Origin of the sequence: Dyella humicola (assembly GCF_026283945.1) — a bacterium.
GTDB lineage: Bacteria > Pseudomonadota > Gammaproteobacteria > Xanthomonadales > Rhodanobacteraceae > Dyella > Dyella humicola.
Map to the genome: position 1 here is coordinate 1,548,135 of NZ_JAPDPC010000001.1, position 57,457 is coordinate 1,605,591.

The following is a 57,457-nucleotide window of genomic DNA, read 5'->3' on the forward strand; positions in this document are numbered from 1 at the left end:
CGAGCGTCGCGCGAAGATCGTGTTCGACTACCTGACCGCGCACGGCATCGCTGCCAATCGCCTGGAAGGTCCGATCGGTTTCGGCAAGAACAACCCGATCGACACCAACGACACGGATACCGGCCGCGCCCGTAACCGTCGCACGGAGCTGCAGGTCAAGCAGTAATCGACCGGTAGGGCAGTACCGAAAAGCCCGGCTTTTGCCGGGCTTTTCTTTTTGTGTGCCGGCATCGGCCCGATGAATCCCGCGACCACGCGGGTACGCCATCGAACTCAACGGCGCACCCGATCGCCCAATCGCCTACCATGTGGCAAGGCGGCTTTCGTCGAGACCCTGTCGTTCGACTACTCATGCGTACTCTCCGACCCAACACCTCAACACGCACAGAGGCTGCACCACGTCATGGTTTGGCGCGCGTGCTCAGCAAGCTCGGAGTGTGTTCGCGCAGCCAGGCCGAAAAGGCGGTGCGCGAGGGCAGGGTAAGTGTGGATGGGAAGGTCGTGCTCGATCCCGAGCGTCCCACCGATGTGCAACGCCAACAGATCCGTCTGGACAACGAGCCCGTGGTGGCCACGACGCGTGTCTACCTCGCGCTCAACAAGCCGCGTGGCATTGTGGTCAGTGCGGCAGACGAGCGTGGTCGCGACACCGTATACGACTTGTTGAAGGATGCCGGGTTACCGTGGCTGGGTCCGGTGGGGCGCTTGGACAAGGCCAGCGAGGGTTTGCTGCTGTTGAGTAACGACAGTGTCTGGGCAGCACAGCTCACCGAGCCCAAGCATCACGTGGACAAGACCTATCACGTGCAGATCGACCGCATTCCGGATCAGGCGCTACTGGATCGGTTGATCACGGGCGTCGTCGAGCAGGGCGAGCGCCTCATGGCCAAACGTGTCGTGCTGCTTCGCACGGGCGAAAAAAACGCTTGGCTCGAGATCGTGTTGGACGAAGGACGCAACCGACATATCAGGCGCTTGCTGGCGGCGCATGAGATCTCCGTGCTGCGGCTGATTCGCGTGGCGATTGGGCCGCTGGCGCTGGGTGAGCTGGCCAAGGGGCAGTGGCGACCCTTGAGCGCTGACGAAGTGCGGGCGTTGGCGACGTCCTAACTCTTCTTCTTCTCCCCCAAGGGGAGAGGACCGAGGTGAGCCCCAAAAGGGGGTAAAGGGCGGGTGCTTGCGGAAGCGCTGCAAACGTGGCCGCATTGCACGGACGGTGTCGCAAGACTCGCCCCTCACCTCAACCCTCTCCCCGGAGGGGAGAGGGAGTCCAGCGATCAGATTACGCCCAGCTTCTTGCCCACCTTGGTGAACGCCGCAATCGCCTGATCGAGATGCTCGCGCGTATGCGCGGCGCTCATCTGGGTACGGATGCGCGCCTGGCCCTGCGGCACCACGGGGTAGAAGAAGCCGGTGACGTAGATGCCTTCGTCGAGCAGTTCGGTCGCCATGGCCTGGGCCTTCTTGGCGTCGTAGATCATCACCGGCACGATTGGATGCACGCCCGGCTTGATGTCGAAGCCCGCCTTGGTCATCTGCTCGCGGAAATAGCGCGTGTTTTCCTTGACCTGATCGCGCAGGTCACCCGCGGCGGCGAGCATCTCGAACACCTTGATGCCGGCGGCCACCACGTGCGGCGGCAGCGAGTTGGAGAACAGGTAGGGGCGCGAGCGCTGGCGCAGCATCTCGATGATTTCGCGCGGGCCGGTGGTGAAGCCGCCCAGGGCGCCGCCGAGGGCCTTGCCCAGCGTGCCGGTGATGATGTCGATCTTGTTCAGTACGCCGTTCACTTCGGCCGAGCCGCGACCGGTGTCGCCGAGGAAGCCGGTGCAATGGCATTCGTCGATATGCACGAGCGCACCGTATTTCTCCGCCAGTGCGGTGATCTGGTCGAGCGGGGCGATGAAGCCATCCATCGAGAACGCGCCATCGGTGGTGATCAGCTTGGTACGCGCGCCCGCCGCGTCGGCCGCCTGCAGCTGCTTCTCAAGATCCGCCATGTCGCAGTTGCCGTAGCGGAAACGCTTGGCCTTGCACAGGCGGATGCCGTCGATGATCGAGGCATGGTTGAGCGCGTCGGAGATGATCGCGTCTTCCTCACCCAGCAGCGGCTCGAACAGACCGCCGTTGGCGTCGAAGCAGGCGGCGTAGAGGATGGTGTCCTCGGTGCCGAAGAATTCGGCGATCTTTTTTTCCAATTGCTTGTGCAGGTCCTGCGTACCACAGATGAAGCGCACCGACGCCATGCCGAAGCCGTGGCTATCCAGCGCGTCCTTCGCGGCCTGGATCACGTCGGGGTGATCGGCCAGCCCCAGATAGTTGTTGGCGCAGAAGTTGAGTACTTCCTGCCCGCTGTCCAGGCGGATCTTCGCCGACTGCGGTGAGGTGATGATGCGCTCAGCCTTGAACAGGCCTTGCTCACGGATCGATTCGAGTTCGCTGGCGAAGCGCGACTGGCCGGGGTAGCTCATGGGGAATTCCAGCAGGGCAAAGGGATATTTTGAGCCCTTGAGGCCGCGCTGGGAAGGAAGCGGCGCGGGGCAGCCGTGGCCGGCGCCCCGCGATGGGCCGATCAGGCCTGATGCAGGCCGAACTCCGCCCGAGTCGTCTTGCCCTTGTCGTCGATGCCGTCGGGCGTGAGCTTGGGGTCCTTCAGTGACACGCGCTTGTCGTCCAGCTTGCCCTTCAGCCACGTCTGTACGGCAGCGGCGCGTCGATCAGCCAGGTCATGCATGGCCTTGGCATCCACGGCGACATTGGTTTCCATCAGGCTGCGCATTTCGTCGGGCTCGAGCGACTTCTTCAGGCCGATAACGTTTTTCGGCTTGCCCTTGAAGTCGTCGTCCTTGTAGGCGCGTTTGAGGTAGCGCTCGTACTCGTCGGGCGTCACGTTGACCGCGGCCAAGGCCGCCGCCGAGGTGTCGGCACCCTTGCCCGTCTGATCCAGGGCCTTCTGCTGGCGAACCATGTTGTCCACGGTGACCTTGCGCAGGCCGTCCTCGTCCTTGGACGGATCGACCCGTCCGGTGATGTCCAGATTGAGCGCGGGCTTCTGGTTGAGCATGGCGACGATCTTGCCGAGCCGCTCCTGGGCCTGGGCGTCCAGCACGGCGGAACCAGGCTCGAACTCGACAAAGCCCAGGTCCTCGTGGCTGCCGCCACTGAAGGCAGCTCCCAGCAAGCGGAACGGCGCGGTGGCTGCTTTGGCGATCAGGTTGCCGATGGCGCGCCAGATCAGGCCACCCATGCTGAACTGCGGATCATCCAGGGAACCGGACACCGGCACGTTCACATCGATATTGCCCTGGGTGTCCTTGAGCAGCGCCACCGCCAGCTTCACCGGCAGATGGGCAATGCCGGGGCTTTCGTCGCGATCGCCGAAGGTGAGCTGGGTGATGAAGATGTGGTTGTCCGCATTGAGCTTGCGCTGGTCAAGCGTGTAGTGGACATCCATCGTGAGCTTGCCCTGGGTAATGGGGTAGCCCGTATAGCGGGTGGAATACGCGGTGAGGCGGGTCAACTCGACGTCGTTGGCCTTGCCCTTGATGTCGAGGAAGGCCACCGGTTGCAACGGATTGATGGTGCCGTCGATATCAACGGGCGAGTTGTCGTCCAGTGCGGCCTGCACCGATAGAGCGGCCGGCGGACCGCCTGCCGCACTGCCGATGGTGCCGATCTTGCCGGTCAACTTGGTGAGGTTGGCGGTGTAGTTGGGCTTGATGAAGTTGTCGGTGTAGTTGAGCTGGCCGTTCACCAGCGTGATGCCGCCGATAAGAATGTCCGGCGCAGGGCCGGCGGGCGCCGTCGTGGCCGCTGCTGTCGTGGCCACGGCCGCCTGTGGCTTGGGAGCGGCAGGCGCGGCAGGCGTGCTGCCTTCGGTACGGGTCACCGACACCGGCGCGGCTTCCGGTTGCGCGACGACTTCGGACAGGTTCAGCTTGCCGCTCGCATTGACGATCACGCGGGCATAGAACGAACTGAGCACGAGGCTGCCGATATGCATGCGCGGCGCGCCGCTGCCGTAGGTCAGCTCGACGTTGCTGGCGCTGAGCGTCCGCCAGCGCAGGAAGTCGTCACCGGTGAGCTTGTCCTGGATGCGCACCTGTTCCAAGGCCGCGTTGCCGCGGTAGGTGAAGGCGGGCACCGTGCTGCGGCCGTCGTAATGCAGCTTGCCGTCGCTGCTGATGCGAGCGGTGGAGATAGTGACGTTCAGCGGTACGCTGATGTACGACTCGAACGGCGCAATGTCCAGCTGCTTGGTGCTGAGCTGGAGATCGGCCATGGTGGGTAGCGGCTGCAGCTTGCCAGTGGCGACAAAGCTGCCCTTGCCGATGGCGCCACTGAGCTTGAGATCGCGCGGCTCGTTGAACTTGTCGCTGAGATGTTCCAGGCCACCCGTCAGCGACTGGATGTTGATCGTTACCGGCTTGTCGCCAGCCGCCAGGTCGGTGAGCGCGACCGACGCGTTGTCGAAGCCGAGATGGGCGATGCTCCAGTGCCACGGCGGACCACTGTCCGGGGCGGCCTGGCGTCGTGTGTTCTTGACCGCGAACAAGTCGACGATGCTGATGTGCTGGTTTTTGCTTCGCTGTACATCCAGGCTCAGGTTGCTCGCGGTCACCGTGCCCAGCTGGATCTGGCGGCTGGCCAGATCGATCAGGGTGAGCTCGGCTTCGAGCTTGCCCCAAGCCACCGGTGCGCCGTGACCGCTGAATTGCGGCTCGAGGGCAAAGTCCGTGACGGTGGCATGGGCGTCGGCAAGATGCACATTCGTCGTCTTGCCCCAGTCGAGCGTCAGTGGGCCAGTGGCGTCGAGTTTGCCCTTGGTCATGCGCGCGCCCACGGTCGGCGCGGCCATGGCCTGTAGCGGCACCATCTCCACCTGTTTCAGGCCGAGCGTCGCCACGAGCTTGGATGCCGGCAAGTCGAGCGAGCCCTTGGCGGTGATTTCGCCCTCAAACAGCTTGCCGGTCAGATCGAGCTTCGCCGGCGGCGCGGCGAGCATGCTCAGGCCTTGCAAGTTGCCATGCAGGTTGAGCAGGTCGAGTTTGTTCTGGGTTGCGTCGGTGTAGTGGACGGTGCTGTCGCTGAGCACGAGCGATGCGATGCGCAGGTCGGTCGGTGTGGTTGGTTTGCCGGCCTCTGCCGGCGCAGAAGAGGCGGTGAGCGCGTCAAGGTTGCTATGCCCGTCCGCACCCTGCGCGTAAAAGAGCTGCGCCCGATCCAGCTTCAGCACGCCGAGGTGATAACGCGACACCAGTGGCTGCACGTCGACCAGTTCGGCGCTGCCGTGACCCACCTGGGCTATGGCGGCACCGTGGCTGCTGTCGAGGGCGAAATCATCCAGCTGCAGGTTGCCGGTGAGCTGCAGCTCCGGCGTCGACTTGGTCTGCACGAAATGCAGGTCCAGCGTGCCGCTCAGCAAGCCCTTGGGGATGGCGATGGGCAGTGGTGTAGGCGCGTAGCCGATGTAGCGCGAGAGATCGAGTCGATCGAGCTGGAAGTTGATGGTCGACTCGCGACTGTCGGCAAACGGCTTGGTATGGCCGTCGATACGCAGCGCGCTGCCGTCCACGCGCATCGCCAGCAGCGGTTGCACGAAGACATCGGTGTCGCTGGGCAGGTTGGCGATGAAGGGGATACCCAGTTCCAGTTGTTCGACGTGATGATTCGCCTTCATCAACTGGTCGTCGAACTGGATGTCGCCGTTATGCACGCTGATGTTGGAGAGCGCGAAGCGCGCGGGTGGCGTCTTCGGGTCCGTCGGCTTGGATGCGTAGCGGTCGATCAGGTCGCTGAAGTTGAAGCGCTGGTCCGCCGTGCGCACGATGTGGATGCGCGGATGCTGCAGGGCCAGTTCGTCCAGCACCGGCGCCATGCGGAACACCGACGTCCAGGACGCATCGATCACGGCCTGGTCGATATCCACGAAGGGCGACTTGCCGTCTCGGTCGGCGATATGCAGTTGGTCAAGCTGCAACCGCAACGTGTAAGGGTTCAGGTGCGCGGCGCCCACGGTGACCGGTCGCTGCAGTGCGGCGCTGGCGCGAGATTCGATCTGCGAACGGATGATCGAGGGCGCTGCCAGGAAACCGAGCAGTCCGAAGACCAGCAGCACGATGGCCAGGATCAGCAGCGTCTTGCGTACGCGGTGGGATCGATAGACGGTGAGGGCGCGATCGCGTCCCTTGGCCATGAAAGGGTTGCTGAACAGATCAGCCATGCGAACGATGCTCCCGTATCATCGCGCGCCGACCGTGCACCGCCCTCTGGCCGTGCACCTTCACAATCCTGGCGATTCTGTCGGCCGCCCTGGTTGCAGTGTACTAGGGCGATCCTGACCGCAAAGCGTCTTCCCCACCGATTGGCCGGTGGGGAAGCGCGTTATGTGATGGCCTTGTGGAAACTCAGTTCCAGGAGCAGACGACCTTGCCGCACTTACCGGCGTCCATCAGGTCGAAACCTTTCTGGAAGTCGTCGATGGCGATCTGGTGCGTGAGCACCTTCTGCAATGGGAAGCCGGTCAGCACCATCTGGGTCATCTTGTACCAGGTCTCGTACATGCGGCGGCCGTAGATGCCCTGCATGGTGAGGCCCTTGAAGATCACCTTGTCCCAGTCGATGCCGGCGCCCTTGGGCAGGATGCCGAGCAGGGCGATCTTGCCGCCGTGGTACATGCAGTCGAGCATGTCGTTGAAGGCGCGCGGGTTGCCGCTCATTTCCAGGCCGATGTCGAAGCCTTCCATGTGCAGGTCCTTCATCACGTCCTTCAGCGACTGGTTCGCCACGTTCACCACGCGGGTGGCGCCCATGTCCGCCGCCAGCTTCAGGCGATAGTCGTTGACGTCGGTAACGACGACATTGCGTGCGCCCACGTGCTTGGCGATACCGGCGGCAATGATGCCGATCGGGCCGGCGCCAGTAATCAGCACGTCCTCGCCGATCATGTCGAACTCCAGCGCGCAGTGCGCGGCGTTGCCATACGGGTCGAAGAACGCGGCCAGCTCGGACGGGATCTGGTCCGGGATTGGCCACAGGTTCGAGGCCGGCATGGTCATGTATTCAGCGAACGCACCGTTGCGGTTCACGCCGATGCCGACCGTGTTCGGGCACAGGTGCTGGCGGCCGGCGCGGCAATTGCGGCAGTGGCCGCACACGATGTGGCCTTCGGCCGAGACGCGATCGCCGATCTTGTAGCCAGTGACGCCCGGGCCGATCTCTACGATGCGGCCGACGAACTCATGGCCGATGGTGAGGCCGGGCTTGATCGTGCGCTGCGACCAGTCGTCCCACTTATAGATATGCAGATCGGTACCGCAGATCGCGGTCTTCTCCATCTTGATCAGCACCTCGTTGGGGCCGACCTCGGGAACGGGCACTTCTTCCATCCAGATGCCCTGTTCGGGCTTGCGCTTGACCAGGGCTTTCATCATCTGCGGCATGGGACTTCCGTGGGGAGGGCGGGAAAACGCCAATTATAGAAGGGCGGACGTTGCGCCGCTTTCGTGCAGTGCAGCGTGGCCGAGGGAGTGGTTCGGAACTATTGGCGTAAGTTCGTGCGATTGTTTGCGGGGAACCGTCCTTTGGGCGGGCGACGGGTCCGTCGTCAGCAACGATGGCCTGGTGCCGACCAATCATCATGTGGAGTTTGGTGTCATCCAATACAACAGCCATGCGAAGCGCGACCTGATTCAAGACGGCTTCGTGGCTCAGGACCGCGCCCAGGAGGTGAGGACGAAGACGCCATGTTGAGATGGATCGATGGACAGCCCACGGCCAACGTCGTGCGCCCCCAGATCAATCAAATGAACCCATTGATCGCTGCGGGCAACGCCACGCAGGAAGGCGACCTGCTACTCGGCCTGACGCAGCGCGTGAATCCGGTTACCAGCAGCGCGATGAGGATCTCATCGCCGGCATACGTCGCCAGGTGCGGTGGCGCCATGAGGCAGCCGTGGAGAAGCGGCTGCTGAGTGCGCTACTCACGCGCTATCAGAAGTTGCCGGAATCACAGCGCCTGCCGGAGCTTGATGCAGCTTTTGGCAAGGCCGCGGAACTGGCAGCAAAGCGGAGTTCACACGGGTTTCATGACGCGAAGCATCTAGTACGCCGGGCCTACGCCACCATCCTTAGGGGATAGCCATGGAAAAGCATTCGGACGATTGCTGCGCGCATGTTGAAGCCGACGGTCAGCGGCGAAGGCTACTCAAGTCCGCACTCGGGTTCGCCGCGGTAAGTGCCCTGGGCGGTCTGCCGTGGGTGATGCCGGGCGTAGCCGAGGCGGCGGCGCTCACCAGGGAACTGCGTGACGCGATGACCCCGGACCAGGTTATCGCGGCGATGAAAGAAGGCAACCAACGCTTCCGCTCCGGCAAAGGGATGGCGCACGACTATCTTGCGCAGAAGCGCGCCACCGCGGAAGGCCAGTTTCCTGCGGCGGTGATACTTAGTTGTATCGATTCGCGTGCGCCGGCTGAGATCATTCTCGACATGGGGATCGGCGAAACCTTCAATGGTCGCGTGGCAGGCAATATCGCCAACGACGATCTGCTGGGCAGCATGGAGTTCGCATGCGCCGTGGCGGGTGCCAAGCTGGTGCTGGTGATGGGCCACACGGGATGCGGTGCGGTCAAGGGCGCTATCGACGGAGCCAAGCTGGGGAACCTGACGGGCCTGCTCGACAAGATTAAGCCCGCGGTCGATGCCACGACCTTCAGCGGCGATCGCAGCAGCAAAAACGATGCGTTCGTTGATGCGGTAGCCGCCACCAATGTTCGCCACACCATCGATGAGATACGCCGCCACAGTTCGGTACTGGCTGGACTCGAGCGGGACGGCAAGATCAAGATCGTCGGCTCGATGTATCAGCTGGTGGGTGGCAAGGTCGATTTCCTGAGCTGATTATCTCGTGCTGTGAAGCGCGTAGCGTCGGACAGTGGCCGTCGGGGGAAGGCGCTACGCCGGTTACACTGGCGCCATGCCTGCTTCTGCCATTTCCTTTGAGCACCGCCCACCCGCGATTTTCCTGATGGGGCCAACGGCCTCCGGGAAGACCGCGCTTGCCTGTGCGCTCAGCGAGCGTTTTCCGGTCGACTTGATCAGCGTCGACTCGGCCCTGGTCTATCGCGGCATGGACATCGGCACGGCCAAACCTGACCAGGCCACGCTGGCCCGCTATCCGCATCGGTTGATCGATATCCGCGATCCGGCCGAGCCCTATTCGGTGGCGGATTTTCGCGCCGACGCCCTGGCGGCGATGCGGGAAATCACGGCGCAGGGCAGGGTGCCACTGCTGGTGGGCGGCACCGGGCTGTATTTCCGCGCGTTGCAACAAGGCTTGTCGCAACTGCCCGAGGCCGACCCCGCGATCCGCGAACAGCTCAGCGCCGAGGCGGCCTTGCTCGGCTGGCCGGCCATGCATGAGCGCCTCGCCCAGCTTGATCCGGCCGCGGCCGCGCGTATTGGTGCAAACGATGCGCAGCGCGTGCAACGCGCACTCGAGGTCATCCAGTTGACTGGGCGGCCGTTGTCCGAACAGCAGCGGGGCGGTAGCGGCGAACGCTTCCCCTGGCGCGTGCTCAAGCTCGCCTTGCTGCCAGCGGACCGTGCGCCATTGCACGAGCGGATCGCCCAGCGTTTCGACGCCATGCTCGCCGACGGATTTCTCGATGAAGTGCGCGCGCTACGCGTGCGCGGCGACCTGCATGCTGATTTGCCGGCGATACGGGCGGTGGGCTATCGACAGGCCTGGGAACACCTGGATCGCCAGACGGATGCCGCCGAGTTCCGTGACCGGGGCATCTTCGCCACGCGGCAACTGGCCAAGCGGCAGATCACCTGGCTGCGCAGCGAGCTTGATGCACGAGTGTTAGATCCGGCACAGCCCGGCTTGCCGGAACATGCCGAACAGGCCCTGGCGCTCTTTCTCGGACATCCCGTCTAGAACCTGGGGATCGCTTCGGCGAGGCGGCTTCTAAACGTCTTCTTCACACCTGCCGAAAAGCTGCATTTTCTCTTTCATCAACGATTTAAAAGTGGTTAATATTCGAAGCATTGGGTCGGGGCGCCAGGTGCGTCTTTTCTCCGGCCTGTCCGTTGCGAGGGGAGAACATAACAATGTCCAAAGGGCAATCATTGCAAGATCCATTTTTGAACGCATTGCGCCGTGAGCGCGTCCCGGTCGCCATCTACCTGGTCAACGGCATCAAGCTTCAGGGCACGATCGAGTCCTTCGATCAGTTCGTGGTGCTGCTGCGCAACCAGGTCAGCCAGATGGTCTACAAGCACGCCATTTCCACCGTGGTACCGAGCCGCAACGTGCGCATGGGCAATGGCCATGACGGGCACGACGGGCCCGGTGACGCGCCAGCCGGGGCCACCGACGCGGAAGGTTGATTCAGCCGGCCCGACAACCCATGTGGATAGGGCGCCGAGTCGCTTAGACGCGGTGCGGCGTCATCCGTTGGTCGTGTATCGACATACACTTCACCATTCCGGCATGGTTCCGTGGGCCGGTGGCTTGCGGGGCGGCCCATCCATATAGGTCATCCCACCCTCGTGTTTGATCGTCAAAAGAAAGGCGACCGCGCCGTACTTGTTCTCCCGCATTCGCGCGGCGAGGGTGATGCGGGGCAGCGTGCCGAAGAATTCGCCGAGCTGGTGAAGTCGGCTGGTGCCGAGATCCTGGCCAGCATCGCCGCCCGCATCGACGTGCCCAATCCCCGCTATTACATCGGCACCGGCAAGGCCGATGAGGTTGCCGAAGCGGTGCGGGCGCTCGACGCGGATGTGGTGCTGATCGACCACATCCTGTCGCCGGTGCAGGAACGCAATCTTGAGAAGCTGCTCAATATCCGCGTGGTCGATCGTGCAGGCCTGATCCTGGACATCTTCGCCCAGCGTGCCCGTTCCCACGAAGGCAAGCTCGAAGTGGAACTGGCCCAGCTCAAGCACCTGGCCACCCGCCTGGTGCGTGGCTGGACCCATCTGGACACCCAGCGCGGCGGTGCCATCGGCAACCGCGGCCCCGGCGAAACGCAGCTGGAAACCGACCGCCGGCTGCTGGCCGAGCGCGTCAAAATGCTCACCAAGCGGTTGGAGAAAGTGCAGACGCAGCGGGGCCAGCAGCGCCGTGCGCGCTTGCGCAATACGGTGCCGCGCGTGGCCCTGGTGGGCTACACCAATGCCGGTAAGTCGACCTTGTTCAATGAGTTGACCGAAGGCGAGGTGTTCGCCGCCGACTTGCTGTTCGCCACCCTCGACCCGACCGTACGCAAGCTCGATGGCCTGTCCTGCGGGCCGGCCGTGCTGGCCGATACCGTGGGTTTTATCCGTGAGCTGCCGCATGATCTGGTGGCCGCTTTCCGCGGCACCCTGGCCGAAGCGCGTGACGCTGACCTGCTGCTGCACGTCAGCGATGCCGCCGACGAAGAGCGCGAGCGCCTGTCGCGGGTGGTCGACCGCGTGCTCGAGGAAATCGATGCAGGCGACCTGCCGCAATTGCGGGTGATGAACAAGATCGACCTAGCCGGCGTCGAACCGCGCATCGACCGCGATGGCGAGGGGCGGCCGCACACGGTTTGGCTTTCCGCCGCCACCGGCGCAGGGCTGAATCTGCTGCGCCAGGCGCTGGGCGAACTCCTCGGTGGCGAGCGAGTGCAGTCGGAGCTGCATCTGCCGTTGTCTGCCGGTCGCCTGCATGCCCGCCTCAAGGCGGCGGGCGCGATTGCCGGCGAAGTGGTGGACGAAGATGGCTGGCGCCTGGCCATCGATGCGCCGCGTAGCGTCATTGCGCCCCTGAGCGGTGGCAGTGCCGCCGAGGCGGCCTTGCTGCAGGCATTGCTGGGGACCGTCGAGGAACCCCTGTAGTAACGCCGCTCAGATCGACCAGGACCGAGGCGCTCCTCGCCGGGAGGGGCGCGCAAAAGCCGCGCTGCGGCACAAGATCGGGGGCAGGCTCAAGCGGGGGAGGAATCCCCGTCCGGCTCTGATAGAATCACCAGCGTTTGTGCGGCCTTTCCGTGCCTCGGCGGCACACTTGCCACGACGCGCCCTAGCCACCATGTCTAAACCCGTTCAACGTGCTTTCCGGCCAAAGTTGCCGGCCTCCCAGCGGCCTCAAGGAGACTGACCATGGCCTGGAACGAACCCGGTAACGGGCAACGTGATCCCTGGGGCAAGAACCGCCAGTCCGGCAACAAGCCGGGCCTGGAGGACATGCTCAAGCAGTTTCGCAACCGTCTCGGCAACTTGGGCGGGGGCGTCGGGGGCATTTTTACCATTCTGCTGGCGCTGGTATTGGCCTGGTTGCTGATCAGCAGCTACACCATCGTCGATGCGCGCCAGGCTGGCGTCGTGCTGCGCTTTGGCCAGTACTCGCGCACGCTTCCGCCAGGCTTCCATCTCAAGCTTCCCGCGCCGATCGAGACGGTTACCAAGGTTGGCACCACCGAAATCCGTTCGGTGTCGGACAAGGTGCGCATGCTGACCAGCGACGAGAACATCATCTCGGTCGACTTCAACGTGCAGTACCAGGTCGCCGATGCGCGCAAATACCTGTTCTCGTTGAGCGGCCCGCCCGAAGACACGTTGCGCCAGGCGGCCGAGGCGGCCGTGCGCACCGTGGTCGGCGCCAATGTGATGGACAACATCCTGACCAGCCAGGGCTCCGAGCCGACCGTTCCGGCTGTGCCGGCACCGGCAAGCAGCACCGCCGCTACCAGTGCTTCCACCGTGGCAGCCGTTCCGGTAACGCCGGCGGCGCCGGCTGTTGCGCAGACCCGCGACACATTGCAGCAGCAGACGCGCGAAATCCTGCAGGCCACGCTGAACGAATATGACGCCGGCCTGCTGGTCACCGACGTCAGCTTCCAGAACGTGGCGCCGCCTCAGGAGGTGAAGGACGCCTTCGACGACGTCAATGCCGCGCGCGAAGACAAGCAAGGTACCGAGAACAACGCCCGTGCCTATGCCAGCCAGGTGGTGCCGGTGGCTCGCGGCGATGCCGCGCGCATTTCCGCCGAGGCGCAGGGCTACTCCGCCCAGCGCGTGGCCATCGCCACCGGTGAAGCGGCCCGCTTCAACCTGATCCTCAAGGAATACAAGGCCGCGTCGGACGTGACTCGCAGGCGCCTGTGGCTAGAGACGGTCGAGGACGTCATGTCCAAGAACCCGAAGGTGCTGGATGGTTCCGGCGGTCGCAACATGATTTATCTGCCGCTCGATCGCGTGACGGGCAAGGAAGTGCCGGGCGTGGGCGCGGTGATGCAGTCCGCGGGCAACGATGCCCTGGTCGGCAAGGAGAAGCAGCCATGAAGTTCATCTCCGGCATCATCGTTGTGCTGATCGTGCTGATCGGTTTCAACAGTCTGTTCATTGTGAGCGAAGGTGAAACGGCGCTCGTGCTGCAGTTTGGCCGCATCGTGCGCACCGGTGACCAACCCGGCCTGCACTTCAAGTTGCCCTTCGTGCAGCAGGTGATGACGTTCGACAACCGCATCCTCACCCTGGAAGCGCCGCCCGAGCGCTACTTCACCTCGGAGAAGAAGAGCGTCAACGTCGACTTCTTCGTGAAGTGGCGCATTGCCGACACCGCCACTTATTACCGCGCCACCGCCGGCGACGAGCTGCAGGCGGCCAATCGCCTGACGCCCATCGTCAAGGATGCGCTGCGCTTCGAGTTCAACGGTCGCACCCTGCAGGAGCTGGTGGCTGCTGGCCGCAAGGACGTGACCGAGCGCGTGCGCAAGCAGACCGATGCGGCGGCTGGCAAGAGCCTCGGTATCACCGTGGTCGACGTGCGCATCAAGCGCATCGACCTGCCGGACGAAGTGAGCGAGTCGGTCTACAAGCGCATGCGCGCCGAACGCACCCAGCTGGCCAACGAGCTGCGTTTCACCGGCCAGCAGGCTGGCGAGACGATCAAGGCCGATGCCGACCGCCAGGCCCAGGTCATCAAGGCCGAGGCTGAGCGCGATGCGGCCAAGGTGCGTGGCGAGGGTGATGCCCAGGCGGCGGCGATCTACGCGCAGGCTTATGGCCAGGACCCCGAATTCTTCGCGTTTTATCGAAGCCTGGCGGCGTATCGTAAGTCGTTCGAGGACGGCAAGGGCGTGCTGGTGCTGAAGCCGGATTCGGAGTTCCTGAAGTATTTCAACGACGGCGCATCGTCCAGGCATTGAGTGGTAATGGACGATGTCGCGTGAGCTGCTGCTGGCCTTATGCCTGATGCTGGTGATTGAGGGTCTGGTGTTGTTTGCCGCGCCGCATGGCTGGCAAGCCACCATGCGCGAGGCGGTAAAGCTAAGCCCGCGTACGTTGCGCCTGTTCGGTGCAGCGGCCATCGGTATCGGTCTGGTAGCGCTGCAGCTGATGCATTGAGTTAACGCGGTAGATGGGCCGTTCAATCCATCGCGCCTCACCGGCGCTGGAGTGACGAGCAAGCCTCTTCAGCCGAAACCAATCGCCCCGCCCGGGGCATCCAATTTCCAAATTAGCGAGAGCAACATCATGGGCAAGTCAGTAGTCATCCTTGGTGCTCAGTGGGGCGACGAAGGCAAGGGCAAGATCGTCGACCTGTTGACCGAGCGCGTTGGCGCCGTGGCACGTTTCCAGGGCGGCCACAATGCCGGCCACACGTTGGTGATCGGCGGCAAGAAGACCGTGCTGCACCTGATCCCCTCGGGCATCCTGCGCGACGACGCGCTGTGCCTGATCGGCAATGGCGTGGTGTTGTCGCCCGCCGCGTTGAAGCAGGAAATCGAGGAGCTGGAAGCGCAGGGCGTGGAAGTGCGTTCGCGCCTCAAGATCAGCCCGGCCACGCCGCTGATCATGCCGTACCACATTGCCGTGGATAAGGCGCGCGAGATCGCTGCCGGCGGCAAGGCCATCGGCACCACCGGTCGCGGCATCGGCCCGGCGTACGAAGACAAGGTGGCTCGCCGCAGCGTGCGCGTGGCCGACCTGATGTATCCGCACGAGCTGCCGGAAAAGATCAAGTGCGCCGTCGAGTACCACAACTTCATCCTCACCCAGTGGCTGAAGGCTGAGCCGGTCGACTTCCAGACCGTGCTGGATGACGCGCTGGCCTATGGCGAGTTCATCCGCCCGATGGTGGACGACGTCGCCACCATCCTGCATGACGTGCGTAAGGAAGGCGGCAACATCTTGTTCGAGGGCGCGCAGGGCGCGCTGCTCGACATCGACCATGGCACCTATCCGTACGTCACCTCATCCAACACCACCGTGGGCGGCGCGCTGGCCGGCACCGGCGTGGGCGCGGGCGACATCGACTACGTGCTGGGCATCTGCAAGGCTTACGCCACCCGCGTCGGCGGCGGTCCGTTCCCGACCGAGCTCAACGACGAGATGGGCGAGCGCCTGCGCAAGGTCGGCAACGAGTTCGGCGCCAGCACCGGCCGTCCGCGCCGCTGCGGCTGGATCGACCTCGTCGCGCTGAAGCGCGCCGTGCAGATCAACGGCATCAACGGCCTGGCCATCACCAAGCTCGACGTGCTCGACGGCCTGCCGACCATCAAGGTCTGCATCGCCTACGAATATCGCGGCAAGCGCCGCGAACTGGCCCCGCTCGACGCGGATGGCTGGGACGAGTGCAAGCCCGTCTACCTCGAGTTCCCGGGCTGGGAAGAATCCACCGCAGGCATCCGCGACTGGAACAAACTTCCGCCTGCCGCCCGCGCCTACCTGCGTGCCGTCGAAGAACTCTCCGGCTGCCGCCTGGCCCTGGTCGCCACCGGCGCGGACCGCGACGACACCATCGTGCTGGACGACCCGTTCGCCTGACTCGTGGCTGGTGGTTGAACTGCAAAAGCCCCGCATTGCGGGGCTTTTTGTTTGCGCTCATGATCGCGTCTGCGGCGGGCGGCGTGGGTCGCCTGTCACCGTTCCGTTTTGCTTCGATCTTCGTTGGTGTGCCGGCGTGTTGGGTTGGTCCCGCCGTCTAGGCGCGACCTGACTCCATAAGGACCTAAGTATGCGCAAGCTTCTGGTATCCGCCATCGCACTGGCCTTGGCCGGCGTCTCGTTCACAGGCATGGCCGCGCCGGCCGATCCCACGCCAGCGACGGCCTTGACCACGACCCAGTTGCCGCGTGCCGTGCGACCCACGCATTACAACGTGTCGGTGGTGCCGCATGCGGCAAGCTTGAGCTTCGACGGCAAGGTCAGCGTGGATATCGAGGTGCTCGAGCCCACCACCAGCATCACCCTCCATGCCATCGACATGAGCTTCAGCTCGGTGCAGCTGGCGGGGCCGAAGGGCGCGCCGGCGTTCGCCGCACCCAAGGTCAACGTCGACGACGAGGCACAGACCGCTACCTTTACTTTCGACCGACCGATTCCCAAGGGCAGCTACACCTTGGCGATGGCCTATACCGGCAAGATCGACACGCAGGCCAATGGCCTGTTTGCGATCGACTACGACAGCCAGGCCGGCAAGCGGCGCGCGCTGTTCACCCAGTTCGAGAATTCCGACGCACGCCGTTTCATTCCCTCGTGGGATGAGCCTGCGTTCAAGGCCACGTTCGACCTGGAGGTCACCGTGCCGTCGGATCAGATGGCGGTCAGCAATATGCCGGTCGCGTCGAAGACCGACCTCGGCAACGGCCTGACGCGTGTGCGTTTCCAGCCGTCGCCGAAGATGTCTACTTACCTGCTGTTCTTCGGCACGGGTGAATTTGATCGGGCGACCACCACCTCCGATGGCACGGAAATCGGTGTGATCACGCAGAAGGGTTTGTCCTCGCAAGGCGCCTTCACGCTGGAATCGGCCAAGAAAGTGCTGCACGAGTACAACGATTATTTCGGCGTGCCGTATCCGCTGCCGAAGTTGGACAACGTGGCTTCGCCCGGCAGCAGCCAGTTCTTTTCCGCGATGGAGAACTGGGGCGCGATCTACACCTTCGAATACGCACTGCTGCTCGACCCGTCCATCTCGACCCAGTCGGACAAGCAGGGGGTGTTCAACACCGCAGCGCATGAAATGGCGCATCAGTGGTTCGGCGACCTGGTCACCATGCGCTGGTGGGACGACCTGTGGCTCAACGAAGGTTTCGCCTCGTGGATGGCTGCGCGTACCACCGAGAAGCTGCATCCGGAATGGAATACCGCGTTGGACGCCGTGGATACGCGCGAGTCGGCCATGAGCCGCGATGCAGTGGCTACCACGCACCCGGTGGTGCAGCACGTCGATACCGTCGAGCAGGCCAGCCAGGCGTTCGATGCGATTACCTACTCCAAGGGTGCGGCGGTGATCCGCATGCTGGAAGGCTACGTCGGCCCCGAAGCCTGGCGCGCCGGCGTGCGCAATTACATCAAGGCCCACGCCTACGGCAACACCGTTTCCGACGATCTGTGGCACGCGATGGATGCCGTTGCGCCGGGCAAGCAGGTCACCACCATCGCGCACGATTTCACCTTGCAGCCGGGCATTCCGTTGATTCGGGTGGAAGCAGGCGCCTGTATCAACAACACGACCACGCTCAAGCTCAGCCAGGGCGAGTTCACCAAGGATCGCCCCGACAAGACGCCATTGCGCTGGCATGTGCCGGTCATTGCGCAAACCCAGGGCGGTACGCCCGTACGCACGCTGGTGGACGGCGAAGCCACGCTTAAGGTGCCGGGTTGCGGGCCGGTGATCGTCAATGCAGGGCAAAGTGGTTACTACCGCACGCTCTATGCACCGGCGCAGTTCGCCACGCTCGAGGCGAGCTTTGCCAAGTTGCCGCCGATCGATCAGCTCGGTCTGTTGAGCGATACCTGGGCGCTGGGCATGGCCGGTCTGCAGCCGGCGTCGGACTTCCTCGACCTGGTCAAGGCCACGCCGGCGAATGCCGACCCGCAGATCTGGGATCAGGTGGCGGCCAGCCTTTCCGCGCTCAATGACTACTATCGCGGCGATGCCACGCGACAGGCGGTTTTCCGCAGCTTCGCCATCAAGCAGCTGGCGCCGGTGTTCGCGCGCGTCGGCTGGGAGTCGAAGCCGAATGAAAGCGTGCCCACCACGATCCTGCGCAACCGCCTGATCAGTGTGCTTTCCAGCCTGGGTGATCCTGGCGTCATTGGCGAGGCGCGCCGCCGCTATGCAGCGCAGGCGACGGATCCCAAGGCCATGCCGCCGGAGTTGCGCAAGACCGTCCAGGCTGTCGTTGGCAGGCATGCCGACGCCGCTACCTGGGACCAGCTGCACGCGGCCGCCAAGGCCGAAAAAACACCCTTGGTAAAGGACTGGATGTACGGGCTGCTGTCCTCGGTCGAGGATGAGGCACTCGCCAAACGCGCACTCGAGCTGGCGCTCACCGACGAACCCGGCGCCACCAACAGCGCCAGCATGATCAGAGTCGTCTCCCGCCTGCAGCCCGAGCTTGCCCTCGACTTTGCCTTGGCGCATCGGGAGCAGGTGGACAAGTTCGTCGACGCCAGCTCGCGCAGTCGTTACTACCCGCCGCTGGGCGCCAACTCGTTCAACCCGGCAACCATCGACAAGATCAACGCTTACGCCAAGACCTACCTCGCCGAAGGCTCGCGACGCGACGCCGAGACGGCTGTAGCCAACATCAAGTACCGCCTGTTGGTTCGCAATCAACGCTTGCAGGAGATTGATGCGTGGTTGGCGAAGAACGGCCGTTGAGGGAGCTCGCAGCTAGCAAGGATTAAGCGAGGTGGAGGAGTCGGCCAAGAAGGCTGAAAGGTCTCCCGTCCGTCATCCCTTCGACTATTGAAAGCCGCATGGATGGCGATCTCGTGACGTCTGCACTGAGAAGGAGCGGGAGGGCGAGCTAACGCCCACCCGCTCCCTGCAGGCTTACCTTCCCAAGTCACTCAAGATCCGCTTGGTGTACTGCAGCGGCGTGCTGGTGCTGACCGAATTACACGTCGGCGAAGCGGTGCTCTGGCTACACGGCGTATCGCGATCCAGTGACCAGAAGTGCACGCCGGCGAGGCCGTTGGCGACGGCGTAGTTCACCACGGAGTCGGTGTTGGCGATCGAGAAGTTCTCGTTCGACGTATCGTTGACACCAATCATCGGGGTCAGCTCGATCTTGCTGGCCGGGATGCCGTAGGTATGCTCCAGGTTTGTTACTGCCTGGATCGCGGACTGGCCCATGTCGCAGACGCTGCCCGATACCACGCAGACTCCGCTGCTGGGGCCGCCGTAGTCCATCGTCATCAGGTTGATGGTGTAGTTGGTCAGGGTGGAAGCCTTGATCGCTTTCACCACCGAGTCGCCGAGGCTGTTGAGGCCGCCGTAACTACCGTCCGACGCGCCCAGCGTGGCCAGCGTGAACGAGAAGCGCAGGTTCGGATACACGCTCTGGCCGTATACCGCGGCCGCGACCAGGGCGTTGATCTGGGCCGAGCTCTGACCACCTTCAATATCAAAGTCGACGCCAATCAGCTGTGGCGACATATACCGCGAAAGGAACGCAGCGAAGTTCGCCGTGCTGCCGCAGGTGAAGGTGCCCGCCTGGCCGCCCGTGGAGACGATATAGGGTAGGCCAGCACTGGAGAGTGCTGAGACGTTGGCACTGGCGAAACTGGCGCCGGCCACGCCGCCCCAGTTCTCGCTACCGCATTCACCGGTGGCGAAGGCGAGGGTAATCCCGCTGAGATTCGTCACGTAGTTCGACTTCAGGCTGCCACTGCCGACGACGGGAATCGCCGAACCTGTGGCGGCCGCCGTCTGCATCACGTTGGTGTTCCAGTTGAGGTTTACCGTGATGTCTTTGTACGGACTGAACACAAGATTCTTTCCTGTCCCCGGGGCGGGCGCGGGTGGAGGAGTCGTGCCACCGCCGGAGCCGCCACCACTACTTCCGCCACCGCTGCCGCTGCCGCACGCGCCCTGGGAGGTCCACGGTTGGCCGGAGCCCGAACCGCCGTTGTTGGTGGCCGGGTCATTGCCCTGGGTCCACCAGTTGGCCTTGTAGTTGATGCCACTTTCGCTGGCTGTATTGCCGGCCGTATAGACGGCCGAAGCACTCCAGGCGGCCGCACAGGCCGGAAGGCTCTGTGCCTGCACCGTCTGCACGGGCGCCATCGTCATCAAGCTCATGGCCATGGCGCCGCCTGCTGTGGAGCCGAGGGCATGAAGTGCTGTACGTAACCACACGACCGATTGCTTTACACGCATGAGTGATCTCCTGGTGATATTGCATCGTTACGGCGGATTGTTCCTGGGCGACAGGCCGTGTTCCGGTCGGCCATCTGGGCTGGTCGCATCAAAGCGTCCCTGCACACGCCACGGCGTCCCGTGGTCGGAGCGATGTCGTCATGAGTCCCCAATGACAACGTTGTCTCCATCGTTGCCGGCAAACTGTGACGGTTGCCGTGAAATTGCAAAGCCGTGACAGGTGCATATGGCGAGACGGTTATCTCCCGCAATGCAGCACGTTTATGCGACATCTCGGCGTGCGCACGAACAATTCGAGATGATTGTTGGCTTTGATGGATGATGCGTCGCGAAACTGCCGTCTTCGCCCCAGCGGGCGCTTGTTGTCTTCATGCCGGCGCTAGCTGACAACGTTGTCTGCAAGATCTGCTGGCGGCGAGCTGCTGCGGTGATGCCACGAGACGCCTTCCTGATCTTGTTCCAGTGCGGCATGACAAAGAAAAAGGGCTCCGCATGCGGAGCCCTTCTTGTTGTCGGCGAGCCTTTGTGGCGTTACGCCACGTTCGGTTCGCTGAAGGCTTCGATCTCGCCCTTGAACGCTTCTACCGGCACGCAGCTGCAGAACACGTTCTTGTCGCCGTAGACGTTGTCCACGCGCGCCACCGGCGACCAGTACTTCTGCAGCTTCAAGCTGGGCAGCGGGAAGGCAGCCAGTTCGCGCGGGTAGGCATGGGTCCACTCGGTCGCCGACACCATGGCGGCGGTGTGCGGAGCGTGCTTGAGCGGATTGTCTTCACGATCAAGCTTGCCCTCGTCCACGGCGCGAATCTCGTCACGGATCTGGATCATCGCGTCGATGAAGCGATCCAACTCGTACTGGCTCTCGCTCTCGGTCGGTTCGACCATCAGCGTGCCGGCTACCGGGAAGCTGAGCGTCGGGGCATGGAAGCCGAAGTCGATCAGGCGCTTGGCCACGTCTTCCGCGCCGATGCCGGTGGCATCCTTGAGCGGACGCAGGTCGAGAATGCACTCATGCGCCACCAGGCCGTTACGGCCGGTGTAGAGCGTCTCGTAATGCGGCGCCAAGCGCTTGGCGACGTAGTTGGCGTTGAGCAAGGCCACCTGGGTGGCGCGACGCAAACCACTGTCGCCCATCATGGTGATGTACATCCAGCTGATCGGCAGGATCGAAGCCGAGCCGAAGCTCGCCGCCGAAACCATGCCTACTTCGCCCTCGCCGCCGAATGTGCGCGGCAAGAATGGAGCGAGATGCGACTTCACCGCGCAAGGGCCCACGCCCGGGCCGCCGCCGCCGTGCGGAATGCAGAAGGTCTTGTGCAGGTTGAGGTGCGATACGTCCGAGCCCCACTTGCCGGGCTTGGCCACGCCGACCAGTGCATTCATGTTGGCGCCGTCGGTATACACCTGGCCACCGTGCTCGTGCACGATCTCGCAGATCTTGACGATGTCTTCCTCGAACACGCCGTGCGTGGACGGGTAGGTGATCATCAGTGCGGCAAGGCGATCGCTGAACTTCTCGGCCGCGCGCTTGATGTCGTCGACATCGACGTTGCCGTTTGCGTCGCACTTGGTCACCACCACCTGCATGCCGCACATCTGCGCGGAAGCGGGGTTGGTGCCGTGGGCCGATTCCGGAATCAGGCAGATATCGCGATGCGCTTCGCCGCGCGAGCGATGATAGGCGCGAATCGCCAGCAGGCCGGCGTACTCGCCCTGCGCACCTGAGTTCGGCTGCAGGCTCACCGCGTCGTAGCCGGTGCATTCCACCAGCATCGCTTCGAGTTCTTCGATCAGCTGCTTGTAGCCGGTGGCCTGGTCGGCCGGCGCCAGCGGATGGATATTGCCGAACTCCGGCCACGTCACCGGGATCATCTCGGCGGTGGCATTGAGCTTCATGGTGCAGCTGCCCAGCGGGATCATCGTGCGATCCATCGCCAGGTCCTTGTCGGCCAGCGAACGCATATAGCGCAGCAGCTCGTGCTCGCTGTGATGCGTGTTGAAGGCCGGGTGGGTGAGGAACTTGGTCTTGCGCTGCAGGCCCACCGGCAGTGCGTCGCTGGTGGTTGCGTCGAGCGCATCGATATCAGCAATAGCCGCACCGAACAATGCAGCCACGGCGACCACATCGGCACGCGTGCTGGTCTCGTCGAAGCTGATGCTCAGGTTGTTGCCATCAATCGGGCGAAGGTTGATGCCGGCGGCGTGTGCCTTGGCGTGCAGCGCGACAGCGTCTACACCCGTGACGTGCAAGGTATCGAAGAAGTTGTTGCCCACGGCTACACCAGCCGTACGCAGCGCGCCGGCCAGGATGGCGGCAAGACGATGCACGCGACGGGCAATGCGGATAAGGCCTTCCGGACCGTGATAGACGGCGTACATGCTGGCCATCACTGCCAGCAGCACCTGGGCGGTACAGATGTTGGACGTGGCCTTCTCGCGGCGGATGTGCTGTTCGCGCGTCTGCAACGTGAGGCGGTAGGCCGGCTTGCCTTCGGCATCGATGGAGACGCCGATCAGGCGGCCGGGCATCGAGCGCTTGTAGGAGTCGCGGCAGGCCATGAAGGCGGCATGCGGGCCGCCAAAACCGAACGGCACGCCGAAGCGCTGGGTGTTGCCCACCACGATGTCGGCGCCCCATTCGCCCGGCGAGGCGATCAGGGTCAGCGCGAGCAGGTCGGTGGCGACGCAGACCACGCCGTGGCGTGCATGCACGTGGTCCGCCAGCGCCTTGTAGTCGCCGATCTGGCCGAACGTGTTGGGGTATTGCAGCAGCACGCCGTAGCTCTCGACGTGGGTGGCTTCGCTGTCGTTACCGACGTGCAGCTCGATGCCCATCGCTTCGGCGCGGGTCTTGAGCACTTCCAGCGTCTGCGGATGCACGGCGTTGGAGACGAAGAACACGTTCGACTTCGACTTGGCCGAGCGCTTGGCCAGCGTCATTGCTTCGGCCGCGGCGGTACCTTCGTCCAGCAGGGACGCGTTGGCGATCTCCATGCCGGTGAGGTCGGCGCACATGGTCTGGAAGTTGATCAGCGCTTCCATGCGACCCTGCGAAATTTCGGCCTGGTACGGCGTATAGGCCGTGTACCACGCCGGGTTCTCGAGGATGTTGCGCAGGATGACATTCGGCGTGAGGGTGCCGTAGTAACCCTGGCCGATGAAGCTGCGGAACACCTGGTTCTTGTCGGCAATGGCGCGGATCTTGGCCAGCGCTTCCACTTCGGTGATCGGCGAGGGCAGGGCCAGCGGGGCCGGCGACTTGATCTTGCCCGGCACGATGGCGTCGGTCATCGCTTCCAGCGAGTCGTAACCGAGCAGGCGCAACATGGTGGCGATTTCGGCATCGTTGGGGCCGATATGACGCTCGATGAAAGCGTCGTGGTGCTCGAGGTCACGCAGGGAGGGGGTAGCGTTCTGACTCATGACAAGGGCGTCCGGAAATGGCCAATAAAGGCCGGACGTGCAAGCCGCACGTGGAGCGCCCCTCTGTCCTTTTGCCTGAGAGTTTGGAAGCTTGCGCTTCGTGCCCCTTCGGCGCCGGATTCAACCGGTCTCTCCAGAGTGTTGTTGCGGGTGATGGTATGGGGCCTGAGCGATTACGGGCGTTGCGCCTTCGGCAGCGGCTCTCACCGCTTCTCCCACCACGCGCTAGCCCCTAATTATAGAGTGCGGCGGGGCAGTTTGCCTCCCTATCGGGAAGAGACTTCGGTTGCACTGCCTCCTGGGCGCTTAGCGCTTGTGGCAGATCGTCTCAGGAGGCTTAAGATGAAAGGCCCGCCCCCCCCCGGAGCCCTCGATGAAACAGCCCCCGTTCCGACTGGCTCAGATTGATCACGTGGTGCTGCGCGTGCGCGATATGGTCGCGATGGAACGTTTCTATTGCGATGTATTGGGTTGCCGGGAGGAGCGTCGGCAGGACGACATCGGCCTGGTGCAATTGCGCGCCGGTGATTCGCTTATCGACTTGATATCGCTCGACGGCAAGCTGGGACGGGTGGGCGGCGCGGCGCCAGGCGTGGAAGGTCACAACATGGACCACCTGTGCCTGCGGGTGGAGAACTACGACGAAGCTGCCATCGTTGCCCATCTGAAAACCCATGGTGCACGCGTCGGCGAGATCGGCTCGCGCTATGGCGCCAAGGGCGAAGGTCCATCGATCTATCTATACGACCCCCAGGGAAACATGGTGGAGCTGAAAGGTCCGCCGGCCGCTTGAGCGGTAGCGCCGGAGCACTCGGCCAGCCTTCACCTGGCGCAACCGCTCGCCGGGCTACAGTGAAACAGATGCTCTGACGGATCGCAGGCGGTGACACGTCTCACCTTGCGCCGCTGCGCAAGCCCAAGCCTCACGCTGACGCCACGGGACCGGCGACGGCTCAGGTGCCGCCCACGGTCCCATCCCGATAGTCGATCTTGTTGAGGAGTACGAACATGGCGACCTACGTCTCCCTTACTCACTTCACGGACCAGGGTATGCGAACCGTCAAGGACACGCTCAAGCGGGCCGAGGCCGTCAAGACGGCGGCAGGAAAATATGGCGCGAGGATCAAGGATATCTATTGGACGCTCGGGCAATACGACATGGTGGTCGTCATCGAGGCTTCCGACGAACTGGCGGCTACCGCATTTGCACTGACCATCGGCGCTGCCGGCAATACGCGCTCGCAAACCTTGCGTGCTTTCCCACCGGAAGAAATGCAGGCCATTCTGAGTAAGGTCGGATAGTGCGGACCGCGTTCGATTCCGAGCTGTACCCGGAAACGAAGAAGCCCGCCTTGCGGCGGGCTTCGTCTACAATTGGTGCCCAGGAGAGGACTCGAACCTCCACGGTTTTACCCGCTAGTACCTGAAACTAGTGCGTCTACCAATTCCGCCACCTGGGCAGGTGTCCCGCTGCTTTATGGGCTGCGTGAGCCGCGTAGATTAGGCATGTGACGGTAGGTTGTCAACTATTCTTTCACTGATTTTTCATCGAGCCGCGGTGTTCGCGGTTCGACACCCCAGACAAAGGCAAGGATGTGACCAAAAAAAAGGAACCGCGCAGCAGCAAGCAGGGAGCCAAGCAAGGCCCCGCTGCGCCAAAGAAAGCCGCTCCCCGCGCCAAGCGCTCGGCGCTCGATCCGACCCCGCGCAAGCGGGTGGGCGAAGTGAGCGACCCGCATGCGGAGCGCGAGGCGCAGCGCTATGAGCGTCCCATTCCCAGTCGTGAGGCGATCCTCGCCCTGCTGGCGGAGCGGGGCGAGTTGTTGACCGAGGCGCGCATCGCCGAGACGCTGTCGCTGCACGACGAATACGACATCAATGCATTGCGCAAGCGCCTCGGCGCCATGGTGCGCGATGGCCAGTTGCTGCTCGGCCGCCGCGGTGGCTATGCACCGACCAACAAGCTCGACCTGATTCCCGGCGTGGTGCTGGCCAATGCCGAAGGCTACGGCTTCCTCAGGCCAGATGATGGTGGCGATGACCTTTATCTTTCGCCGCAACAGATGCGCATGGTGTTGCATGGTGATCGCGTGCTGGCCAGTGTGGTGGGTATCGACCGTCGCGGCCGCAAGCAGGGCGCGATTGTCGAAGTGCTCCAGCGTCGCTCGCCACGACTGGTCGGTCGCGTGGTGATCGAAAACGGCGTGATGCTGGTGGCGCCCGATGATCGGCGCCTGCACCAGGACATCATGATCGTGCCGGGGCAGGACCTGGGCGCACGCTCCGGCCAGATCGTGGTGGCAGAAATCACCGAGCCGCCGACGCCGCATCGTGGGCCGCTCGGCGCGATTCGCGCGGTACTGGGTGAGCGGCTGCAGCCATCACTCTTGGTGGAGATGGCGATCGCCAGCCACGATCTGCCGCACGAATGGCCGGACCCGGTGATGCGCGAAGCGGCGCAGGTCGAGCCCGAGGTAAGCGCGGCGGAGCGCGAGGGCAGGATGGATCTGCGCGCGTTGCCGCTGGTCACCATCGACGGCGCCGACGCGCGTGACTTCGACGACGCCGTGTTCGCCGAGCCGCGTCGTGGTGGCGGTTACCGACTGGTCGTCGCTATCGCTGACGTATCGCACTATGTGCAGGTCAATGCCGCGCTGGACCGCGAAGCCTATCAGCGCAGCACGTCGACCTATTTCCCGGGTTTTGTGGTGCCGATGCTGCCGGAGACGCTCTCCAACGGCATCTGCTCCCTCAACCCCAAGGTCGAGCGCCTGTGCATGGTCTGCGACATGCAGATCGATGCCGAAGGCGTGGTGATCCGTTCGAAGTTTTACGACGCGGTGATGCGCTCGCATGCACGCCTGACCTACGACCGCGTGTGGCAAGCCATTGGTCTCAATGATGCGGATGCGCGTCACGAGCTGGCTGACGTGATGCCGCAGCTGGAGCACCTGCATGGGCTCTACAAGCTGATGGCCGCGCAGCGCAAACGCCGCGGCGCCATCGATTTCGAGACACCGGAAGTGAAGTTCCGTCTCGATCAGACCGGTGAAGTGGCCGCCATGGGCGCCACTCAGCGCAACGATGCGCATAAGCTGATCGAGGAATGCATGATTGCCGCCAACGTGCAGGCGGCTCTGTTTCTGGAAAAAAAGAAGATTCCCGCGCTGTTCCGCGCGCACGAGCCGCCGCCGGCGGAAAAGTACGAGGATCTGCAGCAGTTCCTGCGCGAGTTCAAGTTGCGCATGCCACCCGTCGAGGACGTGACGCCGGGCGATTTCGCCGACGTGCTGCGGCTGGTGCAGGATCGCCCGGAGCGAGAGCTGATCCAGTCGGTACTGTTGCGCGCGCAGAGCATGGCTGCCTACCAGCCGGACAATCGTGGGCACTTCGGCCTCGCGCTGGAGGCGTATGCGCACTTCACGTCGCCGATCCGCCGCTACCCCGATCTGTTGGTGCATCGCGCGATCCGCTATGCCATCACCGGCGGCAAACCGTCGGGGTATAGCTATACCCCGACCGAGATGGCGAACATGGCCGTGCACTGCTCGCAGCGCGAGCGCCGTGCCGAAGAGGCCGAGCGCGATGTCGATGAGCGCTTCAAGTGTGCGTGGATGTCCAAGCACGTGGGCAGCGAATTCGAAGGCACCGTCACCGGAGTCACCTCGTTCGGCCTGTTTGTGGAGCTGGACGAATCGAAGGTATCGGGGCTGGTGCATATCAGTCAGCTTTCCAACGATTACTACCACTTCGATCCGGTTCGCCATCTGTTGAAGGGCGAGCGCACGGGTGCGCAACATCGCCTGGGCGATCATGTGCGCATCCAGGTACTGCGTGCCAGCCTGGAGGATCGCAAGATCGACTTCCGCCTGGTGGCACCGCGCGCTGAAGCCAAGCCGACTGGCACCGAACGACGCTATGACTATGCCGCTGCCGGTGATCGCTACTCGCTGCCCGCAGGACGCAAGGCGACGACGCGGCCGGGCTCGCGCGATAATGCGGGCACGGTCGTACCGCGAGCGGCGGCAACGGGCAGGAAGGACGCGCCGGTCGCCGACAAGCATTCGTCGGGTGGGAAGAGCCCGGCGGCTGGACAAAGCATGTTCTCCAAGGTCAAGTCGGCGGCCCAGGGCAAGTTCAAGGCAGTCAAGGCTGCTGCGTCCAAGGCAACCTCCAGAGCCCGCAAGGGCAGCAATAAGAAAGGCTAAGCATGAGTGACAGTTGGATCGTTGGGATCAACCCAGTCGAAGGTGCGTTGAGCAACGACGCTGCGCGTGTGCGCGAACTGTTGGTGGAGCAGGGGCAGCGCAATGCGCGCGTGCAGGAACTGGCCACACGCGCCAAGGCGCTGAACATTCCCGTACACCACCGGCCGCGCGAGCAGTTGGACAAGATCGCCGGTGAGGCACGGCATCAGGGTGTGGTGGCGCTTTACGAGGCGCCACCGATGGGCAATGAGAACGATATTCCCGACTTGCTGGCGCAGGCAGGTCAGGACGCCCTCGTGCTGGTGCTGGACGGCGTGACCGATCCGCACAATCTTGGCGCCTGCCTGCGTAGTGCGGCGGCGGCGCGCGTGACGGCGGTGATCGTGCCGAAGGACCGCGCCGTCGGCCTGACGCCGGTCGTACGTCGTGCATCGGCAGGGGGCGCCGACCGCGTGCCCTTGATCGCCGCCACCAATCTCGCCCGGGCGCTGCGTACCTTGAAGGATGCCGGCGTGTGGATCACCGGCCTCGCCGGCGACACCGATACCACCATCTACGGTATCGACATGAAGGGTCCGTTGGCCCTGGTGCTGGGCAGCGAAGGTGAAGGCATGCGCAGGCTCACGCGCGAGACCTGCGATTTCGTGGCCAAGATTCCCATGCCTGGTGCGATGGAGAGCCTCAACGTCTCCGTCGCGACCGGCGTTGTTCTGTTCGAGGCATTGCGGCAAAGGAGTGAAAAGCGATGACGTTCTTCTGGCACGACTGGGCTGGCTATATCGGCGTATTGCTGGTGCTGTGCGCATTCCTGTTGCTGCAGCTGCGCAAGCTGCATGGCAACGGGATCATCTACCAGCTGATGAACGTGCTGGGCGCCATCGGCGTGGTGCTTTCGCTGATCTTTGGCGCGGCGTCCATGAATTGGCCGGCCTTCCTGATGCAGGTGGCGTGGATCGTTATTGGCGTCTACGGCATCGTGCATTCCGCACGCCTGAATCGAGGCATGCGTTGAGTTTGTAGCGGTGAGCGGCCCTAAGGGGTCGTGGGGCATTCAGCTCGCATGTGTAAAATGCAAACCTGGCCTCGCAATGGGGCCAGGCTGTGGGGACGACTCCACAAGCGATTTTTTTTAGCGGGGACGGCCTTGCTCTTCATCCAGAGGAGTGGCGTTATGCCCTGGATCTATCTTGCGCTCGCCGGCCTGTTCGAAGTGGTCTGGGCGATCGGACTCAAATACACCGAGGGTTTTACACGTCTGTGGCCAAGCGTGGCGACGGTAGCGGCCATCATCGTCAGTATCGTATTACTCGCGATGGCCGTGAAAACGCTGCCGATCGGGACGGCTTACGCGATCTGGACCGGTATGGGGGCGCTAGGCGCCGTGATACTCGGCATGCTGCTGTTTGGCGACGCGGCGTCACCGCTCCGGCTCGCCTGCGTGGCTCTCGTGCTAGTTGGCATCGTGGGTTTGAAACTCACCAGCGGAGCACATTGATTCGTTGCGCGTAATGCATTGGCTGGAGCGCACAGCATGCGCTTCAGCCAATGGAGCCGAGAGGCGATTAGTCCGACTTGTCGCCAAGCTTGGTGAATTCCGGGCTGGAGGTGAAGTCGCGCTTCGCGCGCTGAGCTGTCAGCGGCTCACCGTTCACTTGGTACCAGATGTTCTCGGCGATGTTGGTGGCGTGGTCGCCGATGCGCTCGATGTTCTTGGCCATGAACAACAGGTGCGTGCACGGCGTGATGTTGCGCGGGTCTTCCATCATGTAAGTGAGCAGCTGACGGAAGTAGCCGGTATAGGCCTCATCCAGTTCGGCATCGTCCTTCCACACCTGATAGGCACGTTCGGCATCGCGGTCGCGATAGGCCATCAGCACGTCGCGTACTTCGGCCGCCGCAAGCTCGGCCAGGTAGCCCAGGCCACTGGTGGGCGCGACGGGAGCGACCATTGACAGCGGGATCGAGCGCTTGGCCACATTGGCCGCGTAATCACCGATCCGCTCGATGTCGGCAGCGATGCGCAGCGCGGCGAACACATTGCGCAGGTCGCCGGCGATGGGCGCGCGCAGTGCAAGCAGGCGCACCACGTCATGGCTGATTTCCTGCTCGAGCAGGTCGATGGCGTCATCGTTGCCGACCACGTGCTGGGCGGCGCGTTCGTCGCGGCGCTCGATCACGTCGATGGCCGATTCCAGCTGGCCTACGGCGAGCTCGCCCATACGCACGATTTCGCCGGTGAGGCGGGTCAGCTCGTCGTCGTAGCTCTTGATGATGTGTTCTTTGCTGCTGCCGCTCATGGTGCTTTCCCGAGATGCGTTGGATAGGGAAGGGTGTGGCGAGTCCCGCCCCTCACCCCGACCCTCTCCCCGGAGGGGAGAGGGAGGATAGTGCTTAGCCAAACCTGCCGGTGATGTAGTCCTCGGTCTGCTTCTTGGTCGGCTTGGTGAAGATCTGCTCGGTGCGGTCGAACTCGATCAGCTCGCCCAGGTACATGAAGGCGGTGAGATCGGAGCAGCGTGCCGCCTGCTGCATGTTATGGGTGACGATGACGATGGTGTACTCGCTCTTGAGCTCTTCCACCAGCTGTTCGATGCGGCCGGTGGCGATCGGGTCGAGTGCGGAGGTCGGCTCGTCCAGCAGCAGCACTTCCGGCTTCAGAGCAATGCCGCGCGCGATGCACAGGCGCTGCTGCTGACCACCGGAGAGACCCAGTGCGTTCTGCTTGAGCTTGTCCTTCACTTCGTCCCACAGCGCTGCGCTGCGCAGGGCCTGTTCAACGCGGATATCCATGTCGGCGCGCGACAGCTTTTCGTGATGACGGATGCCGTACGCCACGTTCTCGAAGATCGTCATCGGGAACGGCACCGGCTTCTGGAACACCATGCCGACCTTGCTGCGCAAGCGGTTCATCGAATAGTTCGAGTCGAGGATGTTCTCGTCATCCAGGACGATTTCGCCCTTGGCCTCGAGCTTGGGATAGATCGCGTAGATACGGTTGAAGATGCGCAGCAGGGTGGACTTGCCGCAACCCGACGGGCCGATGATGGCGGTGACCTTTTTCTCCGGGATGTCCATGTTGATGCCTTTCAGCGCATGGAACCCGTTGTAGTAGAAGTGCAGGTCACGCACCTTCAGCTTGGTCGGCGCAATCTGGATGGGCGAAGCCGCAGACTGCGGGTGGATGCCGGCGGCGGCGGACTCAGTCATGGGACACCTTGTTGCGTGAAAGGACCAGACGGGAGGCAAGGCTAAGCAGCAGGACGAACATGGTGATCACGAACGCACCGGCCCAGGCGATGGCGTGCAGGCCCTCGCCCGGATCGTTCGCATATTGGTAAATCATCTGCGGCAAGCTGGACATCTTGTCCATCGGGTTGAAGGTCAGATAGTTGTTGCCGAACGCGGTGAACAGCAGGGGGGCCGTCTCGCCGCTGATGCGGGCCAGCGCCAGCAGCACACCCGTGATGATGCCCGAACGCGCCGCGCGCATCAGGATCTGCGTGGTGAGCTTCCATTGCGGAATGCCAAGCGACAGTGAAGCCTCGCGCAGCGTGGAGGGCACCAGGCGCAGCATCTCGTCGGTCGTGCGCACGATCACCGGCAGCGCGATCAAGGCGAGCGCCACGCCGCCGGCCAGGCCGGAGAAGGTGGTGTTGCCGCTGGTAAGCGCCGTGGTGGGCAGCACGATGATGGTGTACACGAACAGGCCCAGCACGATGGATGGCGCGGACAGCAGAATGTCGTTGAGGAAGCGGATCGACTCGCCCAGGCGGGTACGGTTGGCGTATTCGGCCAGCCAGGCGCCTGCCAGCACGCCGATCGGCGTGGCAATGGCGATGCCGATGAAGTTGATGATCAGGCTGCCGACCATGGCGTTGAGCAGGCCACCATCCTCGCCGTAGGCGGTGATCTTGGTGAACAGCTTCAGATTGAGCGCACCGATGCCCTGGCGCAGCGTTTCCCACAGGATCCAGGCCAGGAAGATCAGGCCGATCAGGGTGGCGAACATGCTCAGTGTCAGCGCCACCGCATTGGTGATGCGACGACGGGTATAGAGGTACGAACTGTTCATCAGCGGCCCTCCTTATGGGCCAGCTGCCGCAGCATGAAGCGCGCAATCAGCAGCACGATGAAGGTGACCACGAACAGCAGGAAGGCCAACGCCATCAGCGTGGATTTCTGCAGGCCGGCGGCCTCGCTGAACTGGTTGGCGATGGTGGAGGCGATCGAGGCGCCCGGATCCAGGATGGACGGCGACAGCTTCATGGCATTGCCCAGCACAAAGGTCACCGCCATCGTCTCGCCGAGAGCGCGGCCGAGGCCCAGGAAGATGCCGCCGATGACCGCCGAGCGGGTGTAGGGCAGCACGATGTCCCATGAAACTTCCCAGGTGCTGGAACCCAGCGCATAGGCCGATTCCTTCAAGCGCGTCGGTACGGTCTGGAACACTTCGCGCATCACCGAGGAAATGAACGGGATGATCATCACGGCCAGCACCATACCGGCCGTCAGTACACTAGCGCCGAACGGATAGTCGCTGCCGAACAGGCTGCCCACGAAAGGCACATGCTGGGCCACCCACGACAGCTTGCCGTCGTCGGGCTTGTTGCCCAGGTAGCTGGTCAGCCAGGGCTTGATGTGATCGGCGAAGAAGGGCGCAAAAATAAACAGGCCCCACATGCCGTAGATGATCGAAGGGATACCGGCCAGCAGCTCGATCGCCGAAGCAACCGGCGTGCGCAGCCACGGCGGCGCCACTTCAGAAAGATAGAGAGCGATGCCGAAGCTCACCGGCACGGCGATGAGTAGGGCGATCAGTGAGGTGGCGATGGTGCCGTACACGGGCACCAGCGCGCCGAACGTGTCGCTGCTTGGGTCCCAGGCGTCGCTGACGAGGAAGTGCCAGCCGAACGTGGCGAAGGCGTGACGACCACCCCACAACGTGGCGCCCGCGGCGCCGAGCAGGCAGGCCAGGACCAGCAGGGCGCAGGCTTTGAGCAACCAGCCGAACAGGCGATCGTGCCGCGCGTCGCGGTGCGAGCGCGCTTCCTGTGCGATAGCCGTGGAGACGGCGCCTACGTTCGCTTGCATGTAATGTCGATCCCTCAGGTTTCTCGAGGTCCGGCTGGCACGGGGGCCTGCCCGGTCGGTAAGCGTGCGCCAAAGCCAGGGTGTTTTTCCAGCAGCAAGCCGCCCGACGTTGTCGGGCGGCCCGTTGTGGTGCCATCAAGCCTTGACGTTAGATCGTGCCGGTTGCCGTAGCATGACCGGCACGAGCGGATCTCAGTGCTTGTACTCGCTGGCCCAGTAAGCCTCGATCTTCTTGACGAGGGTATCCGGCAGAGCGACATAGTCGAGTGAAGCGGCGTCTTTCTGGCCGTTCTCCAGCGCCCACTTGAAGAAGTCGAACGCGACCTTGGTGTGCTCGGCGTTCTTCGCCTTCTTGTACATCACCGCCCAGGTGGTTGCGGTGATCGGCCAAGCGTTTGCACCCGGCGCGTTGGTCATGATCAGGTTGAAGTCCTTGGCGCTGGCCCAGTCGGCGGTGGCGGCGGCGGCGGCAAAGCCTTCGGCGCTGGGAGCGACAAACTGGCCGGCGGCATTCTTCAGGTTGATCCAGCTGATCTTGTTCTTGACCGCGTAGGCGTATTCGACGTAGCCGATCGAACCCTTGATCTGCTTGACGTACTGCGACACGCCTTCATTGCCCTTGCCACCCACGCCGGTCGGCCATTCCACGGCGGTGCCGTACTTGACCTTGCTGGCCCAATCCGGGCTGACCTTGGACAGGTAGTTGGTGAAGTTGAAGGTGGTGCCCGAGCCGTCCGAGCGATGCACGACCGTGATCTTGGCGGTCGGCAGGGTCAGGCCGGCGTTCAGCGCGGCGATGCGGGGGTCGTTCCAGTTGGTGATCTTGCCGAGGAAGATGTCGGCGAGGGTGGCGCCGTCCAGCTTGATCTGGCCTGCTTCGATACCGGCGATGTTGACCACCGGCACGATGCCGCCGACCACGACCGGGAACTGGCCCAGGCCGAACTGGGCGAGGTCTTCAGCCTTGACCGGCGCATCGGTAGCGCCGAAATCGATGGTGCCTTCCTTGATCTGCGCCACGCCGGCGCCCGATCCCACCGACTGGTAGTTCAGCTTGTTGCCGGTCTTTTCGGCGTAGCCGGCAGACCACTTCGAGAGCACCGGGTAGACGAAGCTCGAGCCGGCGCCGGTGATGTCGGTGGCCTGGGCGGCCATGCCGAACAGCGAGGCGGCAGCAAAAACGGCGGTCACGCCGATGCGAGATAGGGACTTGGTTGAGGTCAACACGGTGGCTCCTTAGCGAAGGGTTACGGGGATTCCCGCCCGCCCTCAATTTCATGCGCAACGTGTTGCAATGAGATGAGCTGAATGTTTCAACAGTATGACAATCCGTCACGGACTGTCATCTTGCGGCCCCGGCACCGCCGTGACGGCGCGGCGCCAGGGCGGCTTCCGCGCGCTTCCGATCTCGCAAGATCTAGCGATACACGGCACTTACGGTGTATCGACGCCAACGAACTCGCGTTCGATCGTCTCCAGCCGGCGCCAGCGATTGATGATGGTGCAGAACAGTTCTGCCGTGCGCTCGGCATCGTAGATGGCCGAATGGGCTTCGCGCGTGTCAAAAGGAATGCCGGCGGCCTGCACGGCCTTGCTCAATACGGTCTGTCCGAAGGCCAGTCCGCTTAACGTTGCCGTATCAAAGCAGCTGAACGGATGGAACGGGTTGCGTTTGTGCGCACAACGGCGCACGGCGGCATTGAGGAAGCCCAGGTCGAACGCCGCGTTGTGCCCCACCAGGATCGCGCGCTGGCAATCGGCGTCGCGCATCGCATCGCGGATCGGCTTGAACACGTGGTCCAACGCCAGGCGCTCGTCGAGCGCGCCGCGCAGCGGATTTTCCGGGTCGATGCCCGTGATCTCCAGTGCGCGGGGATCGATATTGGCACCAGGGAAGGCATGCACGTGGGCTGACACCGCCGGCAGCGGTTGCAAATAGCCCTCGGGTGTCATGCGCAGGACCACCGCGGCGATTTCCAGTAGCGCATCGCGCTCTGCATCGAAGCCACCGGTCTCCACGTCCACGATCACCGGCAGGAAGCCGCGGAATCGCTCGGCCATGCGGCCGGCCATGCTGTTGCTGAGTATCTCCATCCAGCAAGCATATCAGCCGGCGCCGGGGCGCCGACTTAGCCGTCGCTAAGACGAGTGTCTTCGTTTTGTCACATGACGTGCATGTAACGGTAAAGCGACGACCTCATCCTCCCTAACCGAACCTTAACTGACCGGCCATGTGATCGAGGGGGGCGGTCGAGGTGATTCTTACCAACATGCGGAGACATTCCATGCGTTCCAAGTTGCTCGCGGTAGCGATTGCTGCCGGTTTGGGCGTTACCAGTTTTTACGCCAGTGCCGATCCGGCGCCGGCTAGCCAGTCTTCCAAGACCAGCTCGACTTCTACCCAGAATGCAGAAATCGAGGCGCTGAAGGCCCAGTTGCAGGCGCTTCAGGCCAAGGTGGTCGAGCTGGAGCAGCGCACGGACGCTCAGTCCGATATCAACGTCTCCACCGGCCAGGCCGTGGAGCAGGTGCAGAAGACCCAGGCTGCCACGAACGATCAGATCAAGAAGTCGGCTGACAAGATCGCCTACAAGGGCGTGAACATCACGCTGGGCGGCTTCGTTGAGGCTGCGACGATCTATCGCTCGGCCAACCAGGCTGCGGATATGGCGTCGAACTTCAACACGATTCCGTTCAACAACGTCCCGACGGCTCATACCAACGAACTCCGCTTCAGCGCCCGCCAGAGCCGTCTCTCGGCCTTGGCGCAGGGTGATGTGGATCCGCAGACGCATCTGGCCGGCTATTTCGAACTCGACTTCCTGGGCGCTGCGCAGACCGCGAACTCGAACGAGAGCAACTCCTACAATCCGCGCATTCGCAACGTCTACATGACCGCGGATTGGGACAATGGCGGCTGGCACCTGCTGGCTGGCCAGAACTGGTCGCTGGTCACGCTCAACAGCAAGGGCATCACCCCGCGCACCGAGCTGACCCCGCCGCAGATCGATGCGCAGTACATCCCCGGCTTCAGCTGGACGCGTCAGCCGCAGATCCGCCTGGTCAAGGATTGGAACAAGGAGTGGTGGCTGGGTATCTCGCTCGAGAACCCGCAGACCACGTTCTACACCAGCCCGAACCAGGCCAAGGCGCCGGTGCAGTCGGTGTACAACATTGCAGCTGGCTCGGGCTTCAACTCGGCCAACACGCTGTCGCTCAACCACATCCCCGATGTGGTCGTGAAGCTGGCCGTGGATCCTGGCTTCGGTCATTACGAACTGTTCGGCCTCGGCCGTGCGTTCTATAACCGCTACAACGGTTCGAACCAGGACACCTACGGCGGCGGCGTCGGCATCGGCATGGTCCTGCCGCTGATCGACAAGCAGCTCGACTGGCAGTTCTCGGGCATGACCGGCAAGGGCATTGGCCGTTACGGCAGCTCGCAGATGCCGGACGTGACCTTCAGCCCGAATGGCAACCTCGCGCCGATCAAGCAGAACATGCTGCTGACGGGTCTGACCTGGCACGCCAATTCCGACATCGACGTCTATCTGTTCGGTGGCCGTGAAGCGCAGTTCAAGAAGGACTTCCTGTACAAGGGCGCCGCGCTCGGCCTGGGCAACCCGGCTTACAACAACAGCGGTTGCGAAATTGAAGGCGGTACCTGCGTAGGCAACAGCCGCCAGATCTGGCAGGGCACGGCAGGCTTCTGGTGGAAGTTCTACCAGGGCAAGTTCGGCAAGATGCAGTTCGGTATGCAGTACTCGCACACCGATCGCGAAGCCTTCGCTGGTCAGGGCTACGTCAACAACGTGCTGGTCAACGGTGCAGCGACGCCGTCTGCCAAGGAAAACATGTTCTTCACCAGCTTCCGCTACTACCCGTTCTAAGCGGTACGGCTATCGCAAGGGAGTTCGACCCAGGGATGGAGAAACGGCGGGCAAGATGCCCGCCGTTTCTGTTTTTCCGCCAGGCTCTCGCGTGACGCGTCCGTCAACGGGCCGAGGCGGCGCTTGCCGTCATCGCGGTATCGCTGTTGGGCAAATCGCTGCGGTCCCAGCCACCGCCCAGCGCACGGATCAGATCCACACTGGCCTGCAGGCGGCGCGTGCGCACCTGCTCGGCGCTGCGTTCGGCCTGCAGCGTGGCGGTCTGCGCACTGACCACGTCGAGATAGTTCACCGCACCTTCGCGATAGCGGTTGGTGGCGATCGTCTGCGAATCACGGGCGGAGCTGGCCGCGTCGTCCTGTTCCTGCGCTTCCTTGCCGAGCTGCTGCAAAAGAGTGAGGTTGTCTTCCACCTGTTGAAATGCGCCCAGCACGGTTTCCCGATATTGGCCCGCCGCCGCGTCGAGATTGGCCTGTGCCGCCTGGACCTTGGCGTGCCTGAGGCCGCCGTCGAACAGGCTCATGGCCAGGTCCGGGCCCAGCGCCCAGTAGCGGTTGCCCGCGCTGAGCAGGCTGCCCATGCCCGTGTTTTGCCAACCAAATACGGCGGAAAGACTCAGCCTGGGGAAGAACGCGGCACGCGCAACGCCAATCTGCGCGTTGGCGGCGAACACGCGCCGTTCCGAGGCCGCGATGTCAGGGCGTCGTTGCAGCAATAGCGAAGGCACGCCCAGCGGTATCGACGGTACGTTCATCGGTGTTTCGGACGGCGGCAGCGAGAAGCTGGACGCGGATTCGCCGACCAGGCTGGCAATCGCGTGTTCGGTGAGTGCGCGCTGCGCACCGACTTCGGACACTTGGGCCATGGCGTCGGACCATTGCGTTTTCGCGCGGCTGACATCGAGGCCGGAGGCGACGCCACCTTGGAAACGGCGCTGGGTGAGATCGAGGCCCTGGCGATACGCGTCCAGTGTGTCCTTGAGGATGCGTGCCTGCACGTCGTAGCCACGCAGGCGCACGTACTGGTCGGCCAGTTGCGCCTCCAGGCTCAGCTTGACCGAGGCGAGATCGCCGGCCGCCGCCGCCTCGTCCGCCTTGCCGGCGGCGACTTCGTTGCGCACGCGCCCCCACAGGTCCAACTCGTAGCTGGCGCCAAAACCCAGGGTATTCGCGCTGTACTCGTTCGGCTGGTTGCTGCCGCGTAGAGGACGATTGTCGGACTGGCGGTTGCGCAGGGTGCTGGCCTCCACGCCCAGGTGGGGATACAGGTCCGAGCGCACTTCGCCCACCACCGCGCGTGCGGCGTCATAGCGGGCCAGCGCCACCGACAAACTGGGGTTGGCCGCATCGAGCTGCCTTTCCAGTCGATCCAGCTCGGCATTGTCGTACACCGACCACCACGGTCCGCGCGAGGCGGTGTCGGCGGGTTGTGCTGGCGACCACAGGCCATCCTGGGTCTGGCCCGCATACGCGGCGGGCAAGGGGTCAAGGCCCGGCTTTTGATAGGTGGGCGCCAGCGAACAGGCGGGTAGCGCAGCCACCGCAGCAAGCGGCAGCAAGCGCCGCAGCGCCAGGGCCAAGGTTGGGTTCATGCGTGTCATGGGCTCACTCCACCCTGGCCTTGCCGCCAGTCGCGTCGGCATTGGCTGCCACCTGTACGCGGTCACCCTGCATCAGCGAATCCGACGGATGGTTGATGATACGGTCGCCGGGGCGCAGGCCCTGGTCGATCTGCAGGCGATCACCCATATCCATGGCGATATGCACATCACGCAGCTGCACCTTGCCGTCCTGCCCGAGCACCGCGACCTGCGGTCCCTGCGCGCGGAAGATCAGTACCGTGGCGGGCACCGTCATGGTGTGGCTGTGGCTGTTCAACGGCAGGTGCACCTCGGCATAGGCGCCGGGCAGCAAGCCGCCCTTGCTGTTGTCCACTTCGAATTGCGCGAGCAAGGTACCCGAGGCCTGGTTGACCGCGCCCGAATTGCCGATCAGCTGGCCGCTGAACAGTTCGCCCGGATGATCGGGAACGTCCAGCTGCACGCTCATGCCCGGCTTGATCGAATCGGCATAACCCTGCGGCACTTCCACATACAGGCGCATGCGACGCGTGTCGGAGATGGTGAACAACGGCGCGCTGTTGTCGTTGGTGGCGCTGATCAGGTCGCCGATGTCCGTATTGCGCGCCGTCACGGTGCCGGCAAACGGCGCGGTGATGTGCTTGAACGTCTCCATGGCGGCGATGCGATCGACATCGGCTTGCGCCGCCAGCACGTTGGCCTGGGCTGCCTCGGCTTCGCCGGCCTTTTCGTCCGCCTCCTGCTTGGAGACGGAGTTGGAGGTGAGCAGGTTCTTCCAGCGCTTGTCGGTCAAGGCGGCGAGACGCGCATTGGCCCTGGCGCGTGCGAGGCCGGCCTTGGCCTGTTCGAACTGCTGATCGAGTTCCGGCGTGTCGATCTCCGCCAGGGTTTCGCCCGCGTTGACCTGGCTGCCGATGTCGCGGGCCCAGCTCTTCACATAGCCGCCGACACGCGCGTGGATGGGGGCGCTGATCCATGCATCCAGATGGCCAGGTAAGGTGGTGGCCTGTTGGCCCGCGCCGACATCCGGTTCGATCCATTGCACGCTGGGAATCACCTGGGCATCGGTCCACTTGACCACGCGGTGGTAGTCATACGCGCGTACCGAAATGCCGGCGATGGTGGCGAGCAAGGCTGCGCCCAGGCCGAAGCGCACGGCACGGCCCAGTTTCGGCGGTCGCTGCGGCGTGGCAACGGGGGCGTCATGCGACATGGACGGGTTCTCCAAGCAGGGAATCGGTGGATGCCTGGGCCTGCTCGCGGCCGTGCACGAGGCTGAAGATCACCGGCACGAACAGCAGGGTGGCGAAGGTGGCGAACAGCAGGCCGCCGATCACGGCACGGCCCAGCGGCGAGTTCTGTTCCTGGCTCAGTGCCATCGGCAGCATGCCGATGATCATCGCCAGCGCCGTCATGCAGACCGGACGGAAACGCGTGAAGCCCGCTTCGAGCGCGGCTTTCACCGCGTCGCCATGTTCGGCGAGGCGTTCGCGGCAGAAACTGACCACCAGGATCGAGTTGGCGGTGGCCACGCCCATGCACATGATCGCGCCGGTCAGTGCCGGCACCGACAAGGTGGTGTGGGTGAGGAAGAGCATCCACACGATGCCGGCCAGCGCCGCGGGCAGGGCAGTGATGATCACGAACGGATCGAGCCAGGACTGGAAGTTCACCACGATCAACAGATAGATCAGTACGATCGCGCCGACCAGGCCGAAGATCAGGCCGCCGAACGCTTCGTTCATGGTGCCGACCTGCCCGTGCAGGCTCACCACCGTGCCCTTGGGGCGGCTCGCCGCGAACTGCGCAAGTACCTTTTGCACATCGCTGGCGACAGCGCCGAGATCCCGGTCCTGTACCGAGGCGTAAATGTCGTAGGACGGCATGATGTTGTAGTGCGATACCACCGCCGCACTGGGCACGCGGGTAAACGTGGCGATGCCGCCGAGAATCTGACTGGCGCCCTTGCCGTCCGGTGTCACCGGCAGGCTGGCCACGTCGGCCATGCTGTCCATCTTGTACTGCGGCGTGGCGGCGACAATCGGATACGACACGCCGCTCTTCGGATTCAGCCAGAACGCGGGCGCCACCTGCGAACTGCCGGCCAGCGAGGCGACCATGCTGTTGGTGACGTCGCGCTCGGTAATGCCCAGTTCGTCGGCACGCGTGCGATTGACCTGCACGTTGAGCTGCGGATAGCTGGTGCTCTGCTGCAGCCGCACGTCGGCGATGCCGGGCACGGAACGCAGGCGCTTCATGATCTCCATCGCATAGGCCTGGTTGGCGGCGAGGTCGCGACCGGCGATGGAGACGTCCAGCGGTGCCGGTGCGCCGAAGTTGAGGATCTGCGAGCTCATGTCGGCCGGCAGGAAGGCGAACTGGGTGCCCGGGAATTCGCGCGGAAGGCGTGCACGCAGTTGCTTGACGAAGTCGGCCGTAGGCGCGTGATCTTCCTTCAGCGCCACCTGGATGTCGCCGTCCTGCGGGCCGATGGTGCCGCTGCTGTTGTAGACCATGTTCACGCCGCTGAGCGGCAAGCCGATGTTGTCGATCACCGTAGCCAGCTGATCCGGCGGGATGACCTTGCGGATGGCCGCTTCGATGTGATCGAACTCGGCCGCGGTCTCTTCCACCCGCGTCCCCATGGGCGCACGTACATGCAGGGCAATCGAACCGGCATCGACGTCGGGAAAGAAGTCGCGTCCCAGCAGCGGTACCAGGGCGAACGATGCCAGCACGAAGCCCAGGAAGCCGAGGATGAAGCGACGGCGATGGGCGAGCGCGATGGTCAGCGTGGCGTGGTAGAGGTCACGGACCTGGGCGAAGCGGTGTTCGAAGCGCTGTTGGAACGACACCATGGCGGCGACCAGCGCGTTGCGACGACGCGGCGGGTGTTGATCGCCCTCATGGTGGTTGATGTAGGCATCTTCGGGATGGTCGCCGGCGCCCGTTTCGAGGTGATGCGGCTTCAGCAAATACATCGCCAGGGTCGGCACCAGGGTGCGCGACAGGATGAAGGACGACACCATGGCGAAGATCACCGCCAGCGCCATCGGCCGGAACAGGAAGCCGGCGATGCCGTCGAGCATGAACATCGGCACGAACACGATGCAGATGCACAGCAGCGAGACGAAGGCAGGCGTCACGATCTGCCTGGCGCCATCCATGATGGCGGTATGCACGTCCTTGCCCTGTTCCAGATGCCAGTTGATGTTCTCGATGGTCACCGTGGCATCGTCGACCAGGATGCCGACAGCCAAGGCCAGGCCGCCCAGCGTCATCACGTTCAGCGTTTGACCGGTGGCCGAGAGCAGGGCGAGCGCCGACAGGATCGACAACGGAATCGATACCGCGATGATCACCGTCGAGCGCCAGCTGCCCAGGAAGACCAGGATCATCACCGAGGTGAGCAGGGCGGCAATGATGCCTTCGCGCGCCACCGACGTGATGGCGGCTTTGACGAAGATGGACTGGTCGCCGAGCAAGGAGATCTTCAGCGTATTCGGCAAGGACTCCTTCAACAGCGGCAGCAGTTGCTTGATGCCGGCCACCACGGCGAGCGTGGACGCATCGCCGACTTTCAACGCCGGCATCAGCACCGCGCGATGGCCATCTACGCGCACCACATTGGTCTGCGGCGCGGCGCCATCGCGCACGTGGGCCACCTCGCCCATGGTGATGGTGGCGCCGTGAATCGTCTTCACCGGCAGCTGGTTGAGCTCGTCGATCGCCTCGGGACTGTTGTTGAGCTGGACGTGATACTCATAGGTGCCGATCTTGGCCGTGCCCACCGGAATGATCTGGTTTTGCGCGGCCAGCGCATTGCTCACGTCCTGTGCCGACAAGCCCTTCGCCGCCAGCGCCTGCGGATCCAGGTCCAGGGTGACCTGGCGCTGCGCGCCGCCATACGGTGTGGGGACGGCCACCCCAGGCACCGAGGTCAGCGTCGGGCGCATCAGGTTCAGGCCGAGGTCGAGGATTTTCGACTCGGACAGCTCCTTGCTCGACAGCGCCATCTGCAGGATGGGTACGGTGGACGCGTTGTAGTTGAGAATCAGCGGCGGCGTAATGCCCGGCGGCATCTGCTTCAGCACCGTCTGCGAGATCGAGGTGACCTGCGCGGTCGCGGTGCGGATATCCACGCCCGGCTGGAAGAATATCTTGACGATCCCCATGCCGGGCAGCGACTGCGATTCGATGTGCTCGATGTTGTTGACCGAGGTGCTTAGCTGGCGCTCGTAGTAGTAGACAACGCGGCCCGACATCTGATCGGGCGGCAGGCCGTTGTACGACCACACCACGCTGATCACCGGAATGCCGATGTTGGGAAAGATATCGGTGGGTGTACGAAACGCGGCCAGCGGGCCGGCGATAAGAATCAGCACCGCCAGCACGATGAAGGTGAGCGGTCGAGACAGGGCGATGCGGACGAGACCAAGCATGGGACGGTTCCGGCTATACGTCGGCACGATGGCGCCGCGGCGTGACGGCTATGCCGTCACATCGAAAAGTGCTGAGCGGGAGAAGAGGCGCTAGCGGGGTGGCCCGGAACGTGTTGAGTTGCTGCGGCGGATCGTCATGTCATGGCTCGATGCTGGGCGTGAGGCCGATACGGCCATGATGGCAAGCCAATCTTGTGGAAACCTTTTGGGGGGCTAGCAGGCTCCTTCTCCCCGCAGAGGAGAAGGTTGGGATGAGGGGCGGGTGTTCGCGATCGCGCGTTGTCCGAACGTTGCCGCCAGCTTGCCGCTTACGCAGCGGGCGTTTCGATCGCCTGCCGGCGCTCGAGTCACTTTTCTTTTGCTGGCCCAAAAGAAAAGTAACCCAAAGAAAACGGCCTTAAGAGCTGGTAGCACTCCGTGGGATAGAAGCGTTGGAAGGTTCCCGCGAGCCAATAGCTGGTCGCCCACGGCGAGACACAGCGGCTACCCCGCAACGCGCCAAAGCGGTGAGGACTTAAGGCAGGGTCGGCCAAGGGGCGTGACGCTTGCGGTATCCGGGTGCGCAGATGGCCACCGCACCACCCACGCTTTAAACCCTCTGCGCCACGGCGCGTTGCGGTGTAGCCGCGGTGTGTAGGCCGTGGGCCGCCACTCATTCGGCTGGCCACGCCCGTCAGGCTCGTATCCCACGCCATGCTATGAGCTCTCAAGGCCATTTTCTTTGGGTTACTTTTCTTTTGGGCCAGCAAAAGAAAAGTGACCCGGACCGCGGCAGCGGTTCGGAACGCCCGCTGCGTAAGCGGCAAGCTGGCGATATCGCTAATAGATGCGCCATCGCAAGCACCCGCCCCTCATCCCAACCTTATCCTCGAAAGGGAGAAGGAGCGAGAGGCTCGGCGCTCAAAGGGGCGATCGAAACGTCTGCTTCGCAAGCGACGACGCTGGGCTATCGCTCCATCGCAAGCACCATCCAAAAAAGCAAAGAGGTCCTCAACCCGGCTCAGCCCCCATACGAATGCGCACCAGCAACCCCCGCCCCAGCGGGGATTCCAGCAGTTCGATCGAGGCATCGTGCAGCTCGATCGCGCGCTGCACGATACTCAAGCCCAGGCCAAAGCCCCGGGTGGCGCTTTCCACTTCGCGATGGAAGCGCTGGAACACCGCCTGGCGCCGCCCCTCCGGTATACCGGGGCCGTTGTCGCAAATGTCGATCACCGCCTGCTCGCCCTCGCGCCGGATGGCCACCTCGACCTGGCCTGCATCCTCGGTGTAGCGCAGCGCATTCTCGATCAGATTGCGGAACATCGCGGTCAAGGCCACTTCATGTCCCAGCACCATCAGCGGCGTGTCGTCGTGGTTGAGAGCGAAGGCGATATCTTTCTCTGCGATCAGCGGCGCCAGCTCCTCGATGACCTCGATGGCGAGGCGGGTCAGGTCCAGCAGGGCTCGCTGTTGGGAAGCTGCGCCTGCTTCAAGTCGCGCCATCGCCAGGATCTGTTCGATGCGTCGCCCCAGGCGCGCCATGCTTTGCTGCGCGTGGCGGACCGTGAACTCGATCTCGGCCTGATCGTCGGTGATCATCGCGCTTTCCAGGTGGATCATGGTGGCGGCCAGGGGGGTGCGCAGTTCGTGCGCCACATCGGTGGCGAAGCGATGCTCGCGTTCCAGTGCGTCTTCCAGGCGTTCCAGCTGCTGGTTCAGCGCCGCGATCAGGGGCTTGATCTCCTGTGGTGCATAGTTGAGCGGCATCGGCCTGCGGCTGCCCGGGGTGCGCCGGTCCAGCAACTGGGTCAGCAAGGCCACCGGACGCAATCCGCGCTTGACCGCAAAGCTCACCAGCAAGGCGAGCAGCGGGAGGCCGATCAAGAGGGGCAAGGTGTGCTCGATCACCAGGCCGCGCGCGATATCCAGGCGGTTGTCGGCACGTTCCCCAATGCGGATGACCAGGTTGGCGCGGTTTTGCAGGGTAAACATGCGCCACAGCCCGCCATCGTGCTGGATGTCGCGGAAGCCGCGCTCGTCGCTGGTGGGCGGTGGCAGGTCGGCCAGGTTCGAGGTGGCGGCAATCAGCTCGCCTTGCGGGTCATATGCCTGGAAACCCACTTCGGGTTCGTAATTGTGAGGATGCACCGAGACCACGACGCCGTGATGATGACCATCGCCGCTTTGCGGAATGCCGGGCAGGTCGGCCTCATGCAGTGGCAGCTGGCCATGGGCGATCAAGGTGCCCAGGGTGCGGCCGGCCTGGGCCAGGCGGCCGTCCAGCAACTCGTTCATCTCGCGCAGTTCGCGGCGATAGCTGATCCAGCCAAGCGGGATCAGCACGACCACCATCACGGCGATGATCAGCAGGGTCAGGCGCGTGCGAAGGCTGGCGGTGTGTGGCGTCATTTGGGTTCGCGCGGAATCATGTAACCAATACCGCGTACGGTATGGATCACCTCGGTGCTCAGCTTGCGTCTCAGCCAATGCACCTGGACTTCGATGGCATTGCGCTCGACGACGGTGTCGAGGCCGTAGACCGAGTTTTCCAGCGTCTCCCGGCGCACGATACGTCCCGCGCGCTCCATCAGCACGCGCAGCACGCCGAATTCACGGCGGGTCAGGCTCACACGTTCGCCGCGAAACTCCGCTTCGGCGGTGGCCAGATTGAGGCGCAAGCTGCCCACTTCCACCAGGTTGTCGGCCAGTCCCTGGGTGCGCCGCGTCAGTGAGCGGATACGTGCGGCCAGTTCGCCGAGATGAAATGGCTTCACCAGGTAATCGTCGGCACCCAGGTCCAGTCCGCGTATGCGCATTTCAAGCGCGTCGCGTGCCGTCATGACCAGTACGGGGGTTTTCACACCTGAGCGGCGTGCCTCGGCGAGGACTTCCAGACCGTCCTTGCCGGGCAAGCCCAGGTCCAGCAAAACGAGGTCGACCGGGTCGCCACGCAAGGCCTGCGTGGCCTCGCGCCCGTCGCGCAGCCAGGTCACCGCGTAGGACTGCTGCTCCAGCGCATGCTTGATGGCCGCACCCAGCTCGGCATCGTCTTCTACCAGCAGGATATGCATGCCATTACACCTGTCTCGGCCCGGGGGGAGCGCGGCACGAGCCATCGCCCGTCGCCATGATCCGCAACCATCCTTTTGTGGATCTTTTGCCGACGTTGCGGGCGCCAGACGCCGTCACGTTGGCGCGTGAGATGCGTCCCGTCAATCGTCGCGGTGGCGGGTGATCCCCCAAAAAGAAAGACGGCGGGCTGCTGTCCGCCGTCTTTCGCCCTGTAATGGCGCCTAAGGAGGGCGCCGCTGGAAACGCTATGCTACTGCGAGTCGTCCTCAGTGCGGCTTCGTTTGCGCGGCAGCAACGATGGCGTTGCGAAGGTCAGTGGGGCTCAAGGCAACGCCCTGAGACTCATCGATGGCTACGGCCTTCATTGACTGCGGTTTCAGCGTGAGATGACGTTGCGCCTCCCAGGCGGCGGCCTGCTGCTGGGCGAGCGCGAAGTCCTCAGGGGTGGTTCCAACGAAGCCGACTACGGCGTAACCACCGGCCATATCGACGGTGTAGGTCTCAACAGCAGAGGCATGTGCCTGACCGAGGCAGGCGACACCCAATGCAATGACGGTGGGGATGATCAAGCGTTTCATGGTGTTCACCTCGCTGACGGGGGGCTTCCGGGGGAGGCTTAACCTTAGGCTCCTGCACCCTTTTAAGCTTGATGAACCTGCGTGAAAGTTTGAGGGATTCGTGATGTTTGGGGGCCTTTAAAGCGTCATCCGTGCCACAAGTCATGCATTTTCAAGCGGCAGTTGTCTTGTCTTTGTAACGGCACAGATCACGAATGACGCATTGGGGACAATCGGGCTTGCGCGCCTTGCAGACGTAACGGCCGTGCAGAATCAACCAGTGATGTGCGTCCTGCTTGAATTGCGCAGGAATCACCTTCTCAAGCTTGTCTTCTACGGCGCGCACATCCTTGCCTGGCGCAAGACCGGTGCGATTGGCCACGCGAAAGATATGTGTGTCGACCGCAATGGTCGGATGGCCGAATGCCGTGTTGAGCACGACGTTGGCGGTCTTGCGTCCGACGCCGGGCAGGGCTTCCAGTGCTTCACGTGCATCGGGTACGTCGCTGTCGTACTGGTCGACGAGAATGCGACATAGTGCGATCACATTCTTGGCCTTGCTGTTGAACAGGCCGATCGTGCTGATATAGCGCTTGAGCTCATCCTCGCCGAGATCGAGGATCGCCTGCGGCGTGTTAGCAACGGGATAAAGCTTTTTTGTCGCCTTGTTCACACCGACATCGGTGGCCTGCGCGGACAGCACTACGGCGATCAGTAGTTCGAAGGGTGTGGTGTAGACCAGCTCGGTCGTTGGGTGTGGATCGATTTCGCGCAAACGGGTGAACAACTCGACGATATCCGCGCGTTTCACGAAACGTTTCCTTGTTGTTTGGCGCGCGCTCGCGCAAGTGCGGCCAGCACCGGGTTGCTCTGGGTGGCAGCGGCATCCACCGCTGCCTTCCGCGCCACCAGCTCAGCGTCTCGCTGCGCCTGATCACGCGCCAGTCGTGCTTCCCGTTGCTGAAAGTGCCTGCGCGCAGCATCTGCGTGTGCCGGGTCGTTCACCTGTGCGAGCGGCATGGCTTCGAGCACGATGCAGTCGACCGGGCAGGCCGGTACACAGAGCTCGCAGCCGGTGCAGTCATCGGCGATGACTGTATGCATCAGCTTGGCGGAACCGACGATGGCGTCGACCGGGCACGCCTGAATGCATTTGGTGCAGCCAATGCAATCGGCCTCGACGATGCGGGCCAGCGTGCGTGGCTTTTCCAGGCCATGCTCGGGGTCGAGCGGCAATTCGGGCACGTCCAGCAACGCCGCGAGCCGGGCGATGCCAGCGGCACCGCCCGGCGGGCACTGATTGATCTGCGCTTCGCCGCGTGCGATTGCGTCCGCGTAAGGGCGGCAGCCGTGATAGCCGCATTGCTCGCACTGGGTCTGCGGCAGCAAGGCGTCGATGCGATCGGCTAGCGACATGTTCGTTATGGGATCAGCGGACGGTGGCACCCGGCTTGGCACCCTGGTCTGCGTCGAGCAGGAACAGGTCGCCACCGCCTTCGCCAGCCGACAGGATCATGCCTTCCGACAGGCCGAAGCGCATCTTGCGCGGGGCCAGGTTGGCGATGAACACCACGTTGCGGCCCACCAGCTTCTCCGGCTCGCCATAGGCGGCACGGATGCCGGAGAAGATCTGGCGCGTGCCGAGCGGGCCGGCATCCAGTTCGAAGCGCAGCAGCTTGTCCGAGCCATCGACGAATTCGCACACGGTGACCTTGCCGATGCGCAGGTCGAGCTTGACGAAATCGTCGATGCCGATGATGGCGGCGCCGTCGACGGAAGGTGCGGCGGGTGCGGTGCTGGCTTCGCTCATGATCTTGCTGGATTCCTTGAATTTCTTGGCGGGGGCGGGCTTGGTCTCGGTGACGCCAAGGGATTCCCTGGACGCTTCCACCATGGCCTCGACATGCTTGGGATCGATACGGCCGAGCAGGGGCTCGAATGCGTTGACGGTGTGGTTGTGCAGTTCGGCGCGAGCGTCGTCGAAGCCGCTGATCGGGGCAGCGAGGAAACGCTCGGCCGCTTCGACCGTCGCCGGCAGCACCGGTTTGAGCAGGCCCGACAGCAGGCGGAACGCAGCCAGCGCAAACGAGCACACCTGGTGCAGTTCGTCGCGGCGCGAGTCGTCCTTGGCGATGGCCCACGGTGCCTTGGCGGCGATATAGCCATTGACCATGTCGGCCATGGTCACGAAGCGGCGCGTCACTTCGGCGAACTCGCCGCTGCCATAGAGCGCTGGCACGTCGCCGTACAAGGACAGCAACTCGCGCCACAGGTCCTGCTCTTCATGGCTGAAGGCGGGTGCGAGGCGACCGTCGAAGTACTTGTGGATGAAGCCCGCCGTGCGACTGGCGATGTTGACCCACTTGCCCACAAGGTGCGAATTGACGCGCTCCTCGAAGGTCTTCAGGTCCAGGTCCACGTCCACTGGCGTATCGCTCAGCATGCTGGCGAAGTAGTAGCGGAGGAACTCTGGATGCAGTTGGGCATCCAGGTAGGTTCGCGCCTTGATGAAGGTGCCGCGCGACTTGGACATCTTCGCGCCGTTGACGGTGAGGTAGCCGTTGACGTGTAGCGCCGTCGGCGTGCGGAAGTTCGCGCCATGCAGCATCGCTGGCCAGAACAGTCCGTGGAAGTTGATGATGTCCTTGCCGATGAAGTGGTGCAGTTCGGCGTGGCTGCCCGGTGCCAGGAAATCCTCGAACTTCAGGTCGGTGCGATCGCATAGCGCCTTGAAGCTGGCGAGATAACCGACCGGCGCATCCAGCCACACATAGAAATACTTGCCGGGCGCGTCGGGTATCGGGAAGCCGAAGTAGGGCGCATCGCGCGAGATGTCCCAATCCTTCAGGCCGCTATCAAGCCACTCGCGCAGCTTGGCCACGACACCGCTGTTGGCGACCGGCTGGCCGCCGGTGAGCTTGCCGCCGAACCAGTCACGCAGCAGCGGTTCGAACTTGCCCAGTTCGAAGAAGTAATGTTCCGAAGCGCGCAGCACCGGCGTGGCACCCGACATCACCGAGGTCGGGTTGATCAGGTCGGTGGGCGCATAGGTGGCACCGCAGTTCTCGCAGTTGTCGCCGTACTGATCGGCGGTGCCGCAGTTCGGGCAGGTGCCCTTGATGTAGCGATCCGGCAGGAACATCTCCTTTTCCGGATCGAACAGCTGCTGGATATCGCGGCGCGCGATAAATCCGCCATCGCGCAGGCGCGTATAGATCAGCGAGGCGAGCTCGCGGTTCTCGTCCGAATGGGTGGAGTGGTAGTGATCGAACGCCACGCCAAACGCTGCGAAATCAGCCTCGTGACCAACGCGGATGCCTTCGATGTAGGTTTCCGGTGAGAGGCCAGCCTTCTCGGCAGCCAGCATGATCGGCGTGCCATGCGCATCGTCGGCACAGACGTAGATGGCCTCGTTGCCCTGCATCCGTTGCGCGCGCACCCAGATGTCGGCCTGGATGTAGCCCAGCAGATGGCCCATGTGCAGGGGGCCATTGGCATAGGGCAGGGCATTGGTAACGAGTAGGCGACGGCTCATGGGCGGCGACGGCTGCAGGGGGCCGGACATTATGGCATGCGGACAGTGGAGGCACGCCCTGGTGCGCGAGGGCGTGACGTGCGATCGCTATCCGGCGATCTGCTGGGTGCGGTGGATGATCTCGGCCGTCACCTGTTTGCATGTTTATGCACGATTGATTACATTCTTTCGCGTTACTCCATTCCCCGGTACATAGGTGAAAGCCATCCCGGAGGGCGCCATCGCCGGCACCGATGCCCCGTCGCATTCCGCCGGCAAGTTCAGTGCGGCCGACCGCCTGTCGGTGGCGTTCGCCGCGATGGCAGGTTTGCTGGTGCTGGTCGGGCTAATCGTGAGGATCGTGCAACGATGAATGCAGCTGTCGACACCGTGATATTCGACCTGGGCAATGTCCTGATCGGCTGGGATCCGCGCCGGCTCTATCGTCAGCTGTTCGACGACGAAGCCCAGATGGAATGGTTCCTGCGCGAGGTATGCAACAGCGCCTGGAACGAGCAGCAGGATGCCGGCCGCCCGTGGACGGAGGCGACCGCCTTGCTACGCGGCGAGTTTCCTCAGCACGCTGATTTGATCGATGCCTACCATGAGCGATGGGAAGAGACGCTGGTCGGTGCCATGCAGGAGAGCGTGGCAATCCTGGCCTCGCTCAAGGCGCGCGGCGTGCGTTTGCTGGCGTTGACCAACTGGTCGCAGGAGACCTTTCCGATCGCGCGGCGGCGCTTTGATTTCCTGCCGTGGTTCGAGGGCATTGTGGTGTCCGGAGAGGAAGGCTTGATCAAGCCCGATCCGCGCATTTATCAACGCCTGCTGGAACGCTACGCCGTCGATCCAGCCCGCGCGCTATACATCGACGATTCGGCGCGCAATGTGGCGGCAGCCGAAGCGCTGGGCATGCGAGGCTGGTGGTTTCGCGATGCCGGCGGTTTGCAGCAGCGATTGGTGGAGCTTGGGTTGCTGGACGGCGCTGCCAGTGAGCGTCGCCATGGCTAAGTCGCCCATCGTCATGCCCGACAGCGGCGTGCTGCCAGAGGAGCGTCAGCAGCGCATCCTCGCGCAGTTGCGGCATGACGGCAGGGTCGTGGCCGCCGAGCTGGCGGCTGCGTTCGATGTATCCGAGGACTCGATTCGTCGGGACCTTCGCGAGCTGGCGGCGCAGGGGCTTTGCAAGCGCGTCTACGGCGGTGCCTTGCTTCCCGCGGCGACGCCGACACCTTTGAAGCAGCGCCGAGGCGAGCATTCGGCGCGCAAGCTGATGCTCGCGCGCAAGGTCGCGAGTCTGGTACGCGCAGGGCAGACTCTGTTGATCGACGCAGGCACCACCAACGCAGCCATTGCTACGGTACTACCTGCCGATGCCAGGCTAACCGTGATTACCAACGCCCCACATATCGCTCAGCTGTTATTGGATCGCGAAGGCTTCGACGTGCTGCTGATCGGCGGCCGTATCGACGCCGCCATCGGCGGCACGGTCGGGGCGCAGGCGGTGGAGCAGGTACGCCGAATTCGCGCCGACCTGTGTTTTCCCGGTGCATGCGCCATTGATGCGGCTCACGGCCTGTGGGGTTTCGATAGCGAAGAGGCGTTGTTCAAGCGCGCGATGATCGAGGCGAGCGACGAAACGGTGGTGGTTGCCACGGACGACAAGCTGGGCGCCGTCGCCACGCATCAGGTGGCTGAGTTGTCGCGCGTGCAACATCTGGTCGTGGAGCACTCGGCGGACCGCGCCGCGCGTGCCGCGTTCAGCGCGCGCGGGGTAGCCGTACATCGGGCGGAGGCTGCGCCGGGCTAGCTGTTACGGCGTTCTCTCCCTCGGGGACGACCTTCGGGTCGCCCGGAGGGAGCGGGCGTTGCCAGGTATTACTGCTGGCGTTCCCACACCTGGCTGCGGCCAAGCAGCGAGAAGCCGATGTAGCCGCGTACGGTGAGCTTGGCGCCGTTGTCCTCGGTCTGCAGCTTGACCTTGTAGACCTTGCCGGTCTTCGGATCGAGGATCTTGCCGCCGTCCCAGACATCGCCGTCCTGGTGCACGCCCCACATGATGTTCATGCCTTCGACCGGCTTGTCCTTGCGTTCGCCATCGCAAGCCTTGCAGGTCGGGTGCGGGCCTTCGTCGGACTGCAGCACCTGCAGCACGGTCGCCTTCAGCTCACCATTGTCATTGGTGATCTGCACGATGGATTTGGGCTTGCCGGTGACATCATCAATCGTTTTCCAGGTACCCACCGGCGTGTTTTCTGCGGCAAACACCGCGCCGGCACCCAACAAGAGACCCGTAGCAACAGCAAGGCGGAGCAGTGACTTCATGAGTGATCTCCCGTACGAAAGAGTATGGACTGGAGCCTGACCGACGCCGCGCGAAGCCGTCAAGCTGCATTGCGCAAGGCTGGCGAGGATGGGTTGGCGGCGTGGACTGGCATAATAGAAACCCCCACATGACGGTCCACATTCTTTATGACGCAGGCGAGCGAAGCCCTGGTCCGCCACATTCTCGGCGCTCTTGATGATCCCCACACCGGCGCTCCGCTGGCCGATGCCGTGCGCGCGATCGGCGTGGATGGCGAGCGCGTTTCGGTGGATATCCAGCTGGGTTACCCCGCCGCTGGCGCCATCGACGCCATCACTGCGCGCGTCAAGCAGGCGCTTGAGGCCGACCCGGCCATCGCGTCCGCGTCGGTGTCGATCGGCACGCGCGTGCATGCCCATAAGGTGCAGGGCACGCTGGCGCCGCTGCCCGGTGTGAAGAACATCATCGTGGTCGCCTCCGGCAAAGGCGGCGTGGGCAAGTCCACTGTATCGGCCAACCTGGCGCTGGCCCTGGTCGCGGAGGGCGCCAAGGTGGGCGTGCTCGACGCGGACATTTACGGTCCCAGCCAGCCCCGCATGCTCGGCATCAGCGGCAAGCCGCAATCACCGGACGGCAAGACCATCATCCCGATGCAAGCTCACGGCCTGCAGGCCATGTCGATCGGTTTCCTGGTGGACGAAGAGACGCCGATGATCTGGCGTGGCCCCATGGTCACCCAGGCCATGATGCAGCTGATCAACGACAGCCGCTGGGAGCAATTGGACTATCTCATCGTCGATCTGCCCCCGGGCACCGGCGACATTCAACTCACCCTGTCGCAGAAGGTGCCGGTGGCCGGCGCGGTCATCGTCACCACGCCGCAGGACATTGCCCTGCTGGACGCGCGCAAGGCGCTGAAGATGTTCGAGAAAGTGGACGTTCCGGTGCTAGGCGTGGTGGAGAACATGGCCACCCACGTGTGCTCGAACTGCGGCCACGAGGAACACATCTTCGGCGAGGGCGGTGGTGTGCGCATGGCCGAGCAATATCACGTGGCCTACCTGGGCTCCTTGCCGCTGGATATCCGCATCCGCGAACAGGCGGATGGCGGCACGCCGACCGTGGTGGCCATGCCGGATTCCGATCTGGCCGCCCGCTACCGCGAAATCGCCCGCAATACGGCCGGGCGGTTGTCGCGGCAGCCGCGCAACAAGTCGCTGGGGCTCGGCAAGATTCTGGTGCAGGGCGCGCCGTAGGCGGGAGCTGGTCCATTCCGGCAGGTGCTAGCCGCGCGACCCACGTGTGGCCTCACCGTCATTCCCGCGAAGGCGGGACAAGCCCGAAGCGCGCAGCACGCTCGCAACTCCCCTCACCGTCATCCCCGCTTCCGCGGGGATGACGGTGAGGGGGGCGAGTTTGCTGCGCGCTTGTCTCGCGTTCGCGGGGTAACGGTCAAGAAGCTGGCCGGAGCCGAAGCCCGACATGACCAATGACCCAGTCTCAGCTCCAACGACTGGCGGTCACACCGCCATTTCCGCTATTTTCCGAGTCTTTATGCCGGCCGCCATGGCGGCCACCCCCTCCGGGAGTTCGAGTGAGCATCAAATCCGACAAGTGGATCCGCCGTATGGCGGAGCAGCAAGGCATGATCGAGCCGTACGAGCCCGGGCAGATCAAGGTGCGCAACAACACCAAGCTGGTGTCGTACGGTACGTCCAGCTACGGCTATGACGTGCGTTGCGCGCGCGAGTTCAAGATCTTCACCAATATCAACTCGACGATCGTGGACCCGAAGGCGTTCGATCCTTCCAGCTTCGTCGACGTCGAGGCGGATGTGTGCATCATTCCGCCCAATTCGTTCGCGCTGGCGCGCACCGTCGAGTATTTCCGCATCCCGCGCAAAGTGCTGACCATCTGCCTGGGCAAGAGCACCTACGCGCGCTGCGGCATCATCGTCAACGTGACGCCGCTGGAACCGGAGTGGGAAGGCCACGTCACCCTGGAGTTCTCCAACACCACGCCGCTGCCGGCAAAAATTTACGCCAATGAAGGCGTGGCGCAGATGCTGTTCCTGGAGTCCGACGAGGAATGCGAAACCAGTTACAAGGACCGTGGCGGTAAGTACCAGGGCCAGCAGGGCGTGACCCTGCCGCGGACCTGATCGCGCTCACTGGCGGCGTACGTCTACAACTCAATTCGTCACACACCTGAATGGATGCCGTCCGGATCGGCTGCGATGATCCGTCCCGGCGCTACACTTCCATCGTTCACAACGATTCTTTGCAGGAGATCCGCATGATCCGTTTTTCCACGCTGCTGTCCCGTGCGGCTGCAGCCATCCTGCTGGGCAGCATGCTGGTGCTGGCCGGTTGCCACAGCGGCAGCACCAAGGACAAAGTGCGCACGGCTGATATGAAGAGCCAGTTCGACACGGTGATCCAGGCTTACAAGAGTGGCCAGTTCGTGGTCGATGGTGCCGTGCTGTCGGCACTCGACACGGGTAGCCATTTCGCCTACCTGAAGGACCAGGGCAAGCTGCCCAAGACCATCCTGCTTGAGCCCAGCGACGATTCGAAGATCCGCAAGCAGCACCTGCAGTACATGGCGCGCCTGCAGATCGACTATGGCTTCACCGTGTACTACGACGATGGTGGCGAGCTGAAGAAGATCAGCGTCATCGACACCAAGGCGCGTGACCTCGAAGACTACAAGGCACCGCCCAAGGCTGCTGACGCACCGCCGCCGCAGCAGCACCACTGATCGTTGCCTGTATAAGGAAAAGCCCGCGGAGCGATCCGCGGGCTTTTTTCTTTTCTGGGCTCTACAGCACGCGTAGCTCGTTTTGCAGTCGCCCAAGCATCTGCTCGAGCTCTTGAGGTTCGTAGTGCTGCGCCGCGCCGCTGCCCCAGACCGGACCCGGCCAGGCCGAATCGCCTTGGCGGCGGCCCACTACGTGCACATGCAGCTGACGCACGATGTTGCCAAGCGCGCCGAGATTGAGCTTGTCGAACGCAGCGATCGCGCGTAGGGCTTGCGCGGCGCGATGTGCTTCCAGCCATAGCGTGGTTTGCTCGGCGGCGGCCAGGTCGCAGATCTCGACCATGCCAGCTCGACGCGGTACCAGCACCAGCCAGGGAAAACGTGCATCGTTCATCAGCAGCACGTCGCAGAGGTCAAGCGAGGCCACATGACGCGTATCCGCGCGCAATCGCGTGTCGATGACGAAGTCGCGTTCGCTCATGCGCCGTGCGCCAGATGCTGGTCGAAGAACGCCAGCGTGCGCTGATAAGCGAGTTTTGCACTGGCTTCGTCGTAGTGATCGCCCACGTCGCGGTTGAAGGCGTGGTCGGCTGGGTAGGTGAAGATTTCCATCTGCGGCAGCAACTCGCGATGCTTCTGCACCATGGCGGGAGGAATGGACTGGTCGAGTTCACCAAAATGGAACATCACCGGGGCTTGCAGCTTTTCGCCCAGAAACGGCACATTGCGGGCACCGTAGTAACTCACTGAGGGCAGACCCAGGCGGATCGCCGAAAGCAGCGCCACGGTGCCGCCCCAGCAATAACCCACCGTGCCGACACGACCTGCGGACGCGATGGCTTCCGCCGCGCTGGCAACGTCCTCCACGGCCCGGTCCAGACCCAGCTCCGCCACGAGCGCCTTGCCGCGCGTGTAGCCGGCCTCGTCGTAGCCCAGTTCCACGCCCGTCTCAAGATGGTCGAAGAAGCAGGGGGCAATGGCCGTATAGCCCGCCTCGGCGAAACGATCGGCGACGCTGCGTACGTGCGCATTCACGCCGAAAATTTCCTGGATGACCACGATGCCGCCCTTCGGTCTGCCGGCCGGCTGGGCCAGGTAGGCGCCGATGCACTGCATGCGCGTCGTGTTGAGATGGATGCTCTGACCCATGGCGGTTCTTCCCGGATTGGCGATGGACGATTCTAGCCATTCAGAGAAAACCCCTGGCCTCACGTATAATGGTCCGTTTTCCGCATAGTTACGGTCACTCGGCATGTCACAAGCTTCGCCCAAAGTGGGATTCGTCAGCCTGGGTTGCCCCAAGGCGCTGGTCGATTCCGAGCGCATCCTCACCCAGCTAAAAGTCGAGGGCTACGAGATCGTGCCGAGCTACGGCGCTGCGGATGCTGTAGTGGTCAATACCTGCGGCTTCATCGATGCGGCGGTGCAGGAATCGCTCGACGCCATTGGCGAGGCCCTGCACGAGAACGGCAAGGTCATCGTCACCGGTTGCCTCGGCAAGCGCGCGGACCTGATCCGCGAGGCTTACCCGGACGTGCTCGCGATTACGGGCCCGCAGGACTATGCCAGCGTGATGAGCGCGGTGCATGCGGCATTGCCGCCCAAGCGCAATCCGCTGCTCGACATCATTCCGGATACTGGCATCAAGCTCACGCCGAAACACTATGCGTATCTGAAGATTTCCGAAGGCTGCAACCACCGTTGCAGCTTCTGCATCATCCCCTCAATGCGCGGCGACCTGGTCTCGCGTCCGGTCGACGAGGTGCTGCTGGAAGCCGAACGCCTGGTGAAGGGCGGCGTGAAGGAACTGCTGGTGATCTCGCAGGACACCAGCGCTTATGGCGTGGACGTGAAGTACGCCGAACGCCAGTGGCGCGACAAGAGCTATCGCACGCGCATGACCGAATTGTGCGAAGGCCTGTCGGAGCTGGGCGTGTGGTCGCGGCTGCACTACGTCTACCCGTATCCGCACGTGGACGAAGTGATGCCGCTGATGGCGGCGGGCAAGATTCTTCCCTATCTCGACATCCCGTTCCAGCACGCCAGCCCGCGCATCCTCAAGCTGATGAAGCGCCCCGGCAATATCGACAAGACGCTGGAGCGCATCCGCAACTGGCGCAAGGTGGTGCCGGATCTCACGATTCGCAGCACCTTTATCGTCGGGTTCCCTGGCGAGACGGATGCGGAGTTCGAAGAGCTGCTCGACTTCCTGCGTGAAGCCGAGCTGGATCGCGTCGGTGCGTTCGCCTATTCGCCGGTGGATGGCGCCAAGGCGAACGAACTGCCGAACCCGGTATCCGAGGAGCTCAAGGAAGACCGCCTCGAGCAGTTCATGGCCGTGCAGGCGGAAATCTCCGCCGCCAAGCTGCAGCGCAAGATTGGCCGCACGATCAAGGTGCTGGTGGATGAAGCCGGCGCTGAGGGTGCGGTGGCGCGTTCTGCCGCCGATGCGCCGGAGATCGACGGTGTCGTGCATATTGCCGGT

General features: G+C 63.5%; 48 protein-coding genes, 1 tRNA gene, 1 pseudogene and 1 riboswitch (2 of these 51 only partly in view). Of the genes and pseudogenes, 26 read left to right on the forward strand and 24 right to left on the reverse strand.

Going from position 1 to position 57,457, the window contains the following annotated elements; genetic code table 11:
- Together OUZ30_RS06825 and OUZ30_RS06830 are read left to right on the forward strand one after the other, a co-directional pair.
- Positions 1-166, forward strand: the final stretch of a protein-coding gene (locus tag OUZ30_RS06825) for an OmpA family protein (RefSeq protein WP_266183119.1). 953 nt of this gene lie to the left of the window's left edge; only the last 166 of its 1,119 coding nucleotides appear in the window; its start codon lies off the left edge, out of view; its stop codon occupies positions 164-166.
- 185 nt (positions 167-351) lie between these two features.
- Complete coding sequence (locus tag OUZ30_RS06830) at positions 352-1,110, forward strand: pseudouridine synthase (RefSeq protein ID WP_266181474.1); 759 nt, start codon at positions 352-354, stop codon at positions 1,108-1,110.
- A gap of 167 nt (positions 1,111-1,277) precedes the next feature.
- Here the strand turns inward: OUZ30_RS06830 and kbl are convergent, their stop codons facing one another.
- The 3 genes from kbl to tdh form a co-directional block, all read right to left on the reverse strand.
- Positions 1,278-2,471, reverse strand: a complete 1,194-nt coding sequence (gene kbl, locus OUZ30_RS06835; protein WP_266181475.1) for a glycine C-acetyltransferase — start codon at positions 2,469-2,471, stop codon at positions 1,278-1,280.
- Positions 2,472-2,572: 101 nt separating this feature from the next.
- Positions 2,573-6,223 carry a DUF748 domain-containing protein gene (locus OUZ30_RS06840; RefSeq protein ID WP_266181476.1) on the reverse strand — a complete coding sequence of 1,217 codons (3,651 nt, stop codon included), beginning with the start codon at positions 6,221-6,223 and terminating at the stop codon, positions 2,573-2,575.
- 184 nt (positions 6,224-6,407) lie between these two features.
- Positions 6,408-7,442, reverse strand: a complete 1,035-nt coding sequence (tdh, locus tag OUZ30_RS06845; RefSeq protein ID WP_266181477.1) for an L-threonine 3-dehydrogenase — start codon at positions 7,440-7,442, stop codon at positions 6,408-6,410.
- Between the two features lie 148 nt (positions 7,443-7,590).
- On the opposite strand from tdh, the pseudogene OUZ30_RS06850 reads away from it, so the two are divergent.
- From OUZ30_RS06850 to OUZ30_RS06895, 10 genes and pseudogenes are all read left to right on the forward strand, one after another.
- A pseudogene (locus tag OUZ30_RS06850) lies at positions 7,591-7,728 on the forward strand (S46 family peptidase); the annotation flags it as partial.
- A 414-nt stretch (positions 7,729-8,142) separates the two neighbouring features.
- Positions 8,143-8,901 (forward strand): carbonic anhydrase family protein, encoded by a 759-nt coding sequence (locus OUZ30_RS06855; RefSeq protein WP_266181478.1) that lies wholly within the window; start codon positions 8,143-8,145, stop codon positions 8,899-8,901.
- 76 nt (positions 8,902-8,977) lie between these two features.
- Positions 8,978-9,943 (forward strand): tRNA (adenosine(37)-N6)-dimethylallyltransferase MiaA, encoded by a 966-nt coding sequence (gene miaA, locus OUZ30_RS06860; protein WP_283255877.1) that lies wholly within the window; start codon positions 8,978-8,980, stop codon positions 9,941-9,943.
- A 173-nt stretch (positions 9,944-10,116) separates the two neighbouring features.
- Positions 10,117-10,395: an RNA chaperone Hfq gene (hfq, locus tag OUZ30_RS06865; protein WP_266181479.1), complete on the forward strand. Its 279-nt coding sequence runs from the start codon at positions 10,117-10,119 to the stop codon at positions 10,393-10,395.
- A gap of 162 nt (positions 10,396-10,557) precedes the next feature.
- Entirely contained in the window at positions 10,558-11,868 is a 1,311-nt protein-coding gene (gene hflX, locus OUZ30_RS06870) for a ribosome rescue GTPase HflX (RefSeq protein WP_266181480.1), read from the forward strand.
- 264 nt (positions 11,869-12,132) lie between these two features.
- Positions 12,133-13,314 (forward strand): FtsH protease activity modulator HflK, encoded by a 1,182-nt coding sequence (gene hflK, locus OUZ30_RS06875; protein WP_266181481.1) that lies wholly within the window; start codon positions 12,133-12,135, stop codon positions 13,312-13,314.
- Positions 13,311-14,180 (forward strand): protease modulator HflC, encoded by an 870-nt coding sequence (hflC, locus tag OUZ30_RS06880; protein ID WP_266181482.1) that lies wholly within the window; start codon positions 13,311-13,313, stop codon positions 14,178-14,180. The genes hflK and hflC overlap by 4 nt, the downstream gene beginning before the upstream one ends.
- Before the next feature lie 13 nt (positions 14,181-14,193).
- The gene (locus tag OUZ30_RS06885) at positions 14,194-14,379 is read left to right on the forward strand and encodes a DUF2065 domain-containing protein (RefSeq protein WP_266181483.1); all 186 of its coding nucleotides are present in this window, start codon (positions 14,194-14,196) and stop codon (positions 14,377-14,379) included.
- A gap of 129 nt (positions 14,380-14,508) precedes the next feature.
- Complete coding sequence (locus tag OUZ30_RS06890) at positions 14,509-15,801, forward strand: adenylosuccinate synthase (RefSeq protein ID WP_266181484.1); 1,293 nt, start codon at positions 14,509-14,511, stop codon at positions 15,799-15,801.
- 190 nt (positions 15,802-15,991) lie between these two features.
- Positions 15,992-18,646 carry a M1 family metallopeptidase gene (locus tag OUZ30_RS06895; protein WP_266181485.1) on the forward strand — a complete coding sequence of 885 codons (2,655 nt, stop codon included), beginning with the start codon at positions 15,992-15,994 and terminating at the stop codon, positions 18,644-18,646.
- A gap of 174 nt (positions 18,647-18,820) precedes the next feature.
- Here OUZ30_RS06895 and OUZ30_RS06900 read toward each other — a convergent pair whose 3' ends face one another.
- Positions 18,821-20,149 (reverse strand): carbohydrate-binding protein, encoded by a 1,329-nt coding sequence (locus tag OUZ30_RS06900; RefSeq protein ID WP_266181487.1) that lies wholly within the window; start codon positions 20,147-20,149, stop codon positions 18,821-18,823.
- Positions 20,150-20,680: 531 nt separating this feature from the next.
- A complete protein-coding gene (gcvP, locus tag OUZ30_RS06905; RefSeq protein ID WP_266181488.1) occupies positions 20,681-23,572 on the reverse strand; it encodes an aminomethyl-transferring glycine dehydrogenase in 2,892 nt (963 codons plus the stop codon).
- 53 nt (positions 23,573-23,625) lie between these two features.
- Positions 23,626-23,719, reverse strand: a riboswitch (glycine riboswitch).
- 226 nt (positions 23,720-23,945) lie between these two features.
- Between gcvP and OUZ30_RS06910 the strand changes: the two genes are divergently transcribed.
- Together OUZ30_RS06910 and OUZ30_RS06915 are read left to right on the forward strand one after the other, a co-directional pair.
- Positions 23,946-24,365: a VOC family protein gene (locus OUZ30_RS06910; protein WP_266181489.1), complete on the forward strand. Its 420-nt coding sequence runs from the start codon at positions 23,946-23,948 to the stop codon at positions 24,363-24,365.
- Positions 24,366-24,580: 215 nt separating this feature from the next.
- Complete coding sequence (locus OUZ30_RS06915) at positions 24,581-24,874, forward strand: GYD domain-containing protein (protein ID WP_266181490.1); 294 nt, start codon at positions 24,581-24,583, stop codon at positions 24,872-24,874.
- A gap of 73 nt (positions 24,875-24,947) precedes the next feature.
- Here OUZ30_RS06915 and OUZ30_RS06920 read toward each other — a convergent pair.
- Positions 24,948-25,032 (reverse strand) — tRNA-Leu (locus tag OUZ30_RS06920).
- 135 nt (positions 25,033-25,167) lie between these two features.
- Here OUZ30_RS06920 and rnr point away from each other — a divergent pair.
- The 4 genes from rnr to sugE all read left to right on the forward strand — a co-directional run bounded on the left by rnr (position 25,168) and on the right by sugE (position 29,275).
- Positions 25,168-27,780, forward strand: a complete 2,613-nt coding sequence (gene rnr / locus OUZ30_RS06925) for a ribonuclease R (protein ID WP_425601478.1) — start codon at positions 25,168-25,170, stop codon at positions 27,778-27,780.
- Between the two features lie 2 nt (positions 27,781-27,782).
- Complete coding sequence (gene rlmB / locus OUZ30_RS06930) at positions 27,783-28,529, forward strand: 23S rRNA (guanosine(2251)-2'-O)-methyltransferase RlmB (protein ID WP_266181491.1); 747 nt, start codon at positions 27,783-27,785, stop codon at positions 28,527-28,529.
- The gene (locus OUZ30_RS06935) at positions 28,526-28,792 is read left to right on the forward strand and encodes a CBU_0592 family membrane protein (RefSeq protein WP_266181492.1); all 267 of its coding nucleotides are present in this window, start codon (positions 28,526-28,528) and stop codon (positions 28,790-28,792) included. The genes rlmB and OUZ30_RS06935 overlap by 4 nt, the downstream gene beginning before the upstream one ends.
- Before the next feature lie 159 nt (positions 28,793-28,951).
- A complete protein-coding gene (sugE, locus tag OUZ30_RS06940) occupies positions 28,952-29,275 on the forward strand; it encodes a quaternary ammonium compound efflux SMR transporter SugE (RefSeq protein ID WP_266181493.1) in 324 nt (107 codons plus the stop codon).
- Between the two features lie 67 nt (positions 29,276-29,342).
- Here the strand turns inward: sugE and phoU are convergent, their stop codons facing one another.
- The 6 genes from phoU to rnt form a co-directional block, all read right to left on the reverse strand.
- Positions 29,343-30,077, reverse strand: coding sequence for a phosphate signaling complex protein PhoU (phoU, locus tag OUZ30_RS06945; protein ID WP_266181494.1), 735 nt, complete (start codon positions 30,075-30,077; stop codon positions 29,343-29,345).
- A 94-nt stretch (positions 30,078-30,171) separates the two neighbouring features.
- Positions 30,172-30,987 (reverse strand): phosphate ABC transporter ATP-binding protein PstB, encoded by an 816-nt coding sequence (gene pstB / locus OUZ30_RS06950; protein ID WP_266181496.1) that lies wholly within the window; start codon positions 30,985-30,987, stop codon positions 30,172-30,174.
- Positions 30,980-31,852: a phosphate ABC transporter permease PstA gene (pstA, locus tag OUZ30_RS06955; RefSeq protein ID WP_266181497.1), complete on the reverse strand. Its 873-nt coding sequence runs from the start codon at positions 31,850-31,852 to the stop codon at positions 30,980-30,982. Before pstA ends, pstB begins: the two co-directional genes overlap by 8 nt.
- On the reverse strand, positions 31,852-32,871 hold the full coding sequence (gene pstC, locus OUZ30_RS06960; protein WP_266181498.1) for a phosphate ABC transporter permease subunit PstC: 1,020 nt from the start codon (positions 32,869-32,871) through the stop codon (positions 31,852-31,854). The genes pstA and pstC overlap by 1 nt, the downstream gene beginning before the upstream one ends.
- 192 nt (positions 32,872-33,063) lie before the next feature.
- Positions 33,064-34,098: a phosphate ABC transporter substrate-binding protein PstS gene (gene pstS / locus OUZ30_RS06965; RefSeq protein ID WP_425601479.1), complete on the reverse strand. Its 1,035-nt coding sequence runs from the start codon at positions 34,096-34,098 to the stop codon at positions 33,064-33,066.
- Positions 34,099-34,305: 207 nt separating this feature from the next.
- A complete protein-coding gene (gene rnt, locus OUZ30_RS06970; RefSeq protein ID WP_266181499.1) occupies positions 34,306-34,965 on the reverse strand; it encodes a ribonuclease T in 660 nt (219 codons plus the stop codon).
- 191 nt (positions 34,966-35,156) lie between these two features.
- On the opposite strand from rnt, the gene OUZ30_RS06975 reads away from it, so the two are divergent.
- Positions 35,157-36,761 (forward strand): coiled-coil domain-containing protein, encoded by a 1,605-nt coding sequence (locus OUZ30_RS06975; RefSeq protein WP_266181500.1) that lies wholly within the window; start codon positions 35,157-35,159, stop codon positions 36,759-36,761.
- A 103-nt stretch (positions 36,762-36,864) separates the two neighbouring features.
- Here OUZ30_RS06975 and OUZ30_RS06980 read toward each other — a convergent pair whose 3' ends face one another.
- The 9 genes from OUZ30_RS06980 to metG all read right to left on the reverse strand — a co-directional run bounded on the left by OUZ30_RS06980 (position 36,865) and on the right by metG (position 49,928).
- The gene (locus OUZ30_RS06980) at positions 36,865-38,361 is read right to left on the reverse strand and encodes an efflux transporter outer membrane subunit (protein WP_266181501.1); all 1,497 of its coding nucleotides are present in this window, start codon (positions 38,359-38,361) and stop codon (positions 36,865-36,867) included.
- A gap of 4 nt (positions 38,362-38,365) precedes the next feature.
- Positions 38,366-39,553, reverse strand: coding sequence for an efflux RND transporter periplasmic adaptor subunit (locus OUZ30_RS06985; RefSeq protein WP_266181502.1), 1,188 nt, complete (start codon positions 39,551-39,553; stop codon positions 38,366-38,368).
- Positions 39,543-42,782 (reverse strand): efflux RND transporter permease subunit, encoded by a 3,240-nt coding sequence (locus tag OUZ30_RS06990; protein ID WP_266181503.1) that lies wholly within the window; start codon positions 42,780-42,782, stop codon positions 39,543-39,545. Before OUZ30_RS06990 ends, OUZ30_RS06985 begins: the two co-directional genes overlap by 11 nt.
- Before the next feature lie 990 nt (positions 42,783-43,772).
- Positions 43,773-45,173: a sensor histidine kinase gene (locus tag OUZ30_RS06995; RefSeq protein ID WP_266181504.1), complete on the reverse strand. Its 1,401-nt coding sequence runs from the start codon at positions 45,171-45,173 to the stop codon at positions 43,773-43,775.
- A complete protein-coding gene (locus OUZ30_RS07000; protein WP_266181505.1) occupies positions 45,170-45,835 on the reverse strand; it encodes a response regulator in 666 nt (221 codons plus the stop codon). The genes OUZ30_RS06995 and OUZ30_RS07000 overlap by 4 nt, the downstream gene beginning before the upstream one ends.
- Positions 45,836-46,102: 267 nt before the next feature.
- Positions 46,103-46,414: a hypothetical protein gene (locus tag OUZ30_RS07005; RefSeq protein WP_266181507.1), complete on the reverse strand. Its 312-nt coding sequence runs from the start codon at positions 46,412-46,414 to the stop codon at positions 46,103-46,105.
- A gap of 151 nt (positions 46,415-46,565) precedes the next feature.
- Complete coding sequence (nth, locus tag OUZ30_RS07010) at positions 46,566-47,204, reverse strand: endonuclease III (protein WP_266181511.1); 639 nt, start codon at positions 47,202-47,204, stop codon at positions 46,566-46,568.
- Positions 47,201-47,809, reverse strand: coding sequence for an RnfABCDGE type electron transport complex subunit B (locus OUZ30_RS07015; protein ID WP_266181512.1), 609 nt, complete (start codon positions 47,807-47,809; stop codon positions 47,201-47,203). Before OUZ30_RS07015 ends, nth begins: the two co-directional genes overlap by 4 nt.
- 13 nt (positions 47,810-47,822) lie before the next feature.
- A complete protein-coding gene (metG, locus tag OUZ30_RS07020; RefSeq protein WP_266181513.1) occupies positions 47,823-49,928 on the reverse strand; it encodes a methionine--tRNA ligase in 2,106 nt (701 codons plus the stop codon).
- Positions 49,929-50,124: 196 nt separating this feature from the next.
- Between metG and OUZ30_RS07025 the strand changes: the two genes are divergently transcribed.
- The 3 genes from OUZ30_RS07025 to OUZ30_RS07035 are packed head-to-tail and all read left to right on the forward strand — an operon-like array spanning position 50,125 to position 51,717.
- Entirely contained in the window at positions 50,125-50,280 is a 156-nt protein-coding gene (locus OUZ30_RS07025) for a hypothetical protein (RefSeq protein ID WP_266181514.1), read from the forward strand.
- Positions 50,277-50,918 carry an HAD family hydrolase gene (locus tag OUZ30_RS07030; protein ID WP_266181515.1) on the forward strand — a complete coding sequence of 214 codons (642 nt, stop codon included), beginning with the start codon at positions 50,277-50,279 and terminating at the stop codon, positions 50,916-50,918. The genes OUZ30_RS07025 and OUZ30_RS07030 overlap by 4 nt, the downstream gene beginning before the upstream one ends.
- A complete protein-coding gene (locus OUZ30_RS07035) occupies positions 50,911-51,717 on the forward strand; it encodes a DeoR/GlpR family DNA-binding transcription regulator (RefSeq protein ID WP_266181516.1) in 807 nt (268 codons plus the stop codon). The genes OUZ30_RS07030 and OUZ30_RS07035 overlap by 8 nt, the downstream gene beginning before the upstream one ends.
- A gap of 68 nt (positions 51,718-51,785) precedes the next feature.
- Here the strand turns inward: OUZ30_RS07035 and OUZ30_RS07040 are convergent, their stop codons facing one another.
- On the reverse strand, positions 51,786-52,232 hold the full coding sequence (locus OUZ30_RS07040; RefSeq protein WP_266181517.1) for a DUF2147 domain-containing protein: 447 nt from the start codon (positions 52,230-52,232) through the stop codon (positions 51,786-51,788).
- A 147-nt stretch (positions 52,233-52,379) separates the two neighbouring features.
- On the opposite strand from OUZ30_RS07040, the gene apbC reads away from it, so the two are divergent.
- The 3 genes from apbC (at position 52,380) to OUZ30_RS07055 (ending at position 54,972) form a co-directional block, all read left to right on the forward strand.
- A complete protein-coding gene (gene apbC / locus OUZ30_RS07045) occupies positions 52,380-53,468 on the forward strand; it encodes an iron-sulfur cluster carrier protein ApbC (protein ID WP_266181518.1) in 1,089 nt (362 codons plus the stop codon).
- A gap of 338 nt (positions 53,469-53,806) precedes the next feature.
- Entirely contained in the window at positions 53,807-54,373 is a 567-nt protein-coding gene (gene dcd / locus OUZ30_RS07050) for a dCTP deaminase (RefSeq protein WP_266181520.1), read from the forward strand.
- Positions 54,374-54,507: 134 nt separating this feature from the next.
- Positions 54,508-54,972, forward strand: a complete 465-nt coding sequence (locus tag OUZ30_RS07055) for a hypothetical protein (RefSeq protein WP_266181521.1) — start codon at positions 54,508-54,510, stop codon at positions 54,970-54,972.
- Between the two features lie 61 nt (positions 54,973-55,033).
- On the opposite strand, the gene OUZ30_RS07060 is transcribed toward OUZ30_RS07055, so the two are convergent.
- Both OUZ30_RS07060 and OUZ30_RS07065 read right to left on the reverse strand, forming a co-directional pair.
- Complete coding sequence (locus tag OUZ30_RS07060) at positions 55,034-55,453, reverse strand: HIT domain-containing protein (protein ID WP_266181522.1); 420 nt, start codon at positions 55,451-55,453, stop codon at positions 55,034-55,036.
- Complete coding sequence (locus tag OUZ30_RS07065) at positions 55,450-56,121, reverse strand: dienelactone hydrolase family protein (protein ID WP_266181523.1); 672 nt, start codon at positions 56,119-56,121, stop codon at positions 55,450-55,452. Before OUZ30_RS07065 ends, OUZ30_RS07060 begins: the two co-directional genes overlap by 4 nt.
- Before the next feature lie 103 nt (positions 56,122-56,224).
- Here OUZ30_RS07065 and rimO point away from each other — a divergent pair, with 103 nt between their 5' ends.
- Positions 56,225-57,457, forward strand: partial view of a 30S ribosomal protein S12 methylthiotransferase RimO gene (gene rimO / locus OUZ30_RS07070; protein ID WP_266181524.1) — the 5' portion only. It continues 87 nt past the right edge of the window; only the first 1,233 of its 1,320 coding nucleotides appear in the window; the start codon lies at positions 56,225-56,227; the stop codon falls past the right edge of the window.

What these genes read in the sequence shown, in the direction of transcription:
- OUZ30_RS06830 (WP_266181474.1), top strand. Translation starts at nt 352, where the DNA reads ATGCGTACTCTCCGACCCAACACCTCAACACGCACAGAGGCTGCACCA.
- kbl (WP_266181475.1), bottom strand. Translation starts at nt 2,471, where the DNA reads ATGAGCTACCCCGGCCAGTCGCGCTTCGCCAGCGAACTCGAATCGATC.
- OUZ30_RS06840 (WP_266181476.1), bottom strand. Translation starts at nt 6,223, where the DNA reads ATGGCTGATCTGTTCAGCAACCCTTTCATGGCCAAGGGACGCGATCGC.
- tdh (WP_266181477.1), bottom strand. Translation starts at nt 7,442, where the DNA reads ATGCCGCAGATGATGAAAGCCCTGGTCAAGCGCAAGCCCGAACAGGGC.
- OUZ30_RS06855 (WP_266181478.1), top strand. Translation starts at nt 8,143, where the DNA reads ATGGAAAAGCATTCGGACGATTGCTGCGCGCATGTTGAAGCCGACGGT.
- miaA (WP_283255877.1), top strand. Translation starts at nt 8,978, where the DNA reads ATGCCTGCTTCTGCCATTTCCTTTGAGCACCGCCCACCCGCGATTTTC.
- hfq (WP_266181479.1), top strand. Translation starts at nt 10,117, where the DNA reads ATGTCCAAAGGGCAATCATTGCAAGATCCATTTTTGAACGCATTGCGC.
- hflK (WP_266181481.1), top strand. Translation starts at nt 12,133, where the DNA reads ATGGCCTGGAACGAACCCGGTAACGGGCAACGTGATCCCTGGGGCAAG.
- hflC (WP_266181482.1), top strand. Translation starts at nt 13,311, where the DNA reads ATGAAGTTCATCTCCGGCATCATCGTTGTGCTGATCGTGCTGATCGGT.
- OUZ30_RS06885 (WP_266181483.1), top strand. Translation starts at nt 14,194, where the DNA reads ATGTCGCGTGAGCTGCTGCTGGCCTTATGCCTGATGCTGGTGATTGAG.
- OUZ30_RS06890 (WP_266181484.1), top strand. Translation starts at nt 14,509, where the DNA reads ATGGGCAAGTCAGTAGTCATCCTTGGTGCTCAGTGGGGCGACGAAGGC.
- OUZ30_RS06895 (WP_266181485.1), top strand. Translation starts at nt 15,992, where the DNA reads ATGCGCAAGCTTCTGGTATCCGCCATCGCACTGGCCTTGGCCGGCGTC.
- OUZ30_RS06900 (WP_266181487.1), bottom strand. Translation starts at nt 20,149, where the DNA reads ATGCGTGTAAAGCAATCGGTCGTGTGGTTACGTACAGCACTTCATGCC.
- gcvP (WP_266181488.1), bottom strand. Translation starts at nt 23,572, where the DNA reads ATGAGTCAGAACGCTACCCCCTCCCTGCGTGACCTCGAGCACCACGAC.
- OUZ30_RS06910 (WP_266181489.1), top strand. Translation starts at nt 23,946, where the DNA reads ATGAAACAGCCCCCGTTCCGACTGGCTCAGATTGATCACGTGGTGCTG.
- OUZ30_RS06915 (WP_266181490.1), top strand. Translation starts at nt 24,581, where the DNA reads ATGGCGACCTACGTCTCCCTTACTCACTTCACGGACCAGGGTATGCGA.
- rlmB (WP_266181491.1), top strand. Translation starts at nt 27,783, where the DNA reads ATGAGTGACAGTTGGATCGTTGGGATCAACCCAGTCGAAGGTGCGTTG.
- OUZ30_RS06935 (WP_266181492.1), top strand. Translation starts at nt 28,526, where the DNA reads ATGACGTTCTTCTGGCACGACTGGGCTGGCTATATCGGCGTATTGCTG.
- sugE (WP_266181493.1), top strand. Translation starts at nt 28,952, where the DNA reads ATGCCCTGGATCTATCTTGCGCTCGCCGGCCTGTTCGAAGTGGTCTGG.
- phoU (WP_266181494.1), bottom strand. Translation starts at nt 30,077, where the DNA reads ATGAGCGGCAGCAGCAAAGAACACATCATCAAGAGCTACGACGACGAG.
- pstB (WP_266181496.1), bottom strand. Translation starts at nt 30,987, where the DNA reads ATGACTGAGTCCGCCGCCGCCGGCATCCACCCGCAGTCTGCGGCTTCG.
- pstA (WP_266181497.1), bottom strand. Translation starts at nt 31,852, where the DNA reads ATGAACAGTTCGTACCTCTATACCCGTCGTCGCATCACCAATGCGGTG.
- pstC (WP_266181498.1), bottom strand. Translation starts at nt 32,871, where the DNA reads ATGCAAGCGAACGTAGGCGCCGTCTCCACGGCTATCGCACAGGAAGCG.
- rnt (WP_266181499.1), bottom strand. Translation starts at nt 34,965, where the DNA reads ATGGAGATACTCAGCAACAGCATGGCCGGCCGCATGGCCGAGCGATTC.
- OUZ30_RS06975 (WP_266181500.1), top strand. Translation starts at nt 35,157, where the DNA reads ATGCGTTCCAAGTTGCTCGCGGTAGCGATTGCTGCCGGTTTGGGCGTT.
- OUZ30_RS06980 (WP_266181501.1), bottom strand. Translation starts at nt 38,361, where the DNA reads ATGACACGCATGAACCCAACCTTGGCCCTGGCGCTGCGGCGCTTGCTG.
- OUZ30_RS06985 (WP_266181502.1), bottom strand. Translation starts at nt 39,553, where the DNA reads ATGTCGCATGACGCCCCCGTTGCCACGCCGCAGCGACCGCCGAAACTG.
- OUZ30_RS06990 (WP_266181503.1), bottom strand. Translation starts at nt 42,782, where the DNA reads ATGCTTGGTCTCGTCCGCATCGCCCTGTCTCGACCGCTCACCTTCATC.
- OUZ30_RS06995 (WP_266181504.1), bottom strand. Translation starts at nt 45,173, where the DNA reads ATGACGCCACACACCGCCAGCCTTCGCACGCGCCTGACCCTGCTGATC.
- OUZ30_RS07000 (WP_266181505.1), bottom strand. Translation starts at nt 45,835, where the DNA reads ATGCATATCCTGCTGGTAGAAGACGATGCCGAGCTGGGTGCGGCCATC.
- OUZ30_RS07005 (WP_266181507.1), bottom strand. Translation starts at nt 46,414, where the DNA reads ATGAAACGCTTGATCATCCCCACCGTCATTGCATTGGGTGTCGCCTGC.
- OUZ30_RS07015 (WP_266181512.1), bottom strand. Translation starts at nt 47,809, where the DNA reads ATGTCGCTAGCCGATCGCATCGACGCCTTGCTGCCGCAGACCCAGTGC.
- metG (WP_266181513.1), bottom strand. Translation starts at nt 49,928, where the DNA reads ATGAGCCGTCGCCTACTCGTTACCAATGCCCTGCCCTATGCCAATGGC.
- OUZ30_RS07030 (WP_266181515.1), top strand. Translation starts at nt 50,277, where the DNA reads ATGAATGCAGCTGTCGACACCGTGATATTCGACCTGGGCAATGTCCTG.
- OUZ30_RS07035 (WP_266181516.1), top strand. Translation starts at nt 50,911, where the DNA reads ATGGCTAAGTCGCCCATCGTCATGCCCGACAGCGGCGTGCTGCCAGAG.
- OUZ30_RS07040 (WP_266181517.1), bottom strand. Translation starts at nt 52,232, where the DNA reads ATGAAGTCACTGCTCCGCCTTGCTGTTGCTACGGGTCTCTTGTTGGGT.
- apbC (WP_266181518.1), top strand. Translation starts at nt 52,380, where the DNA reads ATGACGCAGGCGAGCGAAGCCCTGGTCCGCCACATTCTCGGCGCTCTT.
- OUZ30_RS07055 (WP_266181521.1), top strand. Translation starts at nt 54,508, where the DNA reads ATGATCCGTTTTTCCACGCTGCTGTCCCGTGCGGCTGCAGCCATCCTG.
- OUZ30_RS07060 (WP_266181522.1), bottom strand. Translation starts at nt 55,453, where the DNA reads ATGAGCGAACGCGACTTCGTCATCGACACGCGATTGCGCGCGGATACG.
- OUZ30_RS07065 (WP_266181523.1), bottom strand. Translation starts at nt 56,121, where the DNA reads ATGGGTCAGAGCATCCATCTCAACACGACGCGCATGCAGTGCATCGGC.